Source organism: Streptomyces sp. NRRL F-5727 (assembly GCF_000719555.1).
Lineage (GTDB): Bacteria > Actinomycetota > Actinomycetes > Streptomycetales > Streptomycetaceae > Streptomyces.
The window spans coordinates 56,132-104,596 of the sequence record NZ_JOGX01000017.1 but is presented as its reverse complement, the minus strand read 5'-3'; the positions used below and the strand labels follow the sequence as shown (position 1 = coordinate 104,596).

Below are 48,465 nucleotides of genomic sequence, written 5' to 3'. Positions count from 1 at the left end.
GGAAACGCCCGGTTACATTCCGAACCCGGAAGCTAAGCCTTTCAGCGCCGATGGTACTGCAGGGGGGACCCTGTGGGAGAGTAGGACGCCGCCGAACAAATCTTCAGGACCCCTGGTCCCAGCGTTCACGCTGGGACCAGGGGTCCTTTTGTTTTTTGCTTGACTTTTCCGAGGCGCGGCCGGGTGCCGGCTGCGCGAGAATGACTGCAGTACCCGAAGACAGGAGTCACGCCGATGTCCACCAACTCTCCCGACGACCGTCCGGAGCGCGAGCCGCGTCGCAGGGACGGTGCCGGTGGCGACCGGGGCGGCTTCCGTGGGCCGCGCCGTGACGACAGCCGTGGTGACAGCCGTGGTGACAACCGTGGTGGGGGCGGCTTCCGTCGCGACGACAACCTTCCGTCGTGACGACAACCGTGGCGGTGGTGGTGGCTACCGGGGTCGTGACGACCGTGGCGGCGACCAGCGCGGCGGCGGTTTCCGTCGTGACGACCAGCGCGGTGGCGGCTTCCGCCGGGACGACAACCGTGGCGGTGGCGGTGGCTACCGGGGTCGTGACGACCGTGGCGGCGACCAGCGCGGTGGCGGGTCGTGACGACCAGCGCGGTGGCGGCTTCCGCCGGGACGACAACCGTGGCGGTGGCGGTGGCTACCGGGGTCGTGACGACCGTGGCGGCGACCAGCGCGGCGGTGGGTTCCGCCGTGACGACAGCCGTGGTGGGGGCTACCGGGGTCGGGACGACCGGGGTGGCGACCGTGGTGGGTACCGGGGGCGTGACGACCGGGGTGGTTACGGGCGCCGGGACGACCGGGGTGAGCGGAGCGACCGCGCGCCGATCAAGCGCCTGCCGATCCCGCCGGAGGTCACCGGCGAGGAGATCGACGCCGATGTGCGCCAGGAGCTCATGAGCCTGCCCAAGGGGCTCGCCGACGACGTCGCCCGCAACCTCGTCATGGTCGCGCAGCTGATCGACGAGGACCCGGAGAAGGCGTACGGCTACTCCCGGGTCGCGCTGCGGCTCGCCTCGCGCGTCGCCGCCGTCCGCGAGGCCGCCGGCTTCGCCGCGTACGCCAACCAGAAGTACTCCGAGGCGCTGGCCGAGTTCCGGGCCGCGCGGCGGATGAGCGGTGGCGTGGACCTGTGGCCCGTGATGGCCGACTGCGAGCGCGGCCTCGGCCGGCCCGAGCGGGCGCTGGCCATGGCCGGCGAGCCCGAGGTGCAGAAGCTCGACAAGGCCGGGCAGGTCGAGATGCGGCTCGTCGCCGCCGGCGCCCGCCGGGACATGGGGCAGCTGGAGGCCGCCATCGTGACCCTGCAGAGCCCCGAGCTGGCGTCCAGCGCCAACCACCCGTGGACCGCGCGGCTGCGGTACGCCTACGCCGACGCCCTGCTCGCCGCCGGGCGGGAGCAGGAGGCGCGTGAGTGGTTCGCCAAGGCCCTGGAGGCCGACAAGGACGGCGCCACGGACGCCTCCGACCGGCTCGCCGAGCTGGACGGGGTCGAGTTCGTCGACGCCTTCGACGACGAGTCGGAGGCCGAGGCCGACGACGCCGGCGACGAGGACGACGACAACGACAACGACATCGAGACGGACGCGGACCTCGACGCCGACGACGTGGACGACGAGAACGACGAGGGCTGAGACCCTCTGACGTGACGAAGGGGCGGCACCCGGTGGGTGCCGCCCCTTCGGCGTCCGTACGTGCTCGTCGGTCAGTCCAGGGCGAGGCTGCGGAGGACCAGGCCCGTCGCCGGCTTCGGGCCGAACGAGGTCGACTTGCGGGGCATCGTGACGCCCTGGCGGGCCAGGTCGCGGACGACCTCCTCACGGACCGGGTGCATCAGGACCGCCGTGCCGCCCCGGCGCTCGGCCTGGTCGACGGCCGCCGCCGTGTCGTGGATGTAGGCGATGTCCTCGGGGGCGTCCGGGACGCGCCAGACGTGCTCCAGGAGCGTGGCGTGCAGGACCGTCGCGTCCAGCGTCCGCCACGCCTCCGGGCGGTCGGAGCGGACCGTGCGGGCCAGCAGCGCCGGGTCCGGGCGGTCCAGGAGGTGGAAGGCGCCGTCGCCGGCCAGGAGGAAGGCGTTGCCCTCCGCCGCGGCCTCGGCCAGGGCCTCCAGGGCCTCCGGCAGGGGGCGCTCGACGCGGCGGACCCGGAAGGAGTCGCCGACGGCCTCCAGGGCGTCCGCCACCGGCAGCCGGCTCAGCAGACGGTGGATCGCGCGGACCCGCAGCGGATAGCGGACCGTGTCGATGAGCAGGACGAGGCCCTGGTTCCAGGGGCCCGGCGAAGGACGCTCGTCGCGGAGCCGCAGATAGGTCGCCCAGCGGTGGTGCCCGTCGGCGATCAGTGCCTGGTGGCGGGCGAGTTCGGTGGTGACCGCCGCCTGCTCGGCCGGATCCGTGACCGCCCACAGGCGGTGGTGGAAACCGTCCTCGGTCGTCGTCGCGAGCAGCGGCTCGCGCAGGATCGTGCGCTCCACGACCTCGTCCGCGCCGTCGCCGGTGCCCGGATACGTCAGGAGCAGCGGCTCCAGATTGGCGGCCGTCGTGCGCATCAGGGCGGCGCGGTCCTCGACCACGTGCGGCATGACGTCCTCGTGCGGGAGGACGACGCCCTCGTCGGGCGTGGTGAGTTCCAGGGCACCGATGATGCCGCGCTGGAGGATGCCGTCGCCGCGCTGCTCGTACACGTACAGCGCGGGGGTCGGGTCGGGGGCGAGGACGCCGTCGGCCAGCCAGCGGTCCATCGTCACCGCGGCCTTGCGGTGGCGGGTGCCGGCCGTGACCGCCTGCGGGAGGATCAGCCGGACGATGTTGTGCGGGTCCGCCGACTCCAGGTGCAGCAGTCCGTCAGGTCGTACGACGACGTCATAGGGCGGGGACGTGACGGCCGCGAGGCTGCCGACCCGATCGGGGACGTACCGGATGCCCCGGAACGGGTGCAGGCGCAGCCCCGGGGTGTCGTCGCGGACGTCGCTGGCCGCGTGACCTGAGGAGTTCATCTCGTCATCGTAGGCGCGCGGTGGCGATGAGCGATGATCGGGGGAGCGGGGGATGTCGGAGCGGTGAAGTGAGGAGCGGGTGGTCATGGCGCGAGACGGCCAGGAGCGGCGGACGGAACGGAGCCGGCCCGGCGGCAGCGCGGTCGCGCTGAGCGCGGCGTACGACACGGCGTTGCTCGACCTCGACGGGGTCGTGTACTTCGCGGGCGGGGCGGCGATCCCGTACGCCGTGGAGGCGCTCGGAGCGGCCCGGGACGGCGGGATGCGGCTCGCGTACGTGACGAACAACGCGCTGCGGACGCCGGACGCGGTGGCCGCGCACCTCACCGAGCTGGGCGTGCCGGCCGCGCCGGGGGACGTCGTCACGTCGGCGCAGGCCGTGGCCCGGCTCATCGCCGAGGACGTGCCGGAGGGCTCCCGGGTGCTCGTCGTCGGCGGCGAGGGGCTGCGGGTCGCGCTGCGCGAGCGGGGGCTCGTCCCCGTCGAGTCGGCGGACGACGAGCCGGTGGCCGTCGTCCAGGGGTACGGCGGCCCGGAGATGGCCTGGGGGCGGTTCGCGGAGGCGGCGTACGCGGTCGGGCGCGGTGTGCCCTGGTACGCGTCCAACACCGATCTGACGATCCCGGGCGCGCGGGGGATCGGGCCGGGGAACGGGGCGGCCGTCGAGGTCGTGCGGATCGCCACCGGCGGGCGGGTCGTGCCGAGGGTGGCGGGGAAGCCGCAGCCGCCGATGCACCGGGAGACCGTGCTGCGGACCGGGGCCGAGCGGCCGCTGGTCGTCGGCGACCGGCTGGACACCGACATCGAGGGCGCGTTCAACGGAGGTGTCGACTCGCTGCTCGTGCTGACCGGGGTCACCGATGTGGCGACGCTGCTCGCGGCCGTGCCCGAGCACCGGCCGACGTATGTGGCGGCCGATCTGCGGGGGCTGCTCGTCGGCCAGCCGGAGGTCGAGCCGGACGGCGACGGCGGGTTCCGGTGCGGCGGGTGGCGGGCCTCGGTGAGCGGGGACGCGCTCGTCCTGGAGGGGACGGCGGGGAGCGACGTGCTCGACGGGGTGCGGGCCCTGTGCGGGGCCGCGTGGACGTGGGCCGGGGCCGGGGCATGCGGGCTCGACGCGGGGAAGGCGCTGGCGCGGCTCGGGCTGTAGGAGCGGGGGCAGGGCCGGGGGATCCGGGATTGGGGGCCACCGACCCCTCCTAGGCCAATATTGGATAGGCTAACCTAACTCCGTGTTGGTCGAGAGTCCCTCCCGTACGAGCGCGGAGCCGACAGGTCCCGGGCAGTCCCCGAAGCGCCGGAACTCCGTGCGCGCCCTGGGGCTGCTCGCGGCGGTCGGCGCCCTGCTGCTTGTCTGTGTCCTCAGCGTCATGATCGGCGCCAAGCCGGTGCCGATCGGCGACGTGTGGCACGGGCTGTTCCAGAACAGCGGCGTCGGCAACGACGTCGTCATCCACGACGTGCGCGTGCCACGCACCCTGCTCGGGCTGCTCGTCGGCCTGGCGCTCGGCCTGGCCGGCGCGGTGATGCAGGGGCTGACCCGCAACCCGCTGGCGGAGCCCGGACTGCTCGGGGTCAACGCCGGCGCGGCCGCCGCCGTGGTGTCCGCCATCGCCTTCCTCGGCGTCACCGACGTCCGCGACTACGTCTGGTTCGCCTTCGTCGGCGCCGCCGTCGTCTCCGTCGTCGTGTACGTGCTCGGCGGCAGCCGCAGCGCCACCCCGGTGCGGCTCGCGCTCGCCGGGACCGCCGCCACCGCCGCCCTGTACGGCTACGTCAACGCCGTCCAGCTGCTCGACTCGGCCGCCCTCGACCGGCTCCGCTTCTGGACGGTCGGCTCGCTGGCCTCCGCCGACATGGAGACCGTCGGCCGGGTCGCGCCGTTCATCCTGGCCGGCGCCGTGCTGGCGCTGGCGATCGCCCGGCCGCTCAACGCCATGGAGATGGGCGACGACTCCGCCCGCGCGCTCGGCGTCTCCATCAACCGGACCCGGATCGTCGCCATGGTCGCCGTCACCCTGATGTGCGGGGCCGCGACCGCCGCCTGCGGACCGATCGTCTTCCTCGGCCTGATGGTGCCGTACATGGTCCGCGCGATCACCGGGCCCGACATGCGGTGGATGCTGCCGTACGCGGCCGTGCTCGCGCCGGTGCTGCTGCTCGGCTCCGACGTCCTCGGCCGGGTCGTCGTCCGGCCCGCCGAACTCCAGGTCGGCATCGTGACGGCCCTCGTCGGCGGGCCCGTCTTCATCCGACTCGTACGCCGCAAGAGGATGGCCCAGCTGTGACCACCAAGACCCTGCGGACCGGCGGCGGACTCTCCCTGCGGTACGCGCCGCGGGCCGCGTACTCCGGCCTCGGGCTGATCCTGCTCACCCTCGGCGTCGGCACCGTCCTCGTCTGCACCGGCGACTTCCCGATGACGCCGTCCGAGGTCCTCGACACCCTCCTCGGCCGGGGGACCGTCGTCCAGGAGTTCGCCGTCATGGAGCTGCGGCTGCCGCGGGTCCTCGTCGCGATCCTGGTCGGCGCCGCGCTCGCCCTCGGCGGGGCGGTCTTCCAGTCGATCTCCCGGAACCCGCTGGGCAGCCCCGACGTCATCGGCTTCGGCCAGGGCGCCACCGTCGGCGCGCTCACCGTCATCGTGCTCTTCCAGGGCAGCGCCGTCGCCACCGCCCTCGGCGCCGTCGTCGGCGGTGTCCTCACCGGCGCCGTGATCTACCTGCTCGCCTGGAAGCGGGGCGTGCACGGCTACCGGCTGGTGCTCGTCGGCATCGGCGCGGCCGCCATGCTGACCTCCGTCATCCACTACCTCATCACCAAGGCCGACCTGGTGGACGCCACCCGCGCCACGGTGTGGATGACCGGCTCCCTCGACGGGCGGGACTGGACCCAGTTCTGGCCGCTGCTCGCCGTCTGCTGCGTGCTCGTGCCGCTGGTCCTCGGCCACGGCCGGGCGCTGCGGATGCTGGAGATGGGCGACGACGCCGCGTACGCCCTCGGCGTGAAGGTCGAGCGGACCCGGATCGTCCTGATGGCCTCCGCCGTGCTGCTCGTCGCCGTCGCCACCTCGGCGGCCGGGCCCATCGTCTTCGTCTCCCTCAGCGCCCCGCAGCTGGCCCGCCGGCTCACCCGCGCGCCCGGCCCCAACCTGGCGGTCTCCGCCGTCATGGGCTCCGCGCTGCTGCTGAGCGCCGACTGGATCGCCAGCAACGCCTTCGGCGACCGCCAGCTGCCCGTCGGTGTCGTCACCGGCATCCTCGGCGGCTGCTATCTGCTCTGGCTGCTCGTCAGCGAGCGCAAGGCGGGCCGGATATGACCACGAACAAGAGCACCATGGACCAGGACAACAGGAGCATGCCCATGAGCGGTCGGCAGCAGCAGCGCCTCGGGGCCGAGTCGGTCACCCTCGCGTACGAGCAGCGGGTCATTGCCCGCGACCTGTCCGTCGAGATCCCCGACCACTCCTTCACCGTCATCGTCGGGCCCAACGCCTGCGGCAAGTCCACCCTGCTGCGCGCCCTCTCCCGGATGCTGAAGCCGACGCAGGGCCGGGTGCTGCTCGACGGGCAGTCGATCCACTCGCTGCCGGCGAAGAAGGTGGCCCGCACCCTCGGCCTGCTGCCGCAGTCGTCCATCGCGCCCGACGGCATCACCGTCGCCGACCTCGTCGCCCGCGGCCGCTACCCGCACCAGGGCCTGCTGCGCCAGTGGTCGCCGGAGGACGAGCGGATCGTGCAGGAGTCGATGGAGTCGACCGGCGTCGCCGAGCTCGCCGACCGGTTCGTCGACGAGCTCTCCGGCGGCCAGCGCCAGCGGGTGTGGATCGCCATGGCGCTCGCCCAGCAGACCCCGCTGCTGCTGCTCGACGAGCCGACCACGTACCTCGACATCCAGCACCAGATCGACGTCCTCGACCTCTGCGCCGAGCTGCACGAGACGCAGGGGCGGACGCTCGTCGCCGTCCTGCACGACCTCAACCACGCGGCCCGGTACGCCACCCACCTCATCGCGGTGCGCGGCGGCGAGGTCGTCGCCCAGGGGCCGCCGTCCGAGGTGGTCACCGCGGAGCTGGTCGAGCTGGTCTTCGGGCTGCGCTGCCAGGTCATCGACGACCCGGAGACGGGCACCCCGCTGGTCGTCCCGGCCGGGCGGCAGGCCCGGGCCCGGCGGAGCGCGCCCGCGCCGGAGGCGGCGCGGGAGGCCGTACCGGTGGCCGCCCTACAGAAGTGAGCGGAGCCGCAGCAGGTCGCGGAAGCCGGCCTCCAGCCTGACCCGGCCGGAGGCCCACGCCTTCGCGAAGTTCAGCCGGCCGTCCACCATCGCCACCAGGTCGTCGCCGGTCATCGCCAGCCGGATCTGTGCCTTGTGGGGCGGTGGGCCGGCCACCGTGGACTCCACGACCATCCGGCCGCCGGCCAGCCGGCCGGTGAAGGTCGTGTCGAGGTCCGTGAGGTGGCAGCTCAGGGTGCGGTCGAGCGCCGCGGCGCCCCGGACCGAGCCGTCCGCCCCCGCGAGGTTCTCCGCCAGCTTGTCGAGTGCGTCGCGGCACTCCGTGATCGTCGCCATCGCCGTCGACCGTACCCCAGGGCTTCGCGATAGCGTCGGGGCATGGACGAAGCGATGACGGACACCGGTACGGAACCGGCGGCGGACGGGCCCGCGGCCGCCGCCCCGCTGGGGGTGGACCGGGAGCCCACCGGGCTGCCGGCCGTCGACGCGCTCGTCGAGCGGCTGGGCGAGGCCGACCACCTCCCGGCGGACGGACACCTCGCGGTGTACGAGGATGTACACCGAGGACTGCGCGCCGAGCTGACCTCGCTCGACGCGCACCCCGCCTCCGCACCCCGTCCGCACGACCCCAGGAGCTGAACCCACCGTGGCAGGAGTGGCACGCCGCCGCCTCGACGCCGAGCTGGTCCGGCGCAAACTCGCCCGCTCGCGCGAGCACGCCAGCCAGCTGATCGCCGCGGGCCGGGTGACCGTCGGCAAGACCGTCGCCACCAAGCCCGCCACCCAGGTCGAGACCGCCGCGGCGATCGTCGTCACCCAGGACGACTCCGACCCCGACTACGTCTCGCGCGGCGGCCACAAGCTCGCCGGCGCCCTCGCCGCCTTCGTACCGAAGGGGCTGAAGGTCGAGGGCCGGCGGGCCCTCGACGCCGGCGCCTCCACCGGCGGCTTCACCGACGTGCTGCTGCGCGCCGGCGCCGGCCACGTCGTCGCCGTCGACGTCGGCTACGGCCAGCTCGCCTGGTCGCTCCAGAGCGACGAGCGGGTCACCGTCAAGGACCGCACCAACGTGCGCGAGATGACCCTCGACTCGATCGACGGCGTCCCCGCCGACCTCGTCGTCGGCGACCTCTCCTTCATCCCGCTCGGCCTCGTGCTGCCCGCCCTGGTCGCCTGCACCGCGCCGGACGCCGACCTCGTCCTGATGGTCAAGCCGCAGTTCGAGGTGGGCAAGGAGCGGCTCGGCTCCGGCGGAGTCGTGCGCAGCGCCGAGCTGCGCGCCGACGCGGTGAAGAACGTCGCCCGGCAGGCGGCGGAGCTCGGACTCGGGGTGGCCGGCGTCACCGCCAGCCCGCTGCCGGGGCCGTCCGGGAACGTCGAGTACTTTCTGTGGCTGCGGGCCGGGGCGCCCGCACTCGATCCTGCGGACGTCGACCGCGCCGTGGCGGAGGGACCTCGTTGACAGAGACAGCGGCACCACAGGCACCACGCACCGTCTTCCTGCTCGCGCACACCGGCCGGCCGGCCGCCGTGCGCAGCGCCGAACTCGTCGTCCTGGGGCTGCTGCGCAGCGGCATCGGCGTCCGGGTCCTGGAGGCGGAGGCGGCCGACCTGCCGCTGCCGCCGTCCGTGGAGAAGATCCCGGACAACTGCCCGGAGGCGCTCGACGGCTGCGAACTGATCATCGTCCTCGGCGGTGACGGCACGCTGCTGCGCGGCGCCGAGTTCTCCCGCGCCTCCGGCGTGCCGATGCTCGGCGTCAACCTCGGCCGCGTCGGCTTCCTCGCCGAGGCCGAGCGCGACGACCTCGACAAGGTCGTCGACCGGGTCGTCACCCGGGCGTACGAGGTCGAGGAGCGGATGACCCTCGACGTCGCCGTCTACCAGAACGGCGACACCCTGCACCGCGACTGGGCGCTCAACGAGGCCGCCGTGCAGAAGGTGTCCCCGGAGCGGATGCTGGAGGTCGTCCTCGCCATCGACGGCCGGCCCGTCACCGGCTTCGGCTGCGACGGCGTGATCTGCGCGACGCCGACCGGGTCCACCGCGTACGCCTTCTCGGCCGGCGGCCCGGTCGTCTGGCCCGAGGTGGAGGCGCTGCTCATGGTGCCGATCGGGGCGCACGCGCTGTTCGCCAAGCCGCTCGTCACCACCCCCGACTCCGTCCTCGCCGTCGAGGTCGAGCCGCACACCCCGCACGGGGTGCTGTGGTGCGACGGGCGGCGGACCGTCGAGCTGCCCGCCGGCGCCCGCGTCGAGGTCCGGCGCGGCGCCGTGCCCGTCCGGCTCGCCCGGCTCCACCACGCGTCCTTCACCGACCGGCTGGTCGCGAAGTTCGCGCTGCCGGTCTCGGGGTGGCGCGGCGCGCCGCACTGACCGTCCGGAGTGGGGGCGATGTCGCGTCCCGGTGCGGAAACCTCGTATGGTCTGGGGCGTGCTGGAGGAGATGCGGATACGGTCGCTCGGAGTCATCGACGACGCGGTGGTCGAGCTGTCGCCCGGCTTCACCGCGGTGACGGGTGAGACCGGCGCGGGCAAGACCATGGTCGTCACGAGTCTCGGGCTGCTGCTCGGCGGACGGGCCGACCCGGCCCTGGTGCGGATCGGGGCGGGCTCGGCGGTCGTCGAGGGGCGGATCAGCCTGCCGCCCGGCGCGCCCGCCGCGCTGCGGGCCGAGGAGGCCGGGGCGGAGCTCGACGAGGGCGCCCTGCTGGTGACCCGTACCGTCTCCGCGGAGGGGCGCTCGCGGGCGCACCTCGGCGGGCGGTCGGTGCCCGTCGGGCTGCTCGCCGAGCTCGCCGACGAGCTCGTCGCCGTCCACGGCCAGACCGACCAGCAGGGCCTGCTGAAGCCCGCCCGGCAGCGCGGCGCGCTCGACCGGTACGCGGGCGAGGCGGTCGCCGGGCCGCTCGCCGCCTACGGCGAGGTGTACCGGCGGCTGCGCGCCGTCACCGCCGAGCTGGACGAGATCACCACCCGGGCACGTGAGCGAGCCCAGGAGGCCGATCTGCTGCGCTTCGGGCTCGGCGAGATCGAGGCCGTCGCGCCGCTGGCCGGCGAGGACGCGGAGCTGGCCGCCGAGGCCGAGCGGCTCGGGCACGCGGAGGCGCTGGCCTCCGCCGCCGCGCTCGCGCACGCCGCGCTCGCCGGGAACCCGGAGGACCCCGAGTCCGTGGACGCGACCACGCTGGTCGCGGGCGCGGGCCGGGCCCTGGAGGCCGTACGGTCGCACGACCCGGCGCTCGCCGCGCTGGCCGACCGGATGGGGGAGATCTCCATCCTGCTGGCCGACGTGGCGCAGGAGCTGGCGGGGTACGCCGACGACCTGGACGCCGATCCGCTGCGGCTCGCCGCGGTCGAGGAGCGGCGGGCCGCGCTCACCCAGCTCACCCGGAAGTACGGCGACTCCGTCGGGGCCGTCCTGCTCTGGGCGGAGGAGAGCGCCGCACGGCTGCTGGAGCTGGACGGCGACGACGACCGGATCGGGGAGCTGTCCGCCGAGCGGGACCGGCTCCGCGACGAGCTGTCCGTCCTCGCGCAGCGGCTCACCGACGCCCGGGTGGAGGCCGCGGACCGGTTCGCGCAGGCGGTCACCGCCGAGCTGGCCTCGCTGGCCATGCCGCACGCGCGCGTGTCCTTCGACATCCGGCAGACCGAGGCGCTCGACGAGGCCGCGGGTGTCGAGGTCGGCGGGCGGCGGGTGGTGTACGGGCCGGCCGGCGCCGACGAGGTCGAGCTGCTGCTCGCCCCGCACCCCGGTGCCCCGCCGCGGCCCATCGCCAAGGGCGCGTCCGGTGGTGAGCTGTCCCGGGTGATGCTCGCCGTCGAGGTCGTCTTCGCCGGGGTCGACCCGGTGCCGACGTACCTCTTCGACGAGGTCGACGCGGGCGTCGGCGGCAAGGCGGCGGTGGAGATCGGCCGGCGGCTCGCCAAGCTCGCCAAGTCCGCGCAGGTCGTGGTCGTCACCCACCTCCCGCAGGTCGCGGCCTTCGCCGACCGGCAGCTGCTCGTCGAGAAGACCAACGACGGCTCCGTCACCCGGTCCGGCGTCACCGTCCTGGAGGGCGAGGAGCGGGTCCGCGAGCTCTCCCGGATGCTCGCCGGCCAGGAGGACTCCGAGACCGCCCGGGCCCACGCGGAGGAGCTCCTGGCCACGGCCAGGGCCGACGGGTGATCCGGGGCCCCGGCGGCTCGACGCGCGTGGCCGGGGCCCGGGGCCTCGACGCGCGTGGCCGGGGTCCGGTGCCTCGACGCGCGTGGCCGGGGCCCGGGGCCTCGATGCGAGTGGGGGCGCGCGCCGTGAGGGCGCGCGCTCGCTCGGACGGGTGAAACCGGAGGACGGGGCGGTGCTCGGACACGGGAACGACGCGGTGTCGGTGCCGGAACGTGCGTACGGTCGGCTGCCCGGGCTGGCATCCTTGGGCGCGTGACACAGCTCCGTACGGTCCAGGTGCTGGGCGGCGGCAGCGCGGGCAGCAGCGCGCACGTCCGATCACTTGCCGCGGGGCTGGTGGCGAGGGGCGTCCGGGTGACCGTGTGCGCTCCGGCCGAACTCGACCGTCTCTACGACTACTCGGGGGCCGGCGCGCACGTCGTGCCGCTGCCCCGCCGCAACGACCCCGCGACCGTCGCCGTGCTCCGCAACGCCTGCATCGGCGCCGACGTCGTCCACGCGCACGGCCTGCACGCCTCCGTCCGGGCCGCGCTCGCCGTCTCCGGCGGCGTCGGGCTCGCCCGCACCCCGCTCGTCACCACCTGGCACGGCCGCCCGCACACCGACGGGCCCCTGGGCGGGCTCGTACGGCTCCTGGAACGCCGGACCGCGCGGGCGGCCGCCGTCGTCCTCGGCACCTCCTCGGAACTCGTCGACCGGGCCCGGCGGCGCGGCGCCCGCGACGCGCGGCTCGCCCCGGTCACCGTGCCCGCCGCGCGCGGGCCCGTCTGCCTCCACGACGGCAAGGCCAGGGCCGAACTCGGCGCCGTCGACCGGCCGCTGCTGATGGCCGTCGGCGCGCTCGAACCCGGACGCGGGTACGGGACGCTGCTCGACGCGGCCCGCGCGTGGCGGGAGCTCGACCCGCAGCCGCTGCTCGTCATCGCCGGCGAGGGCCGCGAACGGGCCGCGCTCCAGCGGCGGATCGTCGCCGAAGGGCTCGCCGTCCGGATCGTCGGGCGCCGCGACGACGTCGCCGAACTGCTGGCCGCCGCGGACGTCGCGGTGCTGCCGTCCCGCTGGGAGTCGCGCTCCCTGCTCGCCCAGGAGGCGCTCCGGCTCGGCGTCCCGCTGGTCGCCACCGCCGTCGGCGGAATCCCCGAACTCGTCGGCGACGCCGCGGAACTCGTGCCGTACGGCGACGCCGACGCCCTCGCCGCGGCCGTCCGGGGCCTCCTGGAGGACGAGGAGCGGCGGATGGACCTCGCGGCGGCGGGACGCGTCCAGGCCGGGACGTGGCCGACGGAGGACGACACCATCGCGCACGTCCTGAGCGTCTACGACGAACTGGCGGCCCGCTAGCCCCCGGTGCGGGTCACGGCGTGTGGCGGCGGGCTCGTAGGGCCAGGGAGAGGGCCAGGACGGTCTGCGGGTCGTCCAGGTCCGTGCCGAGGAGCTCGGAGATGCGGGCCAGCCGGTTGTAGAGCGTCTGGCGGTTGAGGTGCAGCTCGCGCGCCGTCTCCGCCTTGCGGCCCGCGTGCGCCAGATACGTCTCCAGCGTGGGCAGCAGCGGCGGCCGGGAGGCGCGGTCGTGGTCCCGGAGCGGGCCGATCGCGCGGTCGACGAAGGCCGCCAGGTCCGGGTGGTCGCGCAGCCGCCACAGCAGCAGGTCGATGTCGAGCCGCCGGGCGTCGTACCAGGGGCGGTCCGTCAGGCCCTGCGCCGCCGTGGCCGTCTCCGCCGCGTGCCGCAGCCCCGCCGACGCGGCCGCCCAGCCGCCGGCCATCCCGACCACCACGACCGGCGGATGCGCCCCGGCGCCCTCCAGACCGGCCCGCTCCACCCCGGCCCGCAGCGCCGCCGCGACCCGGTCGGCGACCGCCGTCCGCTCCGACTCGGAGCGCAGGCCGAGCAGGACCGGGACGCGGCCCTCGACCGGGCGGACGCCGAGGAGCGCGGGCACGCCGACCGAGGACAGCTCCTCGTGGACGGCGCGGGCGAGCAGCGCCCAGCTACCGGACGGGGAGAGCTCGGGGGCCAGCCGCATCACGACCGGCAGCAGCGGCCCCTCGCCCGGCCGGAAGCCGAGGACACGGGCCTGCGCCGGCGCGTCCTCCGCCGAGATCCGGCCCTCCGCCAGATCCGTCAGGAAGTCGCCGCGGCCGCGCGCCGCCAGCTCCTCCTCCTGCCGGGCCTGCATCAGGACGACCGCGAGGAGGCCCGCGGCCCGCTCGGCGGCCATCCGGTGGACGGGGGAGAGGGCGCCGGAGACCGCGAGCAGCACCAGCCGGGCCCGCACCGAGCCCGTGCCGGGGCCTCCGCCGGGGACGTCGACGAGGACCGTGCCGGTCGGCGGGCCCGACTCGCGGGCCGCGCGCTGGCCGCGGAGCCCGTCCCACACCTGCAGCGGGTCGGCCGGACCGGACTCGGTGCCCGCCGCGTACAGCAGCTGCCCGTCGGCGGTCTCCAGGAAGACCGGGTTCGCGGCGAAGTCGGAGAGGATCCGCAGGACCTGGGGCACCCCGCCGCCGCCGAGCAGCGCCTCCGTGCACTGCCGGTGGATCTCCTCGGCCTGCCGCTGGAGCGCGTAGTGGCCGTTGACGATCTCGGTGTGGATCTCCTCCGTCACCGTGACGAACGGCACCTCGCGGTGGAGCTGGACCAGCGGCAGCCCGGCGGCCCGGGCGGTCTCCACTATCGTCGCCGGCAGCCGGGCGAAGCGCGGGCCGAGCTCCACGACGAGGGCCGCGATGCCCCGGTCGGCGAGGCGCCGCACGAAGGCCCGCTGCTCGGCCGGACGGGTGCCCAGGCCGAGACCGGTGGTCAGCAGCAGCTCGCCGCCCTTCAGCAGGGACGCGATGTTGGGCACCTCGCCCGCGTGCACCCACCGCACGGTGCGCTGGAGCCGGTCGGCGCAGGCGACGACCTCCGGGAGGCCGCTGCGGAGCCCCGGCAGTTCGAGTGCCCGTTGTACGGTGATGCCGCCCTGCGTGTCCATGGGCGGACGCTATCGCCGATGGTGTTTCCTGGACATCTCACCACGGTCACGGGGCGGGTCCGATCGCACACAGGGGCGACAACTCGTCGTGGCGCGGCGGGATTTGTACGACCGAATGTCGCTTGTGGCCTACGTCACTCCGGTGGATGCTCTCCCGCCATGGCAGATACCTCCACCCCGCAGCCGGCCCCGCGCGTGGACCGGCTCAAGGCGAACTCCGTCGGGCTCGTCGGCGTCGTCTTCATGGCCGTGGCCACCGCCGCGCCGATCACGGCCATGACCGGCAACCTCCCCATCGCCGTCGGCTTCGGCAACGGCACGGGCGCCCCCGCCGGCTACCTCTTCGCCACCCTCGTCCTGACCGTCTTCTCCGTCGGCTACGTGGCTATGGCCAAGCGGATCACCGCCGCCGGCGCCTTCTACGGCTACATCTCGCACGGCCTCGGCCGGATCGCCGGCATGGCCTCCGGCATGCTCGCCGTCCTCGCCTACATCGTCTTCGAGGCGTCCATCGTCGGCGTCTTCGCCTACTTCGCGAAGACCACCGTCGCCGACCAGCTCGGCGTCGACCTGCCCTGGATCCTGTACGCGGCCGTCATGCTGGCCGTCACCGCCGTGCTGTCGTACTTCGACATCAACCTCACCGCCAAGGCGCTCGGCGTCATGCTCATCGCGGAGATCGCCGTCCTCTTCGCGGTCGCCACCGCCGTCCTGATCCACGGCGGAGGCCCGGACGGCATCCCCGTCGAGCCGATCAACCCGAAGAACGCCTTCACCGGCGCCTCCGCGGGCCTCGGCCTCTTCTTCGCCTTCTGGTCCTGGGTCGGCTTCGAGTCCACCGCCATGTACGGCGAGGAGTCCCGCGACCCCAAGCGCGTCATCCCCCGCGCCACCCTCATCTCCGTCATCGGCGTCGGCCTCTTCTACATCTACGTCTCCTGGATGACGATCGCCGGCAACGGCCTGACCGGCTCCGTGAAGCTGTCCTCCTCGACCAGCCCGCTCGACCTCTTCTTCGCCCCCACCCAGACCTTCATCGGCGCCTGGGCCGTCGACGCCTTCCAGTGGCTGCTGCTCACCGGCTCCTTCGCCTGCGGCATGGCCTTCCACCAGTGCGCCTCCCGCTACCTCTACGCCATCGGCCGCGAGGGCTTCCTCCACCCGGCGCTGGGCCGCACCCACCCCCGGCACGGCTCCCCGTACCTCGCCTCCTTCGTGCAGAGCGCCATCGCCGTCCTCCTCGTCGGCGCCTTCTGGCTCACCGGCCAGGACCCCTACATCCACCTCTACACGCTGCTCGCGATCCTCGGCACGATGGCCATCCTCATCGTGCAGACCCTCTGCTCCTTCGCCGTCATCGGCTACTTCCGCAAGAACCACCCCGAGGACCGGCACTGGTTCAGGACCCTCACGGCGCCGCTCCTCGGCGGCATCGGCATGACCGCCGTCGTCGTCCTCCTCGTCGTCAACATGGAGACCGCCGCCGGACTCGCCGCCGACTCCCTCTTCTTCAAGGCCATCCCGTGGATCGTCGGCGCCGTCTTCTTCGGCGGCCTCGGCCTCGGCCTCTATCTCAAGGCCAAGCAGCCCGCGCGGTACGAGATCATCGGCCGGATCGTCCTGGAGGACGCCGCCGAACGCGACGACGAGCAGACGGAACCCGTCACCGCCGCCCACGGCTGACCCCGCGGCCGTACGGCCGGCACCGCCACCGGCCGAACCCCCACCACTCCAGGAGCGCCCCATGGCACGCACCAACCCGATGCACCTCCTGAACCGCCTCGCCGCCGACCACGCCGACGCCCGCCGGCTCGGCCTCCCGGTCGACGAGCTCCGCGGCCTGCGGAACGATCCGCTCGGCCGCCGCACCCTCCTCAAGGCGGCCGCCGCGGCCGGCATCGCGGTCTCCGCCGCGGCCGCGCCCGCCGTCGCCGCCGTCCCCGACCCGCCGGTGCGGTCCGACGCCCGGATCGCGGTCGTCGGCGCCGGCATCGCCGGACTCACCGCCGCCCTCACCCTCCAGGACGCCGGCCTCGCCCCCGTCCTCTACGAGGCCGACCCGGCCCGCGTCGGCGGCCGGATGTGGACCCAGCGGAACCACTGGGCCTACGGGCAGACCTCCGAGATCGGCGGCGAGCTCATCGACACCAGCCACAAGAAGATGCTGGAACTCTGCCGCCGCTTCGGCCTCCCCACCGAGGACTTCCTCGGCGGCGGACCCAACGGCGCCGAGGAGGTCCTCTGGTTCGACGGCGGCTACTACCCGCGCCACCAGGCCGACGAGGACTTCAACGGCGTCTACCAGGCGCTGCGCCGCGACCTCTCCGAGGCGGGCGAGGTCTTCTGGAACCAGACGACCCCCACCGGCACCGCCCTCGACAACATGTCGGTCCACGAGTGGATCGAGAGCCGCGTCCCCGGCGGACACGCCTCGCCGCTCGGGCAGTTCATCGACGTCGCCTACAACGTCGAGTACGGCGCCGACACCACCGAACAGTCCTCGCTCGCCCTCGTCCTGCTCATGGGCTACCAGACCAATCCCGGCAACTTCAACATCTGGGGCCTGTCCAACGAGCGCTACCACATCACCGGAGGCAACGACCGGCTCCCGAACGCCATCGCCGGCGCCCTGAACCCCGGCACCCTCCGCATGGGCTGGACCCTCCAGGCGGTCCGGGCCAACGCCGACGGCACCCAGACCCTCACCTTCGCCGAGGGCGGCACCACCCGCACCGTCACCGCCGACCACACGGTCCTCTGCGTCCCGCTGCCGATCCTCAAGCAACTGGACCTGACCCGCGCCGGCTTCGACCCGCTCATGACCAGCCTGCTGCGCGACGCCCGCATGGGCTACTGCACCAAGCTCAACATGCAGTTCGGCACCCGCCCCTGGCGCGGCACCGGCGCCTGGCCCGGGGTCTCCGCCGGCGACTGCTTCACCGACCTGGACGTGCAGCAGACCTGGGACACCACCAAGGTCCAGGGCGGCACCGGCGGCATCCTCATCCAGTACAACGGCGGCAGCCTCGCCCGGAACCTCGCCCCCGCCGGACCCTTCTCCACCGAGTCCGACCCGTACGTGCGGAACCTGGTGAGCCGCTACCTCGCCGGGATCGACACCTTCTTCCCCGGCACCGCACGCGCCTGGAACGGACGCGCCCAGCTCTCCGCCTGGCACAGGAACCCCAACGCGCTCGGCGCGTACTCCTGTTGGCCGGTGGGCTACCTCCACCGGTACGCCGGGTACGAGGGCACCCCCCAGGGCAACGTCCACATCGGCGGCGAGCACTGCTCCTACGACTACCAGGGCTTCATGGAGGGCGGCGCCACCGAGGGCGAGCGGGCCGCGAGGGAGGTGATCGACGCCCTCCGGTAGCGGTCAGGCCGCCTCCGCCGGCGCGATGTTGTGGTTGAGGCGGAACACGTTGTCGGGGTCGTACGCGGCCTTCACGGCGGCGAGCCGCGGGTAGTTGTCCGCGCCGAAACCGGCGACCACCCGCCGCTCGCCCTCCGTACCGATGAAGTTCAGGTACACCGCGTCCGTCGACCACGGCCGCATGTCCGTCCGCACGTCGTGCACCCACTGGACCGCCGCACCGTCCTGGTCCGGATCCTCCCAGGTCGCGAACGGGTGGACGGCCCAGGGCGCGGTGCGCCACGGCAGCGGGTACTCCGCGGGTCCGCGGGCCACCGCGCCGCCCAGCGGGAACAGCACGTGCTGGGTGGCCGTGCCGGCCGGGATCCGCTCACCGCGGGCGCAGTACACCTCCACCGCCTCGTCCGGCAGCCCGCTCAGATACTCCGCCGACCAGTAGTTCCGCAGCCCCGGCGGGTCGTCGATCATGCACTGGAGATCGGCGTACGGGATCTCCTGGACGAGCTCCACCACCGGCCGCAGCGCGGACAGCGGACCGGCCAGCTCCCGGACGCCCGCCACCGGCCCGGCGAAGGTGACCAGCGCCGCCGCCACCAGCTCGCCCACCAGGTGCGCCGGCACGAACGGCTCGGGCGGGGCGGGGAAGTACAGCACCCCGCCGCTCGCCTCGTCCGGCATGGTCTCCGCCAGCCGCCGGAACGCCGTCACCACGTCGGGTCCCGACCGCGGCGGGAAGAGCAGCATCGCGAAGCTCATCACCGGCAGCTCGTGGAGCCGCAGCGTCAGCGAGGTCACCACGCCGAAGTTGCCGCCGCCGCCGTGCAGCGCCCAGAACAGCTCCGGGTTCTCCTCGGCGCTCGCGACGACGTGCTTGCCCTCGGCCGTGATCAGCTCGGCGGCGAGCAGGTTGTCGCAGGCGAGCCCGAACTTCCGCTCCAGCCAGCCGGAACCGCCGCCCAGGGTGAGGCCGCCGACGCCGGTCGTGGAGACCCGGCCGCCGGTGGTCGCCATGCGGAAGGGCTGGGTGGCACGGTCGAGGTGCCCCATCGTGGCGCCGCCCTCGACCCGTACCGTCATGTGCTCGGGGTCCGCGACCACGGCGTGCATCCGGCGCAGGTCGACCACCAGACCGCCGTCGACGACGGAGCTCCCGGCGACGCTGTGGCCGCCGCCGCGCACGGCGATCGGCAGCCCCGTCCCGCGCCCGAAGAGGATCGCGTTGGAGACGTCCGCCGGGGTCGCGCACTGCGCGATCACGGCCGGCCGGCGGTCGATCATGCCGTTGTGCACGGCCCTCGCCGCGTCGTAGCCCGGATCCCCGGGCACGAGGACCTCACCGGCCAGATCCTCGCGGAGCCCGGCCAGGGCGGTGTCCGGAACGGTGAACTGGGGAGCCATCGGGTGCCCCCCTTTCGTGCGGGGGCCAGGACACCTTCATCGTAGGTCCGGCCCCCGGAGGGCGCCCCTCAGCCGCCGTAGGCGCCGCTCGCGGTCAGCCGCAGCGCGGTGTCGATCAGCGGCACGTGGCTGAACGCCTGCGGGAAGTTGCCCACCTGCCGCTGCAGCCGCGGGTCCCACTCCTCGGCGAGCAGCCCCAGGTCGTTGCGGAGCGAGAGCAGCTTCTCGAAGAGGGTGCGGGCCTCGTCGACCCGGCCGATCATCGCCAGGTCGTCGGCGAGCCAGAAGGAGCAGGCGAGGAACGCGCCCTCGTCGCCCTCCAGGCCGTCGACGCCGGCCTCCTCGCCGGCCGTCGGATAGCGCAGCACGAAGCCGTCCTCGGTGGACAGCTCCCGCTGGATCGCCTCGATCGTGCCGATCACCCGCTTGTCGTCCGGCGGCAGGAAGCCCATCTGCGGGATCAGCAGCAGCGAGGCGTCCAGCTCCTTGGAGCCGTACGACTGGGTGAAGGTGTTCCGCTCCTTGTCGTAGCCCCGCTCGCAGACGTCCCGGTGGATCTCGTCGCGCAGCTCGCGCCAGCGCTCCAGCGGCCCGTCCGCGTCCCCGGACTCGATCAGCTTGATGGTGCGGTCCACCGCCACCCAGGCCATCACCTTGGAGTGGGTGAAGTGCCGGCGCGGGCCGCGGACCTCCCAGATGCCCTCGTCGGGCTGGTTCCAGTTCTTCTCCAGGTACTGGATCAGCTTGATCTGGAGCAGGGAGGCGTAGTCGTTGCGGGACAGGCCGGTCATGTGGGCCAGGTGCAGGGCCTCGGTGACCTCGCCGTACACGTCGAGCTGGAGCTGGCTCGCGGCGCCGTTGCCGACCCGGACCGGGCCCGAGTTCTCGTACCCCGGCAGCCAGTCCAGCTCCGCCTCGCCGAGCTCCCGCTCGCCCGCGATGCCGTACATGATCTGCAGGTTCTCCGGGTCGCCCGCGACGGCGCGGAGCAGCCAGTCCCGCCAGGCGCGGGCCTCCTCGCGGTAGCCGGTGCGCAGCATCGAGGAGAGGGTGATGGCCGCGTCCCGCAGCCAGGTGTAGCGGTAGTCCCAGTTCCGCACGCCGCCGATCTCCTCCGGCAGGGAGGTCGTCGGCGCGGCGACGATCCCGCCGGTCGGCGCGTACGTCAGTGCCTTCAGGGTGATCAGGGAGCGGACCACGGCCTCCCGGTAGGGGCCGTGGTACGTGCAGTGCCCCACCCACTCGCGCCAGAAGCCGGCCGTCGCCTCCAGGGAGCCCTCGGGGTCCGGCAGCGCCGGCGGCTCCTTGTGCGAGGGCTGCCAGGACAGCGTGAAGGCGACCCGGTCGCCGGGGGTGACGGTGAACTCGGAGTAGGTGGTCAGGTGCTCGCCGTGGGTCTCGGCGTCGGTGTCGAGCCAGACGGAGTCGGGCCCGGCCACCGCGACCGTGCGGTCGCCGACCTTGTGCACCCAGGGCACGATCCGGCCGTAGCTGAACCGCATCCGCAGCGCCGAGCGCATCGGCACCCGGCCGCTGATCCCCTCCACGATCCGGATCAGCTGGGGGGCGCCGTCACGCGGCGGCATGAAGTCGGTCACCCGGACCGTGCCGCGCGGGGTGTCCCACTCGGACTCCAGGATCAGCGAGTCGCCCCGGTAGCGGCGGCGGTCGGCGGGGGCCGGTTCGGCGTCGGCCGGGCCGGCCGGGCCCACCCTCCAGAAGCCGTGCTCCTCGGTGCCGAGCAGCCCCGCGAAGATCGCGTGCGAGTCGAAGCGGGGCAGACAGAGCCAGTCGACGCTGCCGTCCCGGCAGACCAGCGCCGCGGTCTGCATGTCTCCGATGAGTGCGTAATCCTCGATACGCCCGGCCACGTGGTTCACTCCAGTCGAACGGCCTGTCCGCCCCTCGGGGCGCGTGCAGCAGATGTTGCTTGTCGCGAGAGGTGCCCGCGGTGCCAGTGTGCGGGATGGCCGGCTCCGGCAGCGGGTCGAGGGGAGGCGACACGGGCTCCCGGTCCGGTTCCACGGGCGGGGGTGGTGCCGTTTGCCGGCCGCCCGGGGACGAGGCCGGGCGGGATGGTCCGCACCCTAATCACCGTGGTGATCACCCGCGTAACGCGCTGCTCCACACGGGTGAACAGGTCTTTTCGATATGCCCCCGCCGCCCCGTGGAAACGGGCCCGGAAGGCCGTGCCGCGCCCCCTCCCACCCGGTCGGCCGGTGTGCCGACCGTGTGGCCGGAAGCGGTCTCCTGCTGTCACTGATACCCTGGTACCCCGTGGACCGGTGGGAAACGGCGCCAGCCGAAACCCCCGAAACCGCAGCGACGGCACCCCCGATTCTTCCGGAGGACCAGCCGCTTCGCACCTCCAGAACGCGACCACGGGAGCCCCCTCTTGGCGATGCCGCCCAACACCACGACGACCAAGCACATCTTCGTCACCGGGGGTGTCGCCTCGTCCCTCGGCAAGGGCCTCACCGCCTCCAGCCTGGGCATGCTGCTCAAGGCGCGGGGTCTGCGGGTGGTCATGCAGAAGCTGGACCCGTACCTCAACGTCGACCCGGGCACGATGAACCCGTTCCAGCACGGTGAGGTGTTCGTCACCAACGACGGCGCCGAGACCGACCTGGACATCGGCCACTACGAGCGCTTCCTCGACCGCGACCTCGACGGCTCGGCCAACGTCACCACCGGCCAGGTCTACTCGCAGGTCATCGCCAAGGAGCGGCGCGGCGAGTACCTCGGCGACACCGTGCAGGTCATCCCGCACATCACCAACGAGATCAAGTCCCGGATCCGTCGCATGGCGACCGACGAGGTCGACGTCGTCATCACCGAGGTCGGCGGCACGGTCGGCGACATCGAGTCGCTGCCGTTCCTGGAGACCGTCCGACAGGTCCGCCACGAGGTCGGCCGCGACAACGTCTTCGTCGTGCACATCTCGCTGCTGCCCTACATCGGTCCCTCCGGCGAGCTGAAGACCAAGCCGACCCAGCACTCCGTCGCCGCCCTGCGGAACATCGGCATCCAGCCGGACGCGATCGTGCTCCGCTGCGACCGCGAGGTCCCCACTGCCATCAAGCGCAAGATCAGCCTGATGTGCGACGTGGACGAGGCCGCCGTGGTGGCCTGCCCGGACGCCCCCTCGATCTACGACATCCCCAAGGTCGTGCACTCCGAGGGCCTCGACGCCTACGTCGTGCGCAAGCTCGACCTGCCCTTCCGCGACGTGGACTGGACCGTCTGGGAGGACCTCCTGGACCGGGTCCACAACCCGGAGCACGAGGTCACCGTCGCGCTCGTCGGCAAGTACATCGACCTGCCCGACGCCTACCTCTCGGTCACCGAGGCCATGCGCGCCGGCGGCTTCGCCAACAAGGCGCGGGTCAAGGTCAAGTGGGTCACCTCCGACGACTGCAAGACCCCGGCCGGCGCGGAGAAGCAGCTCGGCGACTGTGACGCGATCCTCATCCCCGGCGGCTTCGGCGACCGCGGCGTGTCCGGCAAGGTCGGCGCGATCCAGTACGCCCGCGAGAAGAAGGTGCCGCTGCTCGGCATCTGCCTCGGCCTGCAGTGCATCGTCATCGAGGCGGCCCGCAACCTGGCCGGCATCCCCGAGGCCAACTCCACCGAGTTCGACCCGGCCACCGCGCACCCCGTCGTCTCCACGATGGAGGAGCAGCTGGCCTACGTCGAGGGCGCCGGCGACCTGGGCGGAACGATGCGCCTGGGCCTCTACCCGGCGAAGCTCGCCGAGGGCTCGGTCGTCCGCGAGACCTACGGCGACGAGCCGTACGTCGAGGAGCGCCACCGTCACCGCTACGAGGTGAACAACGCCTACCGCGGCGAGCTGGAGAAGAAGGCCGGCCTGGTCTTCTCCGGCACCTCCCCGGACAACAAGCTCGTCGAGTTCGTCGAGTACCCGAAGGAGATCCACCCCTACCTGGTCGCCACCCAGGCGCACCCGGAGCTGAAGTCCCGCCCGACCCGCCCGCACCCGCTCTTCGCGGGCCTGGTCAAGGCGGCCGTCGAGCGCAAGACGGCCCAGTAGTACGGCGCGTTAACGTAGCCGGGGTACGGGTTCTCGCACGAGGACGCGTACCCCGGCTTTCGTATGTGGGAGGACTACCGATGCAGGTGCAGGACACCCCGGAGGAGTGGCGGGTCGTCGCCTCCACCACCCCCTTCAAGGGCAACAAGACGAGTGTCCGCACGGACGACGTGGTCATGCCGGACGGCTCGGTCGTCCGCCGCGACTACCAGGTCCACCCGGGCTCCGTGGCCGTGCTGGCCGTGGACGACCGGGACCGGGTGCTGGTGCTGCGGCAGTACCGCCACCCGGTGCGGCAGAAGCTGTGGGAGATCCCGGCCGGACTCCTCGACGTGCCCGGCGAGAACCCGCTGCACGCCGCGCAGCGCGAGCTGTACGAGGAGGCGCACGCCAAGGCGGGGGAGTGGCGGGTCCTGACGGACGTGTACACCACCCCGGGCGGCTGCGACGAGGCCGTACGGATCTTCCTGGCGCGCGACCTCGCCGAGGCGGAGGGGGAGCGGTACGCGGTCTCCGAGGAGGAGGCCGACATGGAGGTGGCGCGGGTCCCGCTCGACGAGCTGGTGCGCGGTGTCCTCGCGGGCGAGCTGCACAACAACTGCCTGGTGGTGGGCGTGCTGTCGCTGGTCGCGGCGCGGGCCGGTGACGGTCTGGACGCCCTCCGCCCCGCCGAGGCCCCCTGGCCGGCCCGGCCCTTCGAGCGGTAACGCCCGAGCACCGCGCCGCCGGCCGCCGCGGACGGTGCCCCCGCCGCGCCGTTTCGTTGGGGGCGGCGAACGGGCGCCGTCCCGGAAGCCGGGTCCCGGCGCGCAGCCGCCCGCAGCAGAGGCGGTGTGACTGTCTGCTGATCCGATCGGGGGACGTGCCCGCCGCGCTCCGCCGGGGACGTGCGGGGGGCTGAACTACGCTCGTACACGCCCGTGCGGAGTCCCCCGCGGGGATCGGCTCGTGCGCAGGTGGACGGGAGCGTGGCCCGTGACGGATCAGGCGGTGGCAGCGGCCGGCAGCCGGCAGTTCTACGGCCGGCAGCGGGAGTTGAAGGCCCTCCGCGCCGACATCGAGCGGACCGGTCTGGACACCCTCACCGGCCGCAAGGAGCCCCGCGCACGCGTCCTCCTCGTCGCCGGCCGGCCCGGCTCCGGCCGGACCGCCCTCGCCGAGGAGCTGATCGCCTCCGTCGCCGACCGCTACCCCGACGGGGTCTACCGGGCCCGGCTCAGCGAGCCCGGCGGGGAGCCCGTCCCCACCGCCCGGGCCGCCCGCGAACTCCTCCGGGACCTCGGCGTCGAGGAACCGCCCGGCGCCGCCGAGGACGAGCTCACCGAGCTGGTCCGCGGCGCGCTCGGCACCCGCCGGGCGGTGCTGCTGCTCGACGACGCCGTCGACGCCGAACAGGCCGACCCGCTGCTCCCGGACAACCCCGACGCCCTCGTCGTCGCCGTGGCGCGGGGGCCGCTCACCGGCATCCCGGACGTGCGGCCCTGCACCCTCGGCGGGCTCGACCCGAAGTCGGCCATCGAGCTGCTGACCGCCGCCACCGGCTCGGTCCGCATCACCGTCGACCCGCAGGCCGCCGAGGCGCTGGTCGAGGAGTGCGGCGGACTGCCCGGCGCGGTGGTGCTCGCCGGCGGCTGGCTGGCCGGCCGGCCCGAGACCTCCGTCGCCGACCTCGCCAAGCGGCTCCGCGGCCTGAGCGGCGACCCCCTCACCCGCACCTTCCTCCTCGCCCATCAGGCGCTGCCGCAGCCGGCCGCCCGGATACTGCGCTACCTGGCGCTCGCCCCGCTCGGCCGGGCCGACGCCCACACCGCCTCCGCCCTGGCCGGCTGCTCGGTCCAGGCGGCGGCGACCACCCTCGCCGACTTCGCCCGCCTGGGCCTGGTCGCCGAGGCCGCCGACGGGGAGTACGAGGCCCCCGGGCATCTCGTCCCCCTGCTCCGCGCCCAGCTGGAGGAGCGCGACCGGCCCGCCGAGGTGCAGCTCGCCCGGGCCCGGATGCTGGAGCGGACCGTACGGCTCCTCCAGTCCTGCCGTGCGGTCACCGAACCCGAGGGCTCCCCGGCCCGGCGCAAGCTCGCCGGACTGCCGCGCGCCCTGCGCTTCCCCACCGCCGAGGACGCCGCCCGGTGGCTCGCCTCCCGCCGCCCGGCGCTGCTCGCCTGCGCCCGGATGGCCGTCGCCGACGGGGAGCTGGACACCCTCGCCCGCCGGCTCATCGCCTCCCTGGTCCGGGCGCTCACCGCGCACGGCGGCGCCGAGGCCGCGGCGCCCGACCTCTACGGGCTGCACCGGCTCGTCCTCGACGTCGCCGAGCGGCGCGGGCTGCACCGCGAGCGCGCCGCGGCCCTGCTGAACCTCGGCGACCTCGATGCCAGGACCGGCCGTACGAAGGACGCTCTGCTGCGATATCGGTCGGCATGGGAGGCGGGAAGGCAGGCAAATGATCCGTACGCCACCGGTCGCGCAATGGAATCCGTAGGTGGCAGCTACCAGGAGCTCGGCGACTGGCAGCGGGCCGGCGACTGGTACGGCCGCGCCCTCGCCCAGCGCCTCGCCCACGACGAGCGGGCCGACCAGGCGCGGCTGTACGCCCGCCTCGGGGCCGTGCAGACCTATGCCGGGCGGTACGGGGAGGCGCTGCGGCACTGGCGGGCGGCCGCGGCCGGATACCGCAGGCTCGGCGATCTCCCGGGCCACGCGCGGGCGTTGAGCGAGGCGGCCCGGGTGCAGGAGTACGCCGGGCGCCCCGAGGAGAGCCTGCGGACCTGCGAGGAGGCGGTCGAGTGGGCCCGCCGCGCCCGGGACACCCGGCTCCAGGCGGCGCTCCAGCTGCGGCTCGCCGACACCCTCGACCGGCTCGGCGACCCCGCCGCCGCGCGGCTGCACCGGGCGGCGGCGGACCGTCTGCTGGAAACGGAAGGCTCTGCCTACGAAATCCGCAGTGGGTCTGCTGAAGATTAGTACTTTGAAAGGCTAGACAGCGGGAACTCCTTCATTAGACTGGTTCCGCCGCGTTCGAACGTGGTCTGCCCCGGTGCGCCGCAGTGCATCCGGGTATGTATCGCAGTGCACCAGTTATCCCCCTGATTCAAGGACCGTGATCGACGATGAAGGTCGGCATCCCCCGCGAGGTCAAGAACAACGAGTTCCGCGTGGCCATCACCCCCGCGGGTGTCCACGAGCTCGTCCGCAACGGCCACCAGGTCTTCATCGAGCAGAACGCCGGCGTCGGCTCCTCGATCACGGACGAGGAGTACGTCGCCGCGGGCGCCGAGATCCTCGCCACCGCCGACGAGGTCTGGGCCACCGCCGACCTGCTCCTCAAGGTCAAGGAGCCGATCGCGGAGGAGTACCACCGCCTCCGCAAGGACCAGACGCTCTTCACCTACCTGCACCTCGCCGCCTCGAAGGAGTGCACGGACGCCCTCCTGGAGTCCGGCACCACCGCCATCGCGTACGAGACGGTCGAGACCGCGAACCGCGCGCTCCCGCTGCTCGCCCCGATGTCCGAGGTCGCGGGCCGGCTGGCCCCGCAGGTCGGCGCCTACCACCTGATGCGCTCGGCCGGCGGCCGCGGCGTCCTCCCCGGCGGCGTCCCCGGCACCCACGCCGGCAAGGCCGTCGTCATCGGCGGTGGCGTCTCCGGCTGGAACGCCGTGCAGATCGCCGTCGGCATGGGCTTCCACGTGACCCTGCTCGACCGTGACATCAACAAGCTCCGCGAGGCCGACAAGATCTTCGGCACCAAGGTGCAGACCGTCGTCTCCAACGCCTTCGAGCTGGAGAAGGCCGTCGTCGAGGCCGACCTCGTCATCGGCGCCGTCCTCATCCCGGGCGCCAAGGCCCCGAAGCTGGTCACCAACGAGCTCGTCGCCAAGATGAAGCCCGGAAGTGTCCTTGTCGACATCGCCATCGACCAGGGCGGCTGCTTCGAGGACTCGCACCCGACCACCCACGCCGAGCCGACCTTCCAGGTCCACGACTCGGTCTTCTACTGCGTCGCCAACATGCCCGGCGCGGTCCCGAACACCTCCACCTACGCCCTCACCAACGCCACGCTGCCCTACATCGTGTCGCTGGCGAACAACGGCTGGGTCGAGGCGCTCCGCCGCGACGCCGCGCTCGGCCTGGGCCTCAACACCCATGACGGCAAGGTGGTTTACAAGGAGGTCGCCGAGGCGCACGGCTACGAGCACGTCGAGCTGAGCACCCTCATCGGCTGATCCGCAGCCACCCGGCGACGGCCTCGGCGGCGGCCCCCGTCAACGCCCGCCGTCAATGTCACGCACCCGGCCGGACCTTGTTCGACAAGGTCCGGCCGGCTGTGTCTCCGGCCACGCCAAAACGTTCGGTCAACTCGCCTCGAACGTAACCCTTTAACCGTTTCGCACACCCCTGAAACGTGTGGATGCGTGGCTGCGCACCCTTGACAGCGGCGTGTTCGGTTGCCGACACAACGGGCCGGGTCCGGGCGATTGTGTTGCTGCGGACCGGTGACACGCCATAGAGTCGCCAACCGTCGGCATGGTGCCACGCTGACCTATCGATAAATGTTCCTGGTCACATCCAAGGAGGTAAGACGACTTGTGAATGAGTCGACATTTACTCCCGGGAGCGGTGCGCCAGGTGCCCCGGTCGGCTCCGTCGCGGTGCGGACCTTCGCGACGCACCAGCCCATGACGACAACCCACACGCTGAAGACGATGGACGGCCTACACGTGAACGCCACGGCCGGCAACGAGATGGGCCGAGAGTCCACCCACTTCGCCGCCTACGACGAGCTGCCCGAGGGGCACTTCTACGACCCCGACGCCGAGTACGAGCCCGACCCCGAGTACGCGGCCACCCTCGCCCCCGACGCTGCCCGCCAGCGCCGCGAGCGGATCGGCCCGACCGGACGGCCGCTGCCGTACTTCCCGATCCCGGGCCCGCTGACCGACCACGGACCCGCCAAGATCATCGCGATGTGCAACCAGAAGGGCGGCGTCGGCAAGACCACGTCGACCATCAACCTGGGTGCCGCGCTCGCCGAGTACGGACGGCGGGTGCTGCTCGTCGACTTCGACCCGCAGGGCGCCCTGTCGGTCGGCCTCGGCGTGAACCCGATGGAGCTCGACCTCACCGTCTACAACCTGCTCATGGAGCGGGGCATGTCGGCGGACGAGGTGCTGCTCAAGACGGCGGTCCCCAACATGGACCTGCTGCCGAGCAACATCGACCTCTCCGCCGCCGAGGTCCAGCTGGTCTCCGAGGTCGCGCGCGAGTCGACGCTCCAGCGCGCCCTCAAGCCGCTGATGAACGACTACGACTACATCGTGATCGACTGTCAGCCCTCGCTCGGCCTGCTGACCGTGAACGCCCTGACGGCGGCTCACAAGGTCATCGTGCCGCTGGAGTGCGAGTTCTTCGCGCTGCGCGGTGTCGCCCTGCTGACCGAGACCATCGAGAAGGTCCAGGAGCGGCTCAACCCCGAGCTGGAGCTCGACGGCATCCTCGCCACCATGTACGACTCCCGGACCGTGCACTCCCGTGAGGTGCTCGCGCGCGTCGTCGAGGCGTTCGACGACCACGTCTACCACACGGTGATCGGCCGGACGGTGCGCTTCCCGGAGACCACGGTCGCCGGCGAGCCCATCACCACGTACGCCTCCAACTCCGTGGGTGCCGCCGCCTACCGCCAGCTCGCCAGGGAGGTGCTCGCCCGGTGTCACGCCGAGTGAGTCTGCCCGGAGCCGACGAACTCTTCCGTACGACCGGGGGGATGGCGCTGCAGTCGTCCTCGCCCCGCCGAACCGTTCCCGCTCCGGCGGGTGAGAGCGACACGGCCGCCGGAGCGGACAGCGGTGCCGCCGCCGGCTCCGCCGAGCACGCGGCGGCCGGTGCGGAGGCGGCCGAGCCGCGCACCCGGGAGACCGAGGCGGTCTCCGCGCAGCAGCAGCCCGCCGGGGCGAAGCCGGCCGCGCAGGCGGCCGCCCCCGCGCGGCGCCGGGGCCGGACCACCAACCGGCGTCCCAGCGGGCGGGAGCGCCACGACGAGAAGATCACGGTCTACGTCTCCGCCGAGGAGCTGATGGACCTGGAGCACGCGCGGCTCGTGCTGCGCGGCGAGCACGGCCTCGCCGTCGACCGCGGCCGGATCGTCCGCGAGGCGGTCGCCGTGGTCCTGGCCGACCTGGAGTCCCGCGGCGACGCGAGCATCCTCGTCCGCCGCCTGCGCGGCCGCTGACGGTAGCCTGCGGGCGGCCCCGCCCCCGCACCCCTGGAACCGCCCCCGATGCACCCGCACGCTGACGAAACGTCCCGCCCGCCGCGCCGCCGCGCGCTGGGACGGGGCGGCGGGCTGCCGACCGACGGCGACGGGACCGCACCGCCCACGGGACCCGCCACCGGCCCCGTGCCCACGCCGGAGGCCCCCGCCCTCCCGCCCGACCCGGTCCCCGCTCCCGAGGCCGCACCCGCCCCGGACGCCGAGGCCGAGGGCGGGCCCGGGGCGGGTCCCGGGGACGGGGACGGGCGCTTCACCGTGCGGCTGGCCAATTTCGAGGGGCCGTTCGACCTGCTGCTGCAGCTGATCACCAAGCACAAGCTGGACGTCACCGAGGTCGCGCTCTCGCAGGTCACCGACGAGTTCATGGCCCACCTCCGGAACCTCGGGCCGGACGGGGACCTCGACCAGACGACCGAGTTCCTGGTCGTCGCCGCCACCCTGCTCGACCTCAAGGCCGCCCGGCTGCTGCCCGCCGCCGAGGTGGAGGACGAGGCCGACCTCGCCCTCCTGGAGGCGCGCGACCTGCTCTTCGCCCGCCTCCTCCAGTACCGCGCGTACAAGCGGATCGCCGAGATCTTCGCCGAGCGCTGGGAGTCGGAGGGCCGGCGCCACCCCCGGACCGTCGGCCTGGAGCCGCACCACGCCGAGCTGCTGCCCGAGGTCGTCATCTCGATCGGCGCCGAGGGCTTCGCGAAGCTCGCCGTGAAGGCCCTGCAGCCGAAGGCCGCGCCGCAGGTGTACGTGGACCACATCCACGCCCCGCTGGTCAGCGTCCAGGAACAGGCCCGCCTCGTCGCCGCCCTGCTGCGCGAGCGCGGCACCGCGCACTTCCGGGAGCTGGTCGAGGACGCCGCGGACACCCTCACCGTCGTCGCCCGCTTCCTCGCCCTCCTGGAGCTGTACCGGGAGAAGGCCGTCGCCCTCGACCAGCAGGACCCGCTCGGCGACCTCACCGTCTCCTGGACCGGCGGGGACGGCGAGACCCGTGTCACGGCAGAGTTCGACCAGGAAGCACCGGAGCCCGCATGAGCGACCTCAAGCCCGCCCTCGAAGCCGTCCTCATGGTGGTCGACGAGCCCGCCACCGAGGCCCACCTCGCCAAGGTCCTCGACCGCACCCCGCGCGAGGTCGCCGACGCCCTCCACGAGCTGGCCGACGAGTACACCGCCGACGGCCGCGGCTTCGAGCTGCGCCGGGTCGCCGGCGGCTGGCGCTACTACACCCGCCCCGCCCACGCCGCCGCCGTCGAGGCGTTCGTCCTGGACGGCCAGCAGGCCCGGCTGACCCAGGCCGCCCTGGAGACCCTGGCGGTGGTCGCGTACCGCCAGCCGGTCAGCCGCTCCCGGGTCTCCGCCGTCCGCGGGGTCAACTGCGACGGCGTGATGCGGACGCTCCTCCAGCGGGGTCTGGTGGAGGAGGCGGGCGCGGAACCCGAAACAGGTGCGATCCTGTACAGGACGACGAACTACTTCCTGGAGCGGATGGGCCTGCGCGGCCTGGACGAGCTCCCGGAGCTCGCGCCCTTCCTCCCCGAGGCGGACGCGGTCGAGCCGGACTCCCTGGAAGGCGTTCCGTCGTTCGATCCCGACAGGGACGGACCAGCGGACGAAGAGACGACGGAAGTTTGATGCGAAGCAGCAGCGGCAGGAACAGCGGAAACAACGGCGGGAGCCGTGGTGCCAAGAGCGGCGGCCGCGGCAACAACTACCGGGGCGCGGGCAACAACCGCGACGAGCGCGGCCAGAGCGCCGGCCGCCCCCGGAAGGCCCGCCCCGAGGAGCGCTCGTACGACGTGAGCATGCCCTCCGACAGCGCCAAGGGCAGCCCGCGCAAGGGCCGCGGCGACGCCGCCCGCGGCGGTGCCAAGGGCGGACCCAAGCAGTCCCCGAAGCAGTCCTCCGGGCAGCGGTGGGGCGGGGGCCGCACGGCCCCGGCGCGCTCGCGCGAGTACGAGGCCAGGGCCGAGGAGCGCAACCGCGAGCGGTACGCGAACAAGCCCGAGATCAAGACCCCCAAGACCTTCCCGGGCGCCGAGCAGGAGGGCGAGCGGCTGCAGAAGGTGCTGGCCCGGGCCGGCTACGGCTCGCGCCGCGCCTGCGAGGAGCTGATCGAGCAGGCCCGCGTCGAGGTCAACGGCGAGATCGTCCTGGAGCAGGGCCTCCGGGTGAAGGACAGCGACGAGATCCGGGTCGACGGCCTGACCGTCGCCACCCAGTCGTACCAGTTCTTCGCGCTGAACAAGCCGGCCGGCGTCGTCTCCACCATGGAGGACCCGGACGGCCGCCAGTGCCTGGGCGACTACGTCACCAACCGCGAGACCCGGCTCTTCCACGTCGGCCGGCTCGACACCGAGACCGAGGGCATCATCCTGCTCACCAACCACGGCGAGCTGGCCCACCGCCTCACCCACCCCAAGTACGGCGTGAAGAAGACCTACCTGGCCGCCATCACCGGCCCGCTGCCCCGCGAGGTCGGCAAGCGGCTCAAGGACGGCATCCAGCTGGAGGACGGCTACGCCCGCGCCGACCACTTCCGCGTGGTCGAGCAGACCGGCAAGAACTACCTGGTCGAGGTCGTGCTGCACGAGGGCCGCAAGCACATCGTGCGCCGGATGCTCGCCGAGGCGGGCTTCCCGGTGGAGAAGCTGGTCCGCACCGCCTTCGGCCCGATCACCCTGGGCGACCAGAAGTCGGGCTGGCTGCGCCGGCTGTCCAACACCGAGGTCGGCATGCTGATGAAGGAAGTCGGCCTGTAAGGGTCCCTTCCGGCATCCGGAGGCCCGTGCCCCGCGCGATCCGCGCGGGGCACGGGCCTCTTCGCGTGCCCGGCTTCCTGCCCGACCCGTCCGGCCTTGTGGGGGGAGCCCGCATCTTTTATAGTCATAGTGACTCTTAAGGAGCCCGGGCATGCACAGCCTCTTCACCGTCCCCGCCGCGCACGGCGCTCGGACCTGGACCCACGGGGGTGGACCAGGGACGCCGCCGACGGCGGGGACGGTGGGGACCCTCCGGCGTCCTCGGGAGGCGACCGCATGAGCACGCCCCACGGCCACGGCCTCGTCCCCGGCAGGTTCTGTCCGCCGCACGCCGGCCACCACCACCTCGTCCGCACCGCCCTCGGCCGCTGCGCGCGCGTCACCGTCCTCGTCACCGGCGCCGCCGCCGACCCGCTGCCCCTCGCGGAACGGGTCGCCTGGCTGCGCGAGATCCACCCCGAGGCCCTCGTCGTCGGCGCCGCCGCGGAGGACGGCCCCGACGGCCTCCAGGCCGCCGTCGAGACCGCCGTCCGCGAACCCGTCGACGCCGTCTTCACCTCGGCGCCGCACGGGGCCGGGCTCGCCCGCCGCCTCGGCGCCGCCTCCGTGCTCGTCGACCCCGAGCGCCGTACCCACCCCGTCACCAGCGCCGCCGTCCGCGCCGACCCGGCCGGCCACTGGGAGCTGCTGGCCGCGCCCGTCCGGGCCGCGCTCACCCGCCGGGTCGTCGTCCTCGGCGCCGAGTCCAGCGGCGCCACCACCCTGGCCCACGCCCTCGCCGACCACTACCGGCGGCGCGGCGGCGTCTGGGCGCGGACCCGATGCGTCCCCGACCAGGGGAGCGCGTACGCAGCGCGCAGGCTCGCCGAGCTGCGGGCCGACCGGCCCGGCGCCGGCCCGGCCGACGTCCTGCTCCGCTCCGCCGACTTCCCCGTCCTCGCCCAGGACCAGGCCGAGCGGGAGGAGGAGGCCGCCCGCGCCGGCTCGCCCCTGCTCGTCTGCGACACCGACGCCTTCGCCGCCACGATCCGCCACGAGCGGCTCCTCGGCACCGCCAGCCCCGACACCGGCGCCGTCGCCGCCCGCGGCCGGCACCACCTCTGGCTGCTCACCGACCACCGGGGCGTCGGCCCCGGCGACGGCGGCGACGACGTCCTGAGGGCCTGGACCACCGCCCGGCTCCTCACGCAGCTCACCCACAGCGGGCGCCGCACCGTCGTCGTCACCGGCCCCCACGAGGAACGCCTCGCCACCGCCGTCGCCGCCGTCGACGCACTCCTCGCCGAACCCCTCCTGGAGCGCCGATGAACATCCCCGAGGGGTACGACCCCCGGGCCTTCGAGCCCTTCGCCGTCACCGTCGACCTCGCCGTCCTCACCGTCCGCGCCGGCCGGCTGCACGTCCTCCTCGTCCAGCGCGGCCAGGATCCGTACGCCGGCCGCTGGGCGCTCCCCGGCGGCTTCGTGCTGCCCCGCGAGTCCGCCGGCGCCGCCGCCCGCCGCGAACTCGCCGAGGAGACCGGACTCTCCGGGGCCACCGTCGCCGGCCTCCACCTCGAACAGCTCCGCACCTACACCGAACCCGACCGCGACCCGCGGATGCGGGTCGTCTCGGTCGCCTACACGGCGCTCGTCCCCGACCTGCCCGAACCGCGCGGCGGCGGCGACGCGGCCGAGGCCCGCTGGCTGCCCTACGACGAGGTCCCGGCGCTCGCCTTCGACCACGACCGCATCCTCGCCGACGCCCGCGAACGCGTCGGCGCCAAGCTGGAGTACACCTGCCTCGCCACCGCCTTCTGCCCGCCCGAGTTCACCCTCGGCGAGCTGCGGCAGGTGTACGAGACGGTCTGGGGCGTCCCGCTGGACCGCCCCAACTTCCGGCGCAAGGTCCTCACCACCCCCGGCTTCGTCGAGGCCGTGGAGGGACCGCCGCGCCGCACCGGCGGACGGGGGAAACCGGCCGCGCTCTACCGGGCGGGAGAGGCCACGGCCCTCCACCCGCCACTGCTCCGACCGGAAGGACGATCCGCATGAACAAGCAGGCCGCGACGGGGACGCTGATGGGGCTGGCGCTCGGTGACGCGCTGGGCCGCCGCACGGAGTTCCTCGAGGTACCGATGATCACCACGTACTACGGGCCCTGGCGCGGGCTGACGCTCCCCGACGACGGGAAGGTCACCGACGACACCCAGATGACCCTCTCCGTGGCGCGGGCCCTCCGCGCCTGCCAGGAGCGCGGCGTCGCCGGGCCGGAACGATTCGCCGACCTGCTCCGCGAGGAGTTCGTCGACTGGTACCGCTCTCCCGAGAACAACCGGGCGCCCGGCCGCACCTGCCTGACGGCGTGCGCCCTCCTCATGACCCCGGTTCCCTGGCAGGACGCCAGCCAGATCGGCTCCAAGGGCTGCGGGGCCAACATGCGGGTCGCACCCCTCGGACTGCTGCGCGAGTACGGCGAAGCCGCCGCCGGCGCCGCCCAGCTCCAGGCCGCGCTCACCCACGGGCATCCGACCGGGCTCGCCGCCTCCGATCTCACCGCGCGGGCCGTGTGGCTGCTCGCCCAGGGGGTCGACCCGGCCGGGCTCGTCGGGCAGCTGCGGTCGTACGCCTACGAGAACCGCGACCGGTACCACGAGCGCTGGCTCGGCGACCTGTGGACCCGCTCCCAGGACCCCGACGCCCTGCACTTCGTCCGGCGCGGCTGGGACGAGTGCCTCGCCGTCCTGGAGCGCCTGGACGCCGTGCAGCGCACCGCCGACCCGGAGCTCGACCCCTGTACGTACACGGGCGACGGGTGGATCGCGGAGGAGGCGCTCGCCACCGGGCTGCTCTGCTTCCTGCTCTTCCCCGGCGAGCCGCTGACCGCCCTGCGCCGGGCCGCCTGCACCCGCGGCGACTCCGACTCGATCGCCGCCCTCGCCGGCGCCTTCGCCGGGGCCCACCTCGGCGCGGACGCCTGGCCGGCGGAGTGGACCGCGCGGATCGAGCACCGGGACGAGCTGCTGGAACTCGGTGCCCTCTGGGACGCGTGATCGAATTCTGGGAGGCTTCGGTCCCATGACGCTGACGCTTGAGGCCCACGAGGCCGACCTGACCGCCGTCGTGGCCGAGGAGCCCGACCCGCTGCTCTTCGCCACCGTCTCCGGCGCCCATCTGTACGGCTTCCCCTCCCACGACTCCGACGTGGACCTGCGGGGCGTCCACCTGCTCCCGGCGGCGGCGCTGGTCGGGCTCCGCGAGCCCGAGGAGACCCGGGACCGGACCTGGGACCGGGACGGCGTCGAGATGGACCTCGTCACGCACGACCTGCGGAAGTTCGCCCGGCTGATGCTGCGCCGCAACGGCTACGTCCTGGAGCAGCTCACCTCGCCGCTGGTCGTGCACACCACCCCGGTGCACGCCGAGCTGACCGCGCTCGTGCCCGGCGTGCTCACCGCCCACCACGCCCACCACTACCGGGGCTTCGCCGCGACCCAGTGGCGGCTCTTCGAGAGGAGCGGGGAGCTGAAGCCGCTGCTCTACACCTACCGGGCGCTGCTCACCGGCATCCACCTGATGCGCTCCGGCGAGGTGCAGGCCCATCTGCCGACCCTGGTGGGGGAGGTGCCGGAGGCCCCGGCGCGGATCCCCGACCTGGTCGCCGCGAAGTCGGCCGCCGAGCACGGCGCCGCCGAGGTGGTGGCGGAGGAGGTGCGGGCCGAGGTGGAGGCCCTGCACGGCACGCTCGACGCGGCCCAGGCGGCCTCGGCCCTCCCGGACGCGGTCCGCGCCGCGGACGCCCTCCACGACCTCGTCGTGCGGGCCCGGCTGGCCGCCCTCTAGAGCTCCTGGAGCTCCTGGAGGGCCGAGGCGCGGCGGGCGCGGACCAGGAAGTCCTGCACGCGCGCGTGGTCCGGGGCCGGCGGCAGCGGGGAGGCGGTGAGCGCGTCGTCGGCCTCGTCCTGGAGGCGGTTCATCCAGGACTCGACCTCCGGCCAGCCGAGCTCGCCGCGCTTGACCGCGAGCAGCCGCTCCCGGTCCCCGCCCACGTCGATCCGCAGCTCGCCGGTGCGGAGCAGGTCACGGCAGCCGGCCAGCAGCCGCAGCAGGTGCATCGCGTGCTTCCAGCGCGGATGCCCGTACTGGCGGACGTCCGCCTCCAGCTTGCGGCGCTGGCCGCCCGCGTACCGCACGAAGGTGCCGTGGGCCTGGCGGGAGAGGAAGGCGCCGCGCAGCCCGACGAGCTCGGCGCCCACCTCGGTAATGTGCGTGACGAGCGGGGAGTGGAGGCACTCCAGGACGTTCGGGTTGTTGCGCAGGGCCAGCTCGCAGAAGCGTTCCAGCTCCCAGCTGAACTGCTCCGGGGCCGGGCCCTCCACGTGCGCCGGGGGCTTGTCGAAGCGCCAGAAGAGCGGCGTCGGGGCGAGGTAGACGCCCCGCAGGTCGGTGTCGCTGTCCTCGGTCGCCAGACCGAAGGCGCGTGAGCCCATCACACAGGCGTAGACGGTGTGCTCGCGCACCAGCGCCTCGGGAGTCATGTCCATGGCGGTCATGGCGGCCAGGCTACGCGAGGGTGATCGTCTCCCCGGAGACGGTGATCTCCTCGGCGGGCAGCGGCCGCGGGGCCGGCCCGGCGGTCACCGCCCCGTCGGCGATGGCGTACTTCGAGCCGTGGCAGGGGCAGTCGATCGTGCCGTCCGCCACCTTGTTCACCAGACAGCCCTGGTGGGTGCAGACGGCCGAGAACGCCTTGAACTCGCCCTCCGTGGGCTGCGTCACCACCACCTTGCGGTCCGCGAAGACGGTGCCGCCGCCGACTGGGATCTCCGAGGTGTTCGCCAGCGGGGTGCCGGCCGGGGCGCTGCCCGTCCCGGCCGGGGTGGTGGCGGGCGCGCCGGACTCCGTGCCGCCGTCGCCGCCCTCACCGCCGTCCGAGCCGCAGGCGGTGGTCGTCGCCGCGGTCGCCGTCGTCAGGGCGGCGGCCAGCAGGACCGTGCGGCGGGGTGTCGTCCGTGAAGTCATACGGTCCAGCTTCGCCCCGTACGCGGCACCGTCCCCGCAACACGCCGTGCCCCGCCTACACCCAGGGCGCCAACTCCCTCGCTCGGCCGTCCGCGTCCCGCAGCACCTCCAGGACCGAGGTCACCGCGGCGCGCTCGACCGGTCCGTACACATGAGGGAAGAGCCGGTCCTCCGAGCCCTCCCAGCGGACCTCCCCGGAGAGCAGGGACTCGTCGATCACCAGCACGAGCAGCGGGCCCGGCACGTCCCGGTAGTGGGCGTCGGCGATCGCCAGCGCCGCCTGCCCGTCCGGCGAGCAGTGCACGAAGCCCTCGGCGGCGAGGGACGGCGGGGCGTAGGGGAGACCGGGGTCCGCGGACCACTCGTCCAGGGGCACCACATGGAGCAGCATCCGCCCTTTCTACCCGCTCGCCGGGCCGCGCCTACTCCCGGTGGCGGAATGCCCACCCATGGGTGAGATTGAGGAGGTCCTCACCCCGACGAAAGGCGGCACCATGGCGGGCAACGATCTCGGCGGTCTCCTCGGCTCCCTGCTCGGCGGGGGCGGCGGTCAGGGCGGCGGAGGCGCCGGCGGCATCCTGGGCTCCCTCCTCGGCGCGCTCGCGGGCGGCCAGGGCGGCCAGGGCGGCGCGGGCGGGGCCGGCGGCCAGAACCCGCTCGGCGGACTCCTCGACATGCTGACCAGGTCCGGCCTCGCCGAACAGGCGCAGTCGTGGATCGGCACCGGCGAGAACAAGCCCGTCGACGGCACCCAGATCGCCGAGGCGCTCCCCGACGAGACGCTGCGGAAGGTCGCCCAGGAAGCCGGGGTCACCCCGCAGCAGGCCGCCGACGAGATCGCGCAGTCGCTGCCGCAGGCCGTCGACAAGCTGACCCCGGGCGGATCGCTGCCCCAGGGCGGTTCGCTGGAGGACATCATCCGGGCCCAGAAACTCTGAGCCGTCGTACGCGCGCGTGCGCCCGTCCCGCGGCATGACCCGTGTCATGTCTCGCAGGGCGGGCGCACGCGCGGGTGCCCCCGGCGGCTGACTAGGCTGGGCCCTTACCGCCCCGCGCCCCAAGGACATCCCCCGTGAGAACTGCGCTCGTCATCGGAACCGGACTGATCGGCACCTCCGCCGCGCTCGCCCTCGCCGGCCGGGGCGTCACGGTCCACCTGCGCGACCACGACCCGGCGAGCGCCCGGACCGCCGCCTCGCTCGGCGCGGGCACCGACGCGGAACCCGGGGGCCGGGTGGACCTCGCGATCGTCGCCGTGCCGCCGGCGCACGTCGCCGCCACCCTCGCCGAGGCGATGCGCGCCGGGGCCGCCCGCGGCTACCTCGACGTCGCCAGCGTCAAGGGCGGCCCGCAGCGCGAGCTGGAGGCGATGGGCCTCGACCTCACCCCGTACATCGGCAGCCACCCGATGTCCGGCAAGGAGCGCTCGGGCCCGCTCGCCGCCACCGCCGACCTCTTCGAGGGCCGGCCCTGGGTGCTCACCCCCACCCGCGACACCGACACCGAGGTCCTCAACCTGGCCCTCGAACTCGTGGCGCTCTGCCGCGCCGTGCCCGTCGTCATGGACGCCGACGCCCACGACCGCGCGGTCGCGCTCGTCTCCCACACCCCGCAGCTGGTCTCCTCGATGGTCGCCGCCCGCCTGGAGGAGGCGGAGGAGTCGGCCGTACGGCTCTGCGGCCAGGGGATCCGGGACGTCACGCGGATCGCCGCGTCCGATCCGCGCATGTGGATCGAGATCCTCTCCGCCAACCCCGGGCCGGTCGCCGACGTCCTCTCCGGTGTCGCCGCCGACCTCGACGAGACCGTCCGCGCCCTGCGCGCCCTCCAGTCCGCGGACGAGGAGAAGCGGCGCGACGGCGCGACCGGCGTCGAGGACGTGCTGCGGCGCGGCAACGCGGGACGGGCCCGGGTCCCCGGCAAGCACGGTGCCGCGCCCACGGCGTACGAGACGGTCGCGGTGCTCATCAGCGACCGGCCCGGCGAGCTGGCCCGCATCTTCGCGGACGCGGGGCGGGCCGGGGTCAACATCGAGGACGTGCGCATCGAGCACGCGACCGGGCAGCAGGCGGGCCTGGTCCAGCTGATGGTCGACCCCGCGGCGGCCCCCGCCCTCTCCCAGTCCCTCCAGACCCAGGGCTGGTCCCTCCGCACCACCTGACGCCGCCGCCGATCGTCGCCACCGGTACGGGAGGGGTCGGGGGGACGTTGGGCCGGACGGGTGTGGGGGACTCGGTAACCTTAGAGGAGTCCCGGACTGCCGCCGGGGCCGCCGCACACCCAGGAAGGTCCCCCTCACCGTGGAATCCGTGATCGTCGCCATCGACGGCCCCTCCGGCACGGGCAAGTCGAGCACCTCGAAGGCGGTCGCCGCCAAGCTGGGGCTGAGCTACCTGGACACCGGCGCCCAGTACCGGGCGATCACCTGGTGGATGATCAGCAACGGTGTGGACGTGACCGACGCCGACGCCGTGGCCTCCGCCGCCGGCAAGCCCGTCATCGTCTCCGGCACCGACCCGTCCCGCCCGACCATCACGGTCGACGGCGCCGACGCCTCCGGCCCGATCCGGACCGAGGAGGTCACCTCCAGGGTCAGCGCCGTCAGCGCCGTCCCCGAGGTCCGCGCGCTCATCACCGAGCTCCAGCGGACCATCGCCCGCGGCGCCGAGCACGGCATCGTCGTCGAGGGCCGGGACATCGGCACCACCGTCCTCCCCGACGCCGACCTCAAGATCTTCCTCACCGCCTCGCCCGAGGCCCGCGCCGCCCGCCGCTCCGGCGAGCTGAAGGGCGCCGACGTGCGGGCCACCCAGGAGGCCCTGGTCAAGCGGGACGCGGCGGACTCCAGCCGCAAGACCTCCCCGCTCGCCAAGGCCGGCGACGCCGTCGAGGTCGACACCACCGAGCTCACCCTCGACCAGGTCATCGAGTGCGTCGTCACCCTGGTGGAGGAGAAGCGGGCGGGCGCCAAGTGACCCAGCCCTCCGCGAAGGGGGCCGCCGTCGGCCGTCGCATCGGCATCGGGCTGATGTACGGCTTCTGGAAGCCGCGCGTGCTCGGCGCCTGGCGGGTCCCGGCCTCCGGTCCCGTCATCCTCGCCGTCAACCACGCGCACAACATCGACGGCCCCATGCTCATGGGCACCGCCCCGCGCCCCGTGCACTTCCTCATCAAGAAGGAAGCGTTCGTCGGGCCGCTGGGCGGCTTCCTGGAGGGCATCGGGCAGCTCAAGGTCGACCGCGACTCCACCGACCGGAAGGCGATCGGCGACGCGCTCGGCGTGCTGGAGCAGGGCGGCGTCCTCGGGATCTTCCCGGAGGGCACCCGCGGCGAGGGCGACTTCGCCTCGCTCCGCGCCGGCCTCGCCTACTTCGCCGTCCGCTCCGGCGCCCCGATCGTGCCGGTCGCGGTGCTGGGAAGCACCGAGCGGCCCGGCCGGCTGGTGAAGGGGCTGCCCGCCCTGCGCAGCCGGGTGGACGTCGTCTTCGGGGAGCCCTTCGAGGCCGGCGACGGCAGCGGGCGGCGTACCCGCAAGGCGCTGGACGAGGCCACGCTCCGGATCCAGGAGCACCTCACCGACCACCTGAAAAACGCCAGGCGCCTCACCGGGCGCTGAGCGACACTCTCAGTAGTGGGCCCCACGGCTCCGCCGTCGGATCCCACCGACCACGAATGATCAAGGAACGGACTTCATGAACGACCAGCACGACCACGGGGCACTTGGCGACGCCGAGTACGCGGAGTTCATGGAGCTCGCCGCGGAAGAAGGCTTCGACATCGAGGACGTCGAGGAGGCGATCGAGGAGGCCGGCCACGGCCCGCTCCCCGTCCTCGCCGTCGTCGGCCGTCCGAACGTCGGCAAGTCGACCCTGGTGAACCGCATCATCGGCCGCCGCGAGGCCGTCGTCGAGGACAAGCCGGGCGTCACCCGCGACCGCGTCACCTACGAGGCCGAGTGGGCCGGCCGCCGCTTCAAGGTCGTCGACACCGGCGGCTGGGAGCAGGACGTCCTCGGCATCGACGCCTCCGTCGCCACCCAGGCCGAGTACGCCATCGAGGCCGCCGACGCCTGCCTCTTCGTCGTGGACGCCACCGTCGGCGCCACCGACACCGACGAGGCCGTCGTCAAGCTGCTCCGCCGCGCCGGCAAGCCGGTCGTGCTGGCCGCCAACAAGGTCGACGGCCAGTCCGGCGAGGCCGACGCGGCCATGCTCTGGTCGCTGGGCCTCGGCGAGCCGTTCCCGGTCTCCTCGCTGCACGGCCGGGGCACCGGCGACCTCCTCGACGAGGTGCTGCGGAAGCTGCCCGAGGCCCCCGAGCAGACCTTCGGCAAGGCCGTCGGCGGCCCCCGCCGCATCGCCCTCATCGGCCGCCCCAACGTCGGCAAGTCCTCCCTGCTCAACAAGGTCGCCGGCGAGGACCGCGTGGTCGTCAACGAGCTGGCCGGCACCACCCGCGACCCGGTCGACGAGCTGATCGAGCTCGGCGGCACCACGTGGAAGTTCGTCGACACCGCCGGCATCCGCAAGAAGGTCCACCTCCAGGCCGGCGCCGACTACTACGCCTCCCTCCGCACGGCCGCCGCCGTCGAGAAGGCCGAGGTCGCGGTCATCCTCATCGACACCACCGACCAGATCTCGGTCCAGGACCAGCGGATCATCACGATGGCCGTCGAGTCCGGCCGCGCCATCGTCATCGCCTACAACAAGTGGGACGAGCTCGACGAGGAGCGCCGCTACTACCTGGAGCGCGAGATCGAGACCGAGATGCAGCAGGTCTCCTGGGCGCCCCGGGTCAACGTCTCCGCGAAGACCGGCCGCCACATGGAGAAGCTGGTCCCGGCGATCGAGACCGCCCTCGCCGGCTGGGAGACCCGCGTCCCCACCGGCCGGCTCAACGCCTTCCTCGGCGAGCTCGTCGCCGCCCACCCGCACCCGATCCGCGGCGGCAAGCAGCCCCGCATCCTCTTCGGCACCCAGGCCGGCACCAAGCCGCCGCGCTTCGTGCTCTTCGCCTCGGGCTTCCTGGAGGCCGGCTACCGCCGCTTCATCGAGCGCCGGCTGCGCGAGGAGTTCGGCTTCGAGGGCACCCCGATCCACATCTCGGTGCGCGTCCGCGAGAAGCGCGGCAAGAAGAAGTAACCCGCGGCAAGAAGAAGTAACCCGCGGCGGGAAGAAGCACCCGCGCCACGCACAACGGCCGAGGGCCGGAGTCGTACCGTACGACTCCGGCCCTCGGCCGTTTCCCGGATCCGCTCAGAAGCCTCTGCGCGGCCCCGGCGGCAGCGCCGCCTGCGGGGGATGCTGCTGTGCCGACCAGGCCGGCGGATGCGCCGCCTGCTGCTGGCCGTGGAGCCCCGAGAAGCCCGGGAGGCCCGACAGGCCCGAGAAGCCCGACAGGCCCGTGCTCAGCGCCGTGCCGAAGGCCCGGAACGCCAGCTCCTCCTCGCCGCTGCGGTCACCCGGAAGCGTGCGGAACGACCGGCGGTACTCCGAGTACAGGGCATCGAAGATCGGCGTCGCCGAGTATCCGGCCGGGACGTCCTGCGCCGGGCGCATGCCGGGGATCGGACTCGGATACGGCTGGGGGAAGGGGTCGTATGCGTGCACGTAGGTGCCAACGACCCCGCCGACCGTCGGATGCGGGCGGCTCTCCGAAAGAGGGGCCCGCCGGGGACGCGGCACGGTCGGGACGCCCCGCGGACGCACCGGCCCTATCCCCGGACGCCCGTCGTCCATCAGGTACCGGCCAGCGGCATCGCGGCGGCGACCAGGCGCCCGTTCACCGCGGCCTTCTCCAGGGCGTCCCGCAGCAGGTCCTCGCGCGGCTGCTGGCCGATGGAGCCGACCGGCGCCGCGAAGACCAGCACCGTGTGCGACTTGTTGGCCGCCGCGCGCCAGCCCTCGGTGACCTGGAGCGGCTGGTGCGCCTGCCACCAGGCCGTCTGGCCCGCGCCGCCGGTGCCGGGCTGGAGCACCGAGTGCAGCTGGCCCATGGCGACCAGGACCGACCAGCCGGGCAGCGCGGCCGGCTTGGTGTTCAGGTCGGCGACCGGGTGGAAGCCCTGCTCGACGAGGAGCGGCAGGAACTCGTCGGTGAGCCGGTCGGAACCGGGCCGGGCGACCGGCGCGGTCGGCTCCACGACCAGCGCCGGGTGCAGCTCGCCGTCGATCAGGACCAGACCGCTGGTGACGCCGAGCACGGCCTGCTCGGGGTGGGCGGCCGTGAGCGCGTCGGCGGCGTCGGCGGCCGTGATGGAGGCGACGGCGCCCTGGAGCTGGTCCTCGGCGACCCGGACGACCTGCGACGGGATGCAGCTGGCGTGGGCGAACGCGAGGACGGCGGTCTCCTCGCCGACGAACAGCACCGTGCTGGTGCGCTCCTGCTCGGAGTCGCCCGGCGTGCGGCAGGAGGTGCAGTCGTAGCTGCCCGGGGCGTTGTCGCCGGCGAGCAGCCGGTCGGCTTCTTCGTCGCCGATCTCGGCGCGTACGTCCTCGCTGACGTCGAGCATGCGCGGCACGGGGGGCTCCCTGGAGTCGGTACGGACGGACCCCGGGCCTTTCCCGGGCGTCTCATGCCGAGTTCAACGGGCCAGGCGCGGGCGGGGTCACGCGCGGAAGCCGGGCAACTTGCCCCTGGCGCGTGCGGAGGGGCGGCCGGGGCGCGACCGGCGCCCCGTGACTCCGACCGGGTGGGAAGTGAACAGTGTTCCGCGCGGCACGGCGCCGGAGCGCGGGAGCCCGCCCTAGCCTGCGGCGATGTCGATGATCCGATTTTGGACAGCCGGCTCGCTCGCGGCGGCCTCCGCCGCGGCGCTGCTCGCGCTCCACCAGGCGCCCGCCGCCACGGCCGCGCCCGGCGACGACGGGCCCGGCAGCGCCGGAGCGCCCGGGGCCCCCGCCGTACCGGCCCTGCCGGACGTCGCCGGGACCGCCGCCGAGTCCGGTCTCACGGCCGCCGCCGACGCGCTCGCCGCCGCCGCGGCGGCCGTCGAGGCGGCGACGGGCGGCACGCCCGGCGCGGGCCCCGCGGAAGGCACCGGGGCCGTGCCCCCGCCGCCGTCCGCGGGACCGGCGGGCGTGCCCGCGTACGCCTGCGCCGAGGACCAGTGGCCGTGGGGCTGCGTCGCCGAGTGCGAGAGCAGCGGTCGCTGGGACGTCAACACCGGCAACGGCTACTACGGCGGGCTCCAGTTCTGGCAGCCCACCTGGATCGAGTTCGGCGGCCTCAAGTTCGCCCGCCGCGCCGACCTGGCCACCCGCCGGCAGCAGATCACCGTCGCCGAGGACGTCCTGCGTGTGCAGGGCTGGGGCGCCTGGCCCGTCTGCTCCAAGCGGTACGGGCTCAGCGGCCGCGTCCACACCGTGCAGGCCGGCGACACCCTCGGCGGCATCGCCCGCCGCTTCTCGGTCAAGGGCGGCTGGCAGCGCCTGTACGAGGCCAACAAGGACGTCATCGGCCCGGACCCGAACCGGCTGTACGTCGGCACGATGCTGCGGATCGCGCCGCTCTGAGCCGTCAGCGGGCCCGCCGCTCCGCCGCCTCGCCGCTGAACACGCGGGCGCCGCGGCGGAGCTCGTGCACCAGGGTGCCGGGCGGCAGCCCGTCCGGCACCCGCTGTTCGGCCAGCACCACCGCGGCGCCGTCCCGCACGGCGAGCGCCGCGAGCAGCGCGTACGTGGCGGCCGCGACCGGCGGCGCCATGCCCAGGGACGGCTCGTCCACCAGCACCACCCGGGCCGGCCGCAGCAGCGCCCGGGAGACCGCCAGCATCCGCCGCTCCCCGCCGGACAGCGTCCCCGCCGTCCGGGACAGCAGCGGGACGAGCGCGGGATACGGGGGCGGGGCGCCGTCCGGGGCGTCGCCCGGCGCCGCCAGGGCCAGGTTCTCGGCGACCGTCAGGCCCTCGAACACCGCCTCCCGGTCCGGTACGAAGCAGAGGCCGCGGCGGGAGCGGTCGTGCGGCGGCAGCGCGGTCACGTCCTCGCCGCGCCACACGACCCGGCCCGCGGCGAGCCGTACCGTCCCGGCGAGCGCGCGCAGCGCCGTGCTGCGGCCGGCGCCGTTCCGGCCGGTCAGGACCGTCACCGTGGCGGCCGGGACCGGCAGGTCCAGGCCGTGCAGGGCCTCCAGGGGGCCGTAGCGCACCCGGGCGCCGCGCAGCTCCATCTCGACGCTCACGGGTCGAGCCTCCCGCCCTCCATCGTGTGGACGGTACGGGCCACGGCCGCGACGACGTCCCGGTCGTGCTCCACCACCAGGACGGTCAGGCCGTCGGCGGCGAGCGCGGCCAGCAGCCGGGACAGGGCCTCCGTCTCGGCCGCGTCCAGGCCCGCGGCCGGCTCGTCCAGGAGCAGCGTGTGCGGGCGGCCCGCCAGCGCCCGGGCCAGCTCGACCCGGCGCAGCACGCCGGTCGGCAGGTCCGCGGCGGGCAGCGCGCGCACCGGGCCGGCCAGACCGGTCAGGAGCAGGGCGCGCTCGGTCGCGGCGGCGGGCCGGCGGGTGTGGTCGGCGCCGACGCGGACGTTCTCCTCCACGGACAGGGACGGGAAGACGGCCGGCTGCTGGAACGTCCGGGCGATGCCGCGCCGGGCCCGGGCGTGCGCGGGCCGGCCCGTGATGTCCTCGCCGTCCAGCAGGACCCGGCCGCGGCGGGGGCGCAGCGCGCCGGACAGACAGTCGAAGAGCGTGCTCTTCCCGGCCCCGTTCGGCCCGACCACGGCGGTGACCTGGGCGGCCGGCAGCACGATCCCGGCGCCACGGAGGGCGGTCACCCCGCCGCGGTGCGCGAACCACAGCCCCTCGGCACGGAGCCGGGTCCCCGTGCGGGTGGGCGGGACGACCGGTGCGGGTCCTCCCGTGGGCGGCGCCGCGCCGTCGGCGGCCGGCGGGTGGGTCCGGGGGCGCGGTCCGCCTGGGGACGTGAGGAAGGCCGTCAGGGGTGGGAGGCGGGTGGTGCGGGTGGCCAGGAGGCCGATCAGGAGGGCCGCGGCGCCTGCGGGGCCCGCCGTGTCGAGGGTGAGGAGGAGGGGGGCCGCCAGGAGGGGGGTGAGGAGGTGGTCCGCGCCGAGGGTCACGACCGCGGCGAACCAGAGGAGGCCGCGGAGGGGGTCGTAGGCCGTGGGGTCGAAGGCTTGCGCGCCCAGTGCCAGGAGGCCGCCGCCCAGCGCCGCCAGGGCCGCGGCCAGGGCGAAGGCGAGGAGCTTCAGGCGCGTCGACGCGACCCCGGCCGCCTCCGCTGCCCGCTCGTGGTCGCGGAGGGCCGCCAGCGCCCGGCCGGTGCGGCCCCGGCGGAGGCCCGCGACCAGGAGCAGGGCGGCCGTGAGGAGCAGGAGTTCCAGGACGTAGTAGGCGCGGTCCGTGGTGAAGGGCGCCGGGCGGGACGGGGCCGGGAGGCCCGCCGTGGCGTACGGCTGGGTGAGGACGAAGCGGCTCACCGCCACGCCGACCGCGAGGGTCGCCAGCGCCAGCGCCAGCCCGTGGCGGCGGATCGCCGGGCCGGCGGTCAGCAGCCCCGCCGCGCCGGTCAGCGGCACCGCGAGGGCCAGCGCCGCCAGGGCCGGGAGCCCGGCCGCCGACAGGAGGGCGGTGAACAGGGCGCCGAGGCCCGCGTACGCGGCCTGGCCCAGGGCGATCTGGCCCGCGCGGCCGGTGACCACGACCAGCGAGAGGAGGACGATCGCCAGGGCCGGGACCTGTACCGCCGTGCGCAGGTCGGGACCGGCGACGGCCAGGGGGAGCAGCAGGCAGCCGGCGGCGACCGCCCACACGGCGGGCGGGGTGCGGCCCGCGCGCGGCGCCGGCGGCAGCGCGTCGTGCCCCTTGCCGCCGATGCCCGGCAGGACCAGCGCGGCGACCAGCAGCGCGATCACGAACAGGTTCGCGCCCACCGCCCGGACCAGCGGCTCCGCCCAGCCCTCCGGGTGGAAGCGGGTCAGCTGCGCCTGGGTCACCCCGATGAGCAGCGCCGCGCCGATCGCGACCGGCAGCGACCGCATCCGGGCGATGACCGCGACCGCCATCACCTCCACCACGAGCAGCGGCAGCCCGTACGGGTCGAGCCGGACGTACGGGGCGAGGAGCACGCCCGTCAGACCGGCGGTGCACGCGCCGAACGCCCAGCCGGCCGCCGCGATCCGGTCCGCGTCCACCCCGGAGAGGACCGCCAGCCGCCGGTTGTCGACCACGGCCCGCAGCTCCCGCCCGAAGCGGGTCCACCGGGTCACCGCCGTCACCAGGCAGGCCACCGCCGCCACCGCGGCGAGCTGGAGCCACGGGTCGTCGCCGAGCAGCACCGGCGCGTCGTCGCGGGCCCCCGGCCCCCAGAGCAGGACCGCCGCGCCGACGAGGAGGACGAAGGCGCCGGTCGAGGCGACCAGCGCGCGGGCCGGGTCGGTGCCGGAGCGGGCGAGCGGGCGGAAGACGGCCCGGTCGAGGAGGAGGCCGAGGGCGGGGGCGACGGCCAGCAGGGTGACCAGGGCGGCCGGCCACAGCGGCCACCCCCACACGACCACCAGCTGCCGGAGGACGTACGCGCAGACCATGGCCTCCGCGCCGTGCGCCAGGTTCAGCACCCCGGTCGCCCGGTGGGTGACGACCAGGCCGATGCCGGTGAGCGCCGCCGCGCTGCCGACCGCGAGGCCGGCCAGCGTCAGCTCGTACGTCAGGGAGGCCACGGCTCACACACCGGGCAGGGCGCGAGGCCGGGGTCCCCGGCGGCCGGCACCGCGTCCGGCCGGTCCGCCACCAGCGGGCAGTCCGGGCGGTGCGCCAGGGTGCCGCCGGGGACCCGCAGCGGCGGGCCGTCGGAGGAGGGCGGGGGAGGGAGCGCCGTGTCCGGGGCCGGTTCCGGTCCGGGGTCGGCGGGGGCCGGGCCGGCCCGGACCGCCGCCGCTACCAGCACCGCGCCCGCCACCACGAGCGCCGCGCCCGGCACCGTGCAGGAGGCCAGATAGGGCAGCTGGCGTTCGGCGAAGCGCTCGCCGGAGATCCCGTACCAGCCGAGGACGCACAGCAGCGCGCCCCCGGCGGCGGCCGCCAGGCCGCCCCACAGCAGGAACCGCGCCGTCGGCACGAGGGACCTCCCTCGCCACGCTCCTTCGGTCCTTTCCTCGACTATGCCCCGTATTCTTGCGCTCCGCCCCGTATCGTCCGACCCTGGAACGGTCAGGACGTACGGCCCGCACGCACATCCGGTGGTGAGCCAGATGGTCCTCAGGCGACGAG

45 protein-coding genes and 1 rRNA gene (1 of these 46 running past the window's edge) are annotated in these 48,465 nt (G+C 74.2%); 33 read left to right on the top strand and 13 right to left on the bottom strand.

The window, feature by feature from the left end; all coding sequences use genetic code 11:
- Positions 1-97 (top strand): 5S ribosomal RNA (gene rrf, locus IF73_RS38640); the annotation flags it as partial.
- Between the two features lie 793 nt (positions 98-890).
- Positions 891-1,643 (top strand): tetratricopeptide repeat protein, encoded by a 753-nt coding sequence (locus tag IF73_RS40425; protein WP_037879241.1) that lies wholly within the window; start codon positions 891-893, stop codon positions 1,641-1,643.
- Positions 1,644-1,714: 71 nt separating this feature from the next.
- On the opposite strand, the gene IF73_RS0115055 is transcribed toward IF73_RS40425, so the two are convergent.
- On the bottom strand, positions 1,715-3,007 hold the full coding sequence (locus tag IF73_RS0115055; RefSeq protein ID WP_031007811.1) for a DUF1015 family protein: 1,293 nt from the start codon (positions 3,005-3,007) through the stop codon (positions 1,715-1,717).
- Positions 3,008-3,092: 85 nt separating this feature from the next.
- On the opposite strand from IF73_RS0115055, the gene IF73_RS0115050 reads away from it, so the two are divergent.
- The 4 genes from IF73_RS0115050 to IF73_RS0115035 all read left to right on the top strand — a co-directional run bounded on the left by IF73_RS0115050 (position 3,093) and on the right by IF73_RS0115035 (position 7,240).
- Positions 3,093-4,157, top strand: a complete 1,065-nt coding sequence (locus IF73_RS0115050) for an HAD hydrolase-like protein (RefSeq protein ID WP_031007810.1) — start codon at positions 3,093-3,095, stop codon at positions 4,155-4,157.
- Positions 4,158-4,239: 82 nt separating this feature from the next.
- On the top strand, positions 4,240-5,295 hold the full coding sequence (locus IF73_RS0115045) for an iron chelate uptake ABC transporter family permease subunit (protein WP_031007808.1): 1,056 nt from the start codon (positions 4,240-4,242) through the stop codon (positions 5,293-5,295).
- Complete coding sequence (locus tag IF73_RS0115040) at positions 5,292-6,326, top strand: FecCD family ABC transporter permease (protein ID WP_031007806.1); 1,035 nt, start codon at positions 5,292-5,294, stop codon at positions 6,324-6,326. The genes IF73_RS0115045 and IF73_RS0115040 overlap by 4 nt, the downstream gene beginning before the upstream one ends.
- A 17-nt stretch (positions 6,327-6,343) precedes the next feature.
- Positions 6,344-7,240 (top strand): ABC transporter ATP-binding protein, encoded by an 897-nt coding sequence (locus IF73_RS0115035; protein WP_402319293.1) that lies wholly within the window; start codon positions 6,344-6,346, stop codon positions 7,238-7,240.
- Here IF73_RS0115035 and IF73_RS0115030 read toward each other — a convergent pair.
- Positions 7,229-7,576 carry an SCP2 sterol-binding domain-containing protein gene (locus IF73_RS0115030; protein WP_031007801.1) on the bottom strand — a complete coding sequence of 116 codons (348 nt, stop codon included), beginning with the start codon at positions 7,574-7,576 and terminating at the stop codon, positions 7,229-7,231. The two genes, IF73_RS0115035 and IF73_RS0115030, sit on opposite strands and share 12 nt — an antisense overlap.
- Before the next feature lie 42 nt (positions 7,577-7,618).
- Between IF73_RS0115030 and IF73_RS0115025 the strand changes: the two genes are divergently transcribed.
- The 5 genes from IF73_RS0115025 (at position 7,619) to IF73_RS0115005 (ending at position 12,755) form a co-directional block, all read left to right on the top strand.
- Positions 7,619-7,879 carry a hypothetical protein gene (locus tag IF73_RS0115025; RefSeq protein WP_031007799.1) on the top strand — a complete coding sequence of 87 codons (261 nt, stop codon included), beginning with the start codon at positions 7,619-7,621 and terminating at the stop codon, positions 7,877-7,879.
- A gap of 7 nt (positions 7,880-7,886) precedes the next feature.
- Complete coding sequence (locus IF73_RS0115020; protein ID WP_031007797.1) at positions 7,887-8,702, top strand: TlyA family RNA methyltransferase; 816 nt, start codon at positions 7,887-7,889, stop codon at positions 8,700-8,702.
- The gene (locus tag IF73_RS0115015; RefSeq protein WP_031007794.1) at positions 8,699-9,616 is read left to right on the top strand and encodes an NAD kinase; all 918 of its coding nucleotides are present in this window, start codon (positions 8,699-8,701) and stop codon (positions 9,614-9,616) included. The genes IF73_RS0115020 and IF73_RS0115015 overlap by 4 nt, the downstream gene beginning before the upstream one ends.
- Before the next feature lie 46 nt (positions 9,617-9,662).
- Entirely contained in the window at positions 9,663-11,414 is a 1,752-nt protein-coding gene (gene recN / locus IF73_RS0115010; protein ID WP_031007792.1) for a DNA repair protein RecN, read from the top strand.
- Positions 11,415-11,666: 252 nt separating this feature from the next.
- Complete coding sequence (locus IF73_RS0115005) at positions 11,667-12,755, top strand: glycosyltransferase family 4 protein (RefSeq protein ID WP_031007790.1); 1,089 nt, start codon at positions 11,667-11,669, stop codon at positions 12,753-12,755.
- A gap of 13 nt (positions 12,756-12,768) precedes the next feature.
- On the opposite strand, the gene IF73_RS0115000 is transcribed toward IF73_RS0115005, so the two are convergent.
- A complete protein-coding gene (locus tag IF73_RS0115000) occupies positions 12,769-14,391 on the bottom strand; it encodes a PucR family transcriptional regulator (RefSeq protein WP_031007788.1) in 1,623 nt (540 codons plus the stop codon).
- Positions 14,392-14,550: 159 nt separating this feature from the next.
- Here IF73_RS0115000 and IF73_RS0114995 point away from each other — a divergent pair, with 159 nt between their 5' ends.
- Together IF73_RS0114995 and IF73_RS0114990 are read left to right on the top strand one after the other, a co-directional pair.
- Positions 14,551-16,074: an APC family permease gene (locus IF73_RS0114995; RefSeq protein WP_031007787.1), complete on the top strand. Its 1,524-nt coding sequence runs from the start codon at positions 14,551-14,553 to the stop codon at positions 16,072-16,074.
- A 61-nt stretch (positions 16,075-16,135) separates the two neighbouring features.
- Complete coding sequence (locus tag IF73_RS0114990; protein WP_031007785.1) at positions 16,136-17,767, top strand: flavin monoamine oxidase family protein; 1,632 nt, start codon at positions 16,136-16,138, stop codon at positions 17,765-17,767.
- Positions 17,768-17,770: 3 nt separating this feature from the next.
- On the opposite strand, the gene IF73_RS0114985 is transcribed toward IF73_RS0114990, so the two are convergent.
- Both IF73_RS0114985 and IF73_RS0114980 read right to left on the bottom strand, forming a co-directional pair.
- A complete protein-coding gene (locus IF73_RS0114985; RefSeq protein ID WP_031007775.1) occupies positions 17,771-19,165 on the bottom strand; it encodes an FAD-binding oxidoreductase in 1,395 nt (464 codons plus the stop codon).
- A gap of 68 nt (positions 19,166-19,233) precedes the next feature.
- Entirely contained in the window at positions 19,234-21,036 is a 1,803-nt protein-coding gene (locus IF73_RS0114980) for a glycoside hydrolase family 15 protein (RefSeq protein ID WP_031007773.1), read from the bottom strand.
- A 530-nt stretch (positions 21,037-21,566) separates the two neighbouring features.
- On the opposite strand from IF73_RS0114980, the gene IF73_RS0114975 reads away from it, so the two are divergent.
- The 13 genes from IF73_RS0114975 (at position 21,567) to IF73_RS0114915 (ending at position 36,060) form a co-directional block, all read left to right on the top strand.
- Positions 21,567-23,216 (top strand): CTP synthase, encoded by a 1,650-nt coding sequence (locus IF73_RS0114975; RefSeq protein WP_031007771.1) that lies wholly within the window; start codon positions 21,567-21,569, stop codon positions 23,214-23,216.
- 80 nt (positions 23,217-23,296) lie between these two features.
- Positions 23,297-23,923 carry an NUDIX domain-containing protein gene (locus tag IF73_RS0114970; RefSeq protein WP_031007760.1) on the top strand — a complete coding sequence of 209 codons (627 nt, stop codon included), beginning with the start codon at positions 23,297-23,299 and terminating at the stop codon, positions 23,921-23,923.
- A 268-nt stretch (positions 23,924-24,191) separates the two neighbouring features.
- Entirely contained in the window at positions 24,192-26,177 is a 1,986-nt protein-coding gene (locus tag IF73_RS0114965; protein WP_031007758.1) for a tetratricopeptide repeat protein, read from the top strand.
- Positions 26,178-26,323: 146 nt separating this feature from the next.
- Positions 26,324-27,439 carry an alanine dehydrogenase gene (gene ald / locus IF73_RS0114960; protein ID WP_031007756.1) on the top strand — a complete coding sequence of 372 codons (1,116 nt, stop codon included), beginning with the start codon at positions 26,324-26,326 and terminating at the stop codon, positions 27,437-27,439.
- A 453-nt stretch (positions 27,440-27,892) separates the two neighbouring features.
- Complete coding sequence (locus IF73_RS0114955) at positions 27,893-28,936, top strand: ParA family protein (RefSeq protein ID WP_226651714.1); 1,044 nt, start codon at positions 27,893-27,895, stop codon at positions 28,934-28,936.
- Positions 28,921-29,442, top strand: a complete 522-nt coding sequence (locus IF73_RS0114950) for a hypothetical protein (protein ID WP_078868064.1) — start codon at positions 28,921-28,923, stop codon at positions 29,440-29,442. The genes IF73_RS0114955 and IF73_RS0114950 overlap by 16 nt, the downstream gene beginning before the upstream one ends.
- A gap of 48 nt (positions 29,443-29,490) precedes the next feature.
- Positions 29,491-30,513 carry a segregation and condensation protein A gene (locus IF73_RS0114945; protein ID WP_031007748.1) on the top strand — a complete coding sequence of 341 codons (1,023 nt, stop codon included), beginning with the start codon at positions 29,491-29,493 and terminating at the stop codon, positions 30,511-30,513.
- A complete protein-coding gene (gene scpB / locus IF73_RS0114940; protein ID WP_031007747.1) occupies positions 30,510-31,112 on the top strand; it encodes an SMC-Scp complex subunit ScpB in 603 nt (200 codons plus the stop codon). The genes IF73_RS0114945 and scpB overlap by 4 nt, the downstream gene beginning before the upstream one ends.
- Positions 31,112-32,239, top strand: a complete 1,128-nt coding sequence (locus IF73_RS0114935; protein WP_031007746.1) for a pseudouridine synthase — start codon at positions 31,112-31,114, stop codon at positions 32,237-32,239. The genes scpB and IF73_RS0114935 overlap by 1 nt, the downstream gene beginning before the upstream one ends.
- A gap of 276 nt (positions 32,240-32,515) precedes the next feature.
- Positions 32,516-33,547 (top strand): AAA family ATPase, encoded by a 1,032-nt coding sequence (locus IF73_RS0114930; protein ID WP_031007745.1) that lies wholly within the window; start codon positions 32,516-32,518, stop codon positions 33,545-33,547.
- Complete coding sequence (locus IF73_RS0114925; RefSeq protein WP_031007743.1) at positions 33,544-34,272, top strand: NUDIX hydrolase; 729 nt, start codon at positions 33,544-33,546, stop codon at positions 34,270-34,272. Before IF73_RS0114930 ends, IF73_RS0114925 begins: the two co-directional genes overlap by 4 nt.
- Positions 34,269-35,270, top strand: a complete 1,002-nt coding sequence (locus tag IF73_RS0114920; RefSeq protein ID WP_031007741.1) for an ADP-ribosylglycohydrolase family protein — start codon at positions 34,269-34,271, stop codon at positions 35,268-35,270. The genes IF73_RS0114925 and IF73_RS0114920 overlap by 4 nt, the downstream gene beginning before the upstream one ends.
- Positions 35,271-35,295: 25 nt before the next feature.
- Positions 35,296-36,060, top strand: a complete 765-nt coding sequence (locus IF73_RS0114915) for a DNA polymerase beta superfamily protein (RefSeq protein WP_031007739.1) — start codon at positions 35,296-35,298, stop codon at positions 36,058-36,060.
- Here IF73_RS0114915 and IF73_RS0114910 read toward each other — a convergent pair.
- Genes IF73_RS0114910 through IF73_RS0114900 form a run of 3 tightly spaced genes read right to left on the bottom strand, consistent with a single transcriptional unit; the run spans position 36,057 to position 37,630 of the window.
- Positions 36,057-36,755: a DNA polymerase beta superfamily protein gene (locus tag IF73_RS0114910; RefSeq protein WP_031007736.1), complete on the bottom strand. Its 699-nt coding sequence runs from the start codon at positions 36,753-36,755 to the stop codon at positions 36,057-36,059. The genes IF73_RS0114915 and IF73_RS0114910 overlap by 4 nt on opposite strands.
- A 25-nt stretch (positions 36,756-36,780) precedes the next feature.
- Positions 36,781-37,239 carry a Rieske (2Fe-2S) protein gene (locus IF73_RS0114905; RefSeq protein ID WP_031007734.1) on the bottom strand — a complete coding sequence of 153 codons (459 nt, stop codon included), beginning with the start codon at positions 37,237-37,239 and terminating at the stop codon, positions 36,781-36,783.
- Between the two features lie 55 nt (positions 37,240-37,294).
- Entirely contained in the window at positions 37,295-37,630 is a 336-nt protein-coding gene (locus tag IF73_RS0114900; RefSeq protein ID WP_031007732.1) for a DUF952 domain-containing protein, read from the bottom strand.
- Positions 37,631-37,688: 58 nt separating this feature from the next.
- Between IF73_RS0114900 and IF73_RS0114895 the strand changes: the two genes are divergently transcribed.
- The 5 genes from IF73_RS0114895 to der all read left to right on the top strand — a co-directional run bounded on the left by IF73_RS0114895 (position 37,689) and on the right by der (position 42,380).
- Positions 37,689-38,177 carry a YidB family protein gene (locus IF73_RS0114895; RefSeq protein WP_234338239.1) on the top strand — a complete coding sequence of 163 codons (489 nt, stop codon included), beginning with the start codon at positions 37,689-37,691 and terminating at the stop codon, positions 38,175-38,177.
- A 134-nt stretch (positions 38,178-38,311) separates the two neighbouring features.
- Positions 38,312-39,400, top strand: coding sequence for a prephenate dehydrogenase (locus IF73_RS0114890; RefSeq protein WP_031007728.1), 1,089 nt, complete (start codon positions 38,312-38,314; stop codon positions 39,398-39,400).
- Positions 39,401-39,548: 148 nt separating this feature from the next.
- Positions 39,549-40,214 carry a (d)CMP kinase gene (gene cmk / locus IF73_RS0114885; protein ID WP_420706554.1) on the top strand — a complete coding sequence of 222 codons (666 nt, stop codon included), beginning with the start codon at positions 39,549-39,551 and terminating at the stop codon, positions 40,212-40,214.
- The gene (locus IF73_RS0114880) at positions 40,211-40,855 is read left to right on the top strand and encodes a lysophospholipid acyltransferase family protein (RefSeq protein WP_031007723.1); all 645 of its coding nucleotides are present in this window, start codon (positions 40,211-40,213) and stop codon (positions 40,853-40,855) included. The genes cmk and IF73_RS0114880 overlap by 4 nt, the downstream gene beginning before the upstream one ends.
- A gap of 76 nt (positions 40,856-40,931) precedes the next feature.
- The gene (der, locus tag IF73_RS0114875; protein ID WP_031007721.1) at positions 40,932-42,380 is read left to right on the top strand and encodes a ribosome biogenesis GTPase Der; all 1,449 of its coding nucleotides are present in this window, start codon (positions 40,932-40,934) and stop codon (positions 42,378-42,380) included.
- 114 nt (positions 42,381-42,494) lie between these two features.
- On the opposite strand, the gene IF73_RS0114870 is transcribed toward der, so the two are convergent.
- Both IF73_RS0114870 and IF73_RS0114865 read right to left on the bottom strand, forming a co-directional pair.
- Entirely contained in the window at positions 42,495-42,797 is a 303-nt protein-coding gene (locus tag IF73_RS0114870; protein WP_051716796.1) for a hypothetical protein, read from the bottom strand.
- Positions 42,798-42,976: 179 nt separating this feature from the next.
- Entirely contained in the window at positions 42,977-43,759 is a 783-nt protein-coding gene (locus tag IF73_RS0114865) for a hypothetical protein (protein WP_031007716.1), read from the bottom strand.
- Positions 43,760-43,997: 238 nt separating this feature from the next.
- Between IF73_RS0114865 and IF73_RS0114860 the strand changes: the two genes are divergently transcribed.
- Complete coding sequence (locus IF73_RS0114860; protein WP_031007714.1) at positions 43,998-44,753, top strand: transglycosylase family protein; 756 nt, start codon at positions 43,998-44,000, stop codon at positions 44,751-44,753.
- A gap of 4 nt (positions 44,754-44,757) precedes the next feature.
- On the opposite strand, the gene IF73_RS0114855 is transcribed toward IF73_RS0114860, so the two are convergent.
- The 3 genes from IF73_RS0114855 to IF73_RS0114845 are packed head-to-tail and all read right to left on the bottom strand — an operon-like array spanning position 44,758 to position 48,313.
- Entirely contained in the window at positions 44,758-45,420 is a 663-nt protein-coding gene (locus IF73_RS0114855; RefSeq protein ID WP_031007712.1) for an ATP-binding cassette domain-containing protein, read from the bottom strand.
- Positions 45,417-47,915: an ABC transporter permease subunit gene (locus tag IF73_RS0114850; RefSeq protein ID WP_037879228.1), complete on the bottom strand. Its 2,499-nt coding sequence runs from the start codon at positions 47,913-47,915 to the stop codon at positions 45,417-45,419. Before IF73_RS0114850 ends, IF73_RS0114855 begins: the two co-directional genes overlap by 4 nt.
- Positions 47,903-48,313: a hypothetical protein gene (locus tag IF73_RS0114845; protein ID WP_031007708.1), complete on the bottom strand. Its 411-nt coding sequence runs from the start codon at positions 48,311-48,313 to the stop codon at positions 47,903-47,905. The genes IF73_RS0114850 and IF73_RS0114845 overlap by 13 nt, the downstream gene beginning before the upstream one ends.
- 133 nt (positions 48,314-48,446) lie before the next feature.
- Here IF73_RS0114845 and IF73_RS0114840 point away from each other — a divergent pair, with 133 nt between their 5' ends.
- Positions 48,447-48,465, top strand: the 5' end (the start) of a protein-coding gene (locus IF73_RS0114840) for a hypothetical protein (protein WP_031007706.1). Its footprint extends 497 nt past the window's final position; the window shows 19 of its 516 coding nt (coding positions 1-19); the start codon lies at positions 48,447-48,449; the stop codon falls past the right edge of the window.

Excerpts from the sequence above, each read along its gene's own strand:
- IF73_RS0115055 (WP_031007811.1), bottom strand. The coding sequence starts at position 3,007 with ATGAACTCCTCAGGTCACGCGGCCAGCGACGTCCGCGACGACACCCCG.
- IF73_RS0115050 (WP_031007810.1), top strand. The coding sequence starts at position 3,093 with ATGGCGCGAGACGGCCAGGAGCGGCGGACGGAACGGAGCCGGCCCGGC.
- IF73_RS0115035 (WP_402319293.1), top strand. The coding sequence starts at position 6,344 with ATGGACCAGGACAACAGGAGCATGCCCATGAGCGGTCGGCAGCAGCAG.
- IF73_RS0115030 (WP_031007801.1), bottom strand. The coding sequence starts at position 7,576 with ATGGCGACGATCACGGAGTGCCGCGACGCACTCGACAAGCTGGCGGAG.
- IF73_RS0115025 (WP_031007799.1), top strand. The coding sequence starts at position 7,619 with ATGGACGAAGCGATGACGGACACCGGTACGGAACCGGCGGCGGACGGG.
- recN (WP_031007792.1), top strand. The coding sequence starts at position 9,663 with ATGGTCTGGGGCGTGCTGGAGGAGATGCGGATACGGTCGCTCGGAGTC.
- IF73_RS0115000 (WP_031007788.1), bottom strand. The coding sequence starts at position 14,391 with ATGGACACGCAGGGCGGCATCACCGTACAACGGGCACTCGAACTGCCG.
- IF73_RS0114995 (WP_031007787.1), top strand. The coding sequence starts at position 14,551 with ATGGCAGATACCTCCACCCCGCAGCCGGCCCCGCGCGTGGACCGGCTC.
- IF73_RS0114990 (WP_031007785.1), top strand. The coding sequence starts at position 16,136 with ATGGCACGCACCAACCCGATGCACCTCCTGAACCGCCTCGCCGCCGAC.
- IF73_RS0114985 (WP_031007775.1), bottom strand. The coding sequence starts at position 19,165 with ATGGCTCCCCAGTTCACCGTTCCGGACACCGCCCTGGCCGGGCTCCGC.
- IF73_RS0114975 (WP_031007771.1), top strand. The coding sequence starts at position 21,567 with ATGCCGCCCAACACCACGACGACCAAGCACATCTTCGTCACCGGGGGT.
- IF73_RS0114970 (WP_031007760.1), top strand. The coding sequence starts at position 23,297 with ATGCAGGTGCAGGACACCCCGGAGGAGTGGCGGGTCGTCGCCTCCACC.
- ald (WP_031007756.1), top strand. The coding sequence starts at position 26,324 with ATGAAGGTCGGCATCCCCCGCGAGGTCAAGAACAACGAGTTCCGCGTG.
- IF73_RS0114955 (WP_226651714.1), top strand. The coding sequence starts at position 27,893 with ATGACGACAACCCACACGCTGAAGACGATGGACGGCCTACACGTGAAC.
- IF73_RS0114945 (WP_031007748.1), top strand. The coding sequence starts at position 29,491 with ATGCACCCGCACGCTGACGAAACGTCCCGCCCGCCGCGCCGCCGCGCG.
- scpB (WP_031007747.1), top strand. The coding sequence starts at position 30,510 with ATGAGCGACCTCAAGCCCGCCCTCGAAGCCGTCCTCATGGTGGTCGAC.
- IF73_RS0114935 (WP_031007746.1), top strand. The coding sequence starts at position 31,112 with ATGCGAAGCAGCAGCGGCAGGAACAGCGGAAACAACGGCGGGAGCCGT.
- IF73_RS0114930 (WP_031007745.1), top strand. The coding sequence starts at position 32,516 with ATGAGCACGCCCCACGGCCACGGCCTCGTCCCCGGCAGGTTCTGTCCG.
- IF73_RS0114925 (WP_031007743.1), top strand. The coding sequence starts at position 33,544 with ATGAACATCCCCGAGGGGTACGACCCCCGGGCCTTCGAGCCCTTCGCC.
- IF73_RS0114920 (WP_031007741.1), top strand. The coding sequence starts at position 34,269 with ATGAACAAGCAGGCCGCGACGGGGACGCTGATGGGGCTGGCGCTCGGT.
- IF73_RS0114915 (WP_031007739.1), top strand. The coding sequence starts at position 35,296 with ATGACGCTGACGCTTGAGGCCCACGAGGCCGACCTGACCGCCGTCGTG.
- IF73_RS0114910 (WP_031007736.1), bottom strand. The coding sequence starts at position 36,755 with ATGACTCCCGAGGCGCTGGTGCGCGAGCACACCGTCTACGCCTGTGTG.
- IF73_RS0114905 (WP_031007734.1), bottom strand. The coding sequence starts at position 37,239 with ATGACTTCACGGACGACACCCCGCCGCACGGTCCTGCTGGCCGCCGCC.
- IF73_RS0114900 (WP_031007732.1), bottom strand. The coding sequence starts at position 37,630 with ATGCTGCTCCATGTGGTGCCCCTGGACGAGTGGTCCGCGGACCCCGGT.
- IF73_RS0114895 (WP_234338239.1), top strand. The coding sequence starts at position 37,689 with ATGGGTGAGATTGAGGAGGTCCTCACCCCGACGAAAGGCGGCACCATG.
- der (WP_031007721.1), top strand. The coding sequence starts at position 40,932 with ATGAACGACCAGCACGACCACGGGGCACTTGGCGACGCCGAGTACGCG.
- IF73_RS0114870 (WP_051716796.1), bottom strand. The coding sequence starts at position 42,797 with ATGCGCCCGGCGCAGGACGTCCCGGCCGGATACTCGGCGACGCCGATC.
- IF73_RS0114860 (WP_031007714.1), top strand. The coding sequence starts at position 43,998 with ATGTCGATGATCCGATTTTGGACAGCCGGCTCGCTCGCGGCGGCCTCC.